This window comes from Flavobacterium sp. (assembly GCF_043756175.1).
In the GTDB taxonomy this organism is placed as follows: domain Bacteria; phylum Bacteroidota; class Bacteroidia; order Flavobacteriales; family Flavobacteriaceae; genus Flavobacterium.
Genome location: NZ_JAYURN010000067.1, coordinates 57,672 through 115,342 on the forward strand (window position 1 = coordinate 57,672; position 57,671 = coordinate 115,342).

General features: G+C 31.2%; 57 protein-coding genes and 1 tRNA gene (1 of these 58 only partly in view). 31 read left to right on the top strand and 27 right to left on the bottom strand.

What is annotated here, in order from left to right; translation table 11 throughout:
• Together ACH2BP_RS04785 and ACH2BP_RS04790 are read left to right on the top strand one after the other, a co-directional pair.
• A protein-coding gene (locus ACH2BP_RS04785) for a DUF2892 domain-containing protein (RefSeq protein ID WP_395057541.1) crosses the window boundary here: on the top strand, positions 1-299 show its 3' portion. The gene continues 217 nt to the left of window position 1, outside the view; 299 of the gene's 516 nt are visible here — the last part of the coding sequence; its start codon lies beyond the left edge, outside the window; the stop codon is at positions 297-299.
• Between the two features lie 148 nt (positions 300-447).
• Entirely contained in the window at positions 448-1,143 is a 696-nt protein-coding gene (locus tag ACH2BP_RS04790; protein ID WP_395057543.1) for a TlpA family protein disulfide reductase, read from the top strand.
• Positions 1,144-1,214: 71 nt separating this feature from the next.
• Here ACH2BP_RS04790 and ACH2BP_RS04795 read toward each other — a convergent pair whose 3' ends face one another.
• Together ACH2BP_RS04795 and ACH2BP_RS04800 are read right to left on the bottom strand one after the other, a co-directional pair.
• Positions 1,215-2,102 (bottom strand): lytic transglycosylase domain-containing protein, encoded by an 888-nt coding sequence (locus tag ACH2BP_RS04795; protein ID WP_395057545.1) that lies wholly within the window; start codon positions 2,100-2,102, stop codon positions 1,215-1,217.
• Between the two features lie 37 nt (positions 2,103-2,139).
• Positions 2,140-2,796, bottom strand: coding sequence for an alpha/beta hydrolase (locus ACH2BP_RS04800; protein ID WP_395057547.1), 657 nt, complete (start codon positions 2,794-2,796; stop codon positions 2,140-2,142).
• A gap of 105 nt (positions 2,797-2,901) precedes the next feature.
• On the opposite strand from ACH2BP_RS04800, the gene ACH2BP_RS04805 reads away from it, so the two are divergent.
• The 3 genes from ACH2BP_RS04805 (at position 2,902) to ACH2BP_RS04815 (ending at position 4,272) form a co-directional block, all read left to right on the top strand.
• Positions 2,902-3,186 (top strand): GNAT family N-acetyltransferase, encoded by a 285-nt coding sequence (locus ACH2BP_RS04805; RefSeq protein ID WP_395057549.1) that lies wholly within the window; start codon positions 2,902-2,904, stop codon positions 3,184-3,186.
• A gap of 65 nt (positions 3,187-3,251) precedes the next feature.
• Entirely contained in the window at positions 3,252-3,593 is a 342-nt protein-coding gene (locus tag ACH2BP_RS04810; protein ID WP_395057551.1) for a hypothetical protein, read from the top strand.
• Between the two features lie 76 nt (positions 3,594-3,669).
• Positions 3,670-4,272, top strand: a complete 603-nt coding sequence (locus ACH2BP_RS04815; RefSeq protein ID WP_395057553.1) for a T9SS type A sorting domain-containing protein — start codon at positions 3,670-3,672, stop codon at positions 4,270-4,272.
• A gap of 88 nt (positions 4,273-4,360) precedes the next feature.
• Here ACH2BP_RS04815 and mtaB read toward each other — a convergent pair whose 3' ends face one another.
• Positions 4,361-5,677 carry a tRNA (N(6)-L-threonylcarbamoyladenosine(37)-C(2))-methylthiotransferase MtaB gene (gene mtaB, locus ACH2BP_RS04820; protein WP_395057555.1) on the bottom strand — a complete coding sequence of 439 codons (1,317 nt, stop codon included), beginning with the start codon at positions 5,675-5,677 and terminating at the stop codon, positions 4,361-4,363.
• Between the two features lie 241 nt (positions 5,678-5,918).
• On the opposite strand from mtaB, the gene ACH2BP_RS04825 reads away from it, so the two are divergent.
• On the top strand, positions 5,919-6,287 hold the full coding sequence (locus tag ACH2BP_RS04825; RefSeq protein WP_395057557.1) for an STAS/SEC14 domain-containing protein: 369 nt from the start codon (positions 5,919-5,921) through the stop codon (positions 6,285-6,287).
• A gap of 70 nt (positions 6,288-6,357) precedes the next feature.
• On the opposite strand, the gene ACH2BP_RS04830 is transcribed toward ACH2BP_RS04825, so the two are convergent.
• A complete protein-coding gene (locus tag ACH2BP_RS04830) occupies positions 6,358-7,533 on the bottom strand; it encodes a GlmU family protein (RefSeq protein ID WP_395057559.1) in 1,176 nt (391 codons plus the stop codon).
• A 151-nt stretch (positions 7,534-7,684) separates the two neighbouring features.
• The gene (locus ACH2BP_RS04835; RefSeq protein ID WP_348075822.1) at positions 7,685-7,936 is read right to left on the bottom strand and encodes a type B 50S ribosomal protein L31; all 252 of its coding nucleotides are present in this window, start codon (positions 7,934-7,936) and stop codon (positions 7,685-7,687) included.
• A 224-nt stretch (positions 7,937-8,160) separates the two neighbouring features.
• Here ACH2BP_RS04835 and ACH2BP_RS04840 point away from each other — a divergent pair, with 224 nt between their 5' ends.
• The 5 genes from ACH2BP_RS04840 to ACH2BP_RS04860 all read left to right on the top strand — a co-directional run bounded on the left by ACH2BP_RS04840 (position 8,161) and on the right by ACH2BP_RS04860 (position 14,110).
• The gene (locus tag ACH2BP_RS04840) at positions 8,161-8,691 is read left to right on the top strand and encodes a DUF4199 domain-containing protein (RefSeq protein WP_395057561.1); all 531 of its coding nucleotides are present in this window, start codon (positions 8,161-8,163) and stop codon (positions 8,689-8,691) included.
• Positions 8,691-9,650: a glycosyltransferase family 2 protein gene (locus ACH2BP_RS04845; protein WP_395057563.1), complete on the top strand. Its 960-nt coding sequence runs from the start codon at positions 8,691-8,693 to the stop codon at positions 9,648-9,650. The genes ACH2BP_RS04840 and ACH2BP_RS04845 overlap by 1 nt, the downstream gene beginning before the upstream one ends.
• A 124-nt stretch (positions 9,651-9,774) precedes the next feature.
• The gene (locus ACH2BP_RS04850) at positions 9,775-11,502 is read left to right on the top strand and encodes a phospho-sugar mutase (protein ID WP_395057565.1); all 1,728 of its coding nucleotides are present in this window, start codon (positions 9,775-9,777) and stop codon (positions 11,500-11,502) included.
• The gene (locus ACH2BP_RS04855; RefSeq protein ID WP_395057567.1) at positions 11,502-13,319 is read left to right on the top strand and encodes an ABC transporter ATP-binding protein; all 1,818 of its coding nucleotides are present in this window, start codon (positions 11,502-11,504) and stop codon (positions 13,317-13,319) included. The genes ACH2BP_RS04850 and ACH2BP_RS04855 overlap by 1 nt, the downstream gene beginning before the upstream one ends.
• Positions 13,320-13,408: 89 nt before the next feature.
• Positions 13,409-14,110 (top strand): hypothetical protein, encoded by a 702-nt coding sequence (locus ACH2BP_RS04860; RefSeq protein ID WP_395057569.1) that lies wholly within the window; start codon positions 13,409-13,411, stop codon positions 14,108-14,110.
• Positions 14,111-14,391: 281 nt separating this feature from the next.
• Here ACH2BP_RS04860 and ACH2BP_RS04865 read toward each other — a convergent pair whose 3' ends face one another.
• From ACH2BP_RS04865 to ACH2BP_RS04880, 4 genes are all read right to left on the bottom strand, one after another.
• On the bottom strand, positions 14,392-17,850 hold the full coding sequence (locus ACH2BP_RS04865) for an FG-GAP-like repeat-containing protein (protein WP_395057571.1): 3,459 nt from the start codon (positions 17,848-17,850) through the stop codon (positions 14,392-14,394).
• Between the two features lie 1,141 nt (positions 17,851-18,991).
• Positions 18,992-19,723 carry a hypothetical protein gene (locus tag ACH2BP_RS04870; protein ID WP_395057573.1) on the bottom strand — a complete coding sequence of 244 codons (732 nt, stop codon included), beginning with the start codon at positions 19,721-19,723 and terminating at the stop codon, positions 18,992-18,994.
• Positions 19,724-19,760: 37 nt separating this feature from the next.
• On the bottom strand, positions 19,761-22,217 hold the full coding sequence (locus ACH2BP_RS04875; RefSeq protein ID WP_395057575.1) for a carboxypeptidase-like regulatory domain-containing protein: 2,457 nt from the start codon (positions 22,215-22,217) through the stop codon (positions 19,761-19,763).
• Between the two features lie 6 nt (positions 22,218-22,223).
• On the bottom strand, positions 22,224-23,915 hold the full coding sequence (locus ACH2BP_RS04880; protein WP_395057577.1) for a M23 family metallopeptidase: 1,692 nt from the start codon (positions 23,913-23,915) through the stop codon (positions 22,224-22,226).
• A 188-nt stretch (positions 23,916-24,103) separates the two neighbouring features.
• On the opposite strand from ACH2BP_RS04880, the gene ACH2BP_RS04885 reads away from it, so the two are divergent.
• The 3 genes from ACH2BP_RS04885 (at position 24,104) to rny (ending at position 26,498) form a co-directional block, all read left to right on the top strand.
• Positions 24,104-24,394: a hypothetical protein gene (locus ACH2BP_RS04885; RefSeq protein WP_395057579.1), complete on the top strand. Its 291-nt coding sequence runs from the start codon at positions 24,104-24,106 to the stop codon at positions 24,392-24,394.
• Positions 24,395-24,402: 8 nt separating this feature from the next.
• Positions 24,403-24,726, top strand: a complete 324-nt coding sequence (locus ACH2BP_RS04890; RefSeq protein ID WP_395057581.1) for a cell division protein ZapA — start codon at positions 24,403-24,405, stop codon at positions 24,724-24,726.
• A 209-nt stretch (positions 24,727-24,935) separates the two neighbouring features.
• Positions 24,936-26,498: a ribonuclease Y gene (gene rny, locus ACH2BP_RS04895; RefSeq protein WP_395057582.1), complete on the top strand. Its 1,563-nt coding sequence runs from the start codon at positions 24,936-24,938 to the stop codon at positions 26,496-26,498.
• 163 nt (positions 26,499-26,661) lie between these two features.
• On the opposite strand, the gene ACH2BP_RS04900 is transcribed toward rny, so the two are convergent.
• Positions 26,662-26,735: transfer RNA gene (locus tag ACH2BP_RS04900), tRNA-Met, on the bottom strand.
• Between the two features lie 147 nt (positions 26,736-26,882).
• Between ACH2BP_RS04900 and ACH2BP_RS04905 the strand changes: the two genes are divergently transcribed.
• Positions 26,883-27,275 (top strand): START-like domain-containing protein, encoded by a 393-nt coding sequence (locus ACH2BP_RS04905; RefSeq protein ID WP_395057584.1) that lies wholly within the window; start codon positions 26,883-26,885, stop codon positions 27,273-27,275.
• 53 nt (positions 27,276-27,328) lie between these two features.
• Positions 27,329-28,123: an aminotransferase class IV gene (locus tag ACH2BP_RS04910; protein ID WP_395057586.1), complete on the top strand. Its 795-nt coding sequence runs from the start codon at positions 27,329-27,331 to the stop codon at positions 28,121-28,123.
• Here ACH2BP_RS04910 and ACH2BP_RS04915 read toward each other — a convergent pair.
• The 5 genes from ACH2BP_RS04915 to ACH2BP_RS04935 all read right to left on the bottom strand — a co-directional run bounded on the left by ACH2BP_RS04915 (position 28,120) and on the right by ACH2BP_RS04935 (position 32,664).
• Positions 28,120-28,680 (bottom strand): YqgE/AlgH family protein, encoded by a 561-nt coding sequence (locus tag ACH2BP_RS04915; RefSeq protein ID WP_395057588.1) that lies wholly within the window; start codon positions 28,678-28,680, stop codon positions 28,120-28,122. The two genes, ACH2BP_RS04910 and ACH2BP_RS04915, sit on opposite strands and share 4 nt — an antisense overlap.
• Positions 28,681-28,795: 115 nt before the next feature.
• On the bottom strand, positions 28,796-29,071 hold the full coding sequence (locus ACH2BP_RS04920; protein ID WP_091477041.1) for an HU family DNA-binding protein: 276 nt from the start codon (positions 29,069-29,071) through the stop codon (positions 28,796-28,798).
• A gap of 168 nt (positions 29,072-29,239) precedes the next feature.
• Complete coding sequence (fmt, locus tag ACH2BP_RS04925) at positions 29,240-30,190, bottom strand: methionyl-tRNA formyltransferase (protein ID WP_395057591.1); 951 nt, start codon at positions 30,188-30,190, stop codon at positions 29,240-29,242.
• A 3-nt stretch (positions 30,191-30,193) separates the two neighbouring features.
• A complete protein-coding gene (locus ACH2BP_RS04930; protein ID WP_395057593.1) occupies positions 30,194-32,086 on the bottom strand; it encodes a RecQ family ATP-dependent DNA helicase in 1,893 nt (630 codons plus the stop codon).
• A 44-nt stretch (positions 32,087-32,130) separates the two neighbouring features.
• On the bottom strand, positions 32,131-32,664 hold the full coding sequence (locus ACH2BP_RS04935; protein WP_395057595.1) for an AAA family ATPase: 534 nt from the start codon (positions 32,662-32,664) through the stop codon (positions 32,131-32,133).
• A gap of 316 nt (positions 32,665-32,980) precedes the next feature.
• On the opposite strand from ACH2BP_RS04935, the gene ACH2BP_RS04940 reads away from it, so the two are divergent.
• The 5 genes from ACH2BP_RS04940 to ACH2BP_RS04960 all read left to right on the top strand — a co-directional run bounded on the left by ACH2BP_RS04940 (position 32,981) and on the right by ACH2BP_RS04960 (position 36,543).
• Positions 32,981-33,265, top strand: coding sequence for a DUF493 family protein (locus ACH2BP_RS04940; protein ID WP_395046108.1), 285 nt, complete (start codon positions 32,981-32,983; stop codon positions 33,263-33,265).
• 2 nt (positions 33,266-33,267) lie between these two features.
• Entirely contained in the window at positions 33,268-33,984 is a 717-nt protein-coding gene (locus ACH2BP_RS04945; RefSeq protein ID WP_395057597.1) for a DUF4290 domain-containing protein, read from the top strand.
• Between the two features lie 62 nt (positions 33,985-34,046).
• Positions 34,047-35,354, top strand: a complete 1,308-nt coding sequence (murA, locus tag ACH2BP_RS04950) for a UDP-N-acetylglucosamine 1-carboxyvinyltransferase (RefSeq protein ID WP_395057599.1) — start codon at positions 34,047-34,049, stop codon at positions 35,352-35,354.
• The gene (locus ACH2BP_RS04955) at positions 35,355-35,723 is read left to right on the top strand and encodes a VOC family protein (protein WP_395057601.1); all 369 of its coding nucleotides are present in this window, start codon (positions 35,355-35,357) and stop codon (positions 35,721-35,723) included.
• 49 nt (positions 35,724-35,772) lie between these two features.
• Entirely contained in the window at positions 35,773-36,543 is a 771-nt protein-coding gene (locus tag ACH2BP_RS04960; RefSeq protein ID WP_395057603.1) for a sulfite exporter TauE/SafE family protein, read from the top strand.
• A 132-nt stretch (positions 36,544-36,675) separates the two neighbouring features.
• Here ACH2BP_RS04960 and ACH2BP_RS04965 read toward each other — a convergent pair whose 3' ends face one another.
• The 3 genes from ACH2BP_RS04965 to ACH2BP_RS04975 form a co-directional block, all read right to left on the bottom strand.
• Positions 36,676-37,191 (bottom strand): hypothetical protein, encoded by a 516-nt coding sequence (locus tag ACH2BP_RS04965; RefSeq protein ID WP_395057605.1) that lies wholly within the window; start codon positions 37,189-37,191, stop codon positions 36,676-36,678.
• A gap of 32 nt (positions 37,192-37,223) precedes the next feature.
• Complete coding sequence (locus ACH2BP_RS04970; protein ID WP_395057607.1) at positions 37,224-39,698, bottom strand: DUF5686 and carboxypeptidase regulatory-like domain-containing protein; 2,475 nt, start codon at positions 39,696-39,698, stop codon at positions 37,224-37,226.
• Between the two features lie 137 nt (positions 39,699-39,835).
• A complete protein-coding gene (locus ACH2BP_RS04975) occupies positions 39,836-40,249 on the bottom strand; it encodes a type II 3-dehydroquinate dehydratase (protein ID WP_395057609.1) in 414 nt (137 codons plus the stop codon).
• Between the two features lie 566 nt (positions 40,250-40,815).
• Here ACH2BP_RS04975 and ACH2BP_RS04980 point away from each other — a divergent pair.
• From ACH2BP_RS04980 to xerD, 3 genes are all read left to right on the top strand, one after another.
• Positions 40,816-41,541, top strand: a complete 726-nt coding sequence (locus tag ACH2BP_RS04980; protein WP_395057611.1) for a porin family protein — start codon at positions 40,816-40,818, stop codon at positions 41,539-41,541.
• A 215-nt stretch (positions 41,542-41,756) separates the two neighbouring features.
• Entirely contained in the window at positions 41,757-42,458 is a 702-nt protein-coding gene (locus ACH2BP_RS04985) for a hypothetical protein (protein ID WP_395057613.1), read from the top strand.
• A 79-nt stretch (positions 42,459-42,537) separates the two neighbouring features.
• Positions 42,538-43,437 carry a site-specific tyrosine recombinase XerD gene (gene xerD, locus ACH2BP_RS04990; protein WP_395057615.1) on the top strand — a complete coding sequence of 300 codons (900 nt, stop codon included), beginning with the start codon at positions 42,538-42,540 and terminating at the stop codon, positions 43,435-43,437.
• Positions 43,438-43,558: 121 nt separating this feature from the next.
• On the opposite strand, the gene hisS is transcribed toward xerD, so the two are convergent.
• The gene (gene hisS, locus ACH2BP_RS04995; RefSeq protein ID WP_395057617.1) at positions 43,559-44,923 is read right to left on the bottom strand and encodes a histidine--tRNA ligase; all 1,365 of its coding nucleotides are present in this window, start codon (positions 44,921-44,923) and stop codon (positions 43,559-43,561) included.
• Between the two features lie 174 nt (positions 44,924-45,097).
• On the opposite strand from hisS, the gene ACH2BP_RS05000 reads away from it, so the two are divergent.
• Entirely contained in the window at positions 45,098-46,339 is a 1,242-nt protein-coding gene (locus ACH2BP_RS05000) for an ABC transporter permease (RefSeq protein WP_395057619.1), read from the top strand.
• A gap of 152 nt (positions 46,340-46,491) precedes the next feature.
• Here ACH2BP_RS05000 and prmC read toward each other — a convergent pair whose 3' ends face one another.
• Together prmC and ACH2BP_RS05010 are read right to left on the bottom strand one after the other, a co-directional pair.
• On the bottom strand, positions 46,492-47,346 hold the full coding sequence (gene prmC, locus ACH2BP_RS05005; RefSeq protein ID WP_395057621.1) for a peptide chain release factor N(5)-glutamine methyltransferase: 855 nt from the start codon (positions 47,344-47,346) through the stop codon (positions 46,492-46,494).
• Positions 47,347-47,360: 14 nt separating this feature from the next.
• A complete protein-coding gene (locus ACH2BP_RS05010; RefSeq protein ID WP_395057623.1) occupies positions 47,361-47,855 on the bottom strand; it encodes a GNAT family N-acetyltransferase in 495 nt (164 codons plus the stop codon).
• Positions 47,856-47,910: 55 nt separating this feature from the next.
• On the opposite strand from ACH2BP_RS05010, the gene ribD reads away from it, so the two are divergent.
• From ribD to ACH2BP_RS05025, 3 genes are read left to right on the top strand one after another with little or no spacing between them, the layout of a single operon-like run.
• The gene (ribD, locus tag ACH2BP_RS05015; protein WP_395057625.1) at positions 47,911-48,918 is read left to right on the top strand and encodes a bifunctional diaminohydroxyphosphoribosylaminopyrimidine deaminase/5-amino-6-(5-phosphoribosylamino)uracil reductase RibD; all 1,008 of its coding nucleotides are present in this window, start codon (positions 47,911-47,913) and stop codon (positions 48,916-48,918) included.
• Positions 48,911-49,522 (top strand): HAD family hydrolase, encoded by a 612-nt coding sequence (locus tag ACH2BP_RS05020; protein WP_395057627.1) that lies wholly within the window; start codon positions 48,911-48,913, stop codon positions 49,520-49,522. Before ribD ends, ACH2BP_RS05020 begins: the two co-directional genes overlap by 8 nt.
• An 8-nt stretch (positions 49,523-49,530) precedes the next feature.
• Positions 49,531-50,142: an IMPACT family protein gene (locus ACH2BP_RS05025; protein WP_395057629.1), complete on the top strand. Its 612-nt coding sequence runs from the start codon at positions 49,531-49,533 to the stop codon at positions 50,140-50,142.
• On the opposite strand, the gene ACH2BP_RS05030 is transcribed toward ACH2BP_RS05025, so the two are convergent.
• The gene (locus ACH2BP_RS05030) at positions 50,135-50,536 is read right to left on the bottom strand and encodes an acyl-CoA thioesterase (protein ID WP_395057631.1); all 402 of its coding nucleotides are present in this window, start codon (positions 50,534-50,536) and stop codon (positions 50,135-50,137) included. The two genes, ACH2BP_RS05025 and ACH2BP_RS05030, sit on opposite strands and share 8 nt — an antisense overlap.
• Positions 50,537-50,734: 198 nt before the next feature.
• On the opposite strand from ACH2BP_RS05030, the gene dnaA reads away from it, so the two are divergent.
• The 3 genes from dnaA to ACH2BP_RS05045 are packed head-to-tail and all read left to right on the top strand — an operon-like array spanning position 50,735 to position 53,347.
• Positions 50,735-52,162, top strand: coding sequence for a chromosomal replication initiator protein DnaA (gene dnaA, locus ACH2BP_RS05035; RefSeq protein WP_167357338.1), 1,428 nt, complete (start codon positions 50,735-50,737; stop codon positions 52,160-52,162).
• Positions 52,163-52,165: 3 nt separating this feature from the next.
• Positions 52,166-52,624 (top strand): low molecular weight protein-tyrosine-phosphatase, encoded by a 459-nt coding sequence (locus ACH2BP_RS05040; RefSeq protein WP_395057633.1) that lies wholly within the window; start codon positions 52,166-52,168, stop codon positions 52,622-52,624.
• 6 nt (positions 52,625-52,630) lie between these two features.
• Positions 52,631-53,347 carry an SAM-dependent methyltransferase gene (locus tag ACH2BP_RS05045; protein WP_395057635.1) on the top strand — a complete coding sequence of 239 codons (717 nt, stop codon included), beginning with the start codon at positions 52,631-52,633 and terminating at the stop codon, positions 53,345-53,347.
• Here ACH2BP_RS05045 and ACH2BP_RS05050 read toward each other — a convergent pair.
• The 5 genes from ACH2BP_RS05050 to dapF form a co-directional block, all read right to left on the bottom strand.
• Positions 53,344-53,985, bottom strand: a complete 642-nt coding sequence (locus tag ACH2BP_RS05050; protein WP_395057637.1) for a peptidoglycan-binding protein LysM — start codon at positions 53,983-53,985, stop codon at positions 53,344-53,346. The two genes, ACH2BP_RS05045 and ACH2BP_RS05050, sit on opposite strands and share 4 nt — an antisense overlap.
• Positions 53,986-54,093: 108 nt before the next feature.
• Positions 54,094-55,008 carry a DUF2279 domain-containing protein gene (locus tag ACH2BP_RS05055; protein ID WP_395057639.1) on the bottom strand — a complete coding sequence of 305 codons (915 nt, stop codon included), beginning with the start codon at positions 55,006-55,008 and terminating at the stop codon, positions 54,094-54,096.
• Between the two features lie 2 nt (positions 55,009-55,010).
• Complete coding sequence (gene mltG, locus ACH2BP_RS05060) at positions 55,011-56,042, bottom strand: endolytic transglycosylase MltG (protein ID WP_395057641.1); 1,032 nt, start codon at positions 56,040-56,042, stop codon at positions 55,011-55,013.
• Between the two features lie 80 nt (positions 56,043-56,122).
• Complete coding sequence (locus tag ACH2BP_RS05065) at positions 56,123-56,671, bottom strand: GNAT family N-acetyltransferase (RefSeq protein WP_395057643.1); 549 nt, start codon at positions 56,669-56,671, stop codon at positions 56,123-56,125.
• A gap of 10 nt (positions 56,672-56,681) precedes the next feature.
• Entirely contained in the window at positions 56,682-57,458 is a 777-nt protein-coding gene (gene dapF / locus ACH2BP_RS05070; RefSeq protein WP_395057645.1) for a diaminopimelate epimerase, read from the bottom strand.
• Positions 57,459-57,671: the final 213 nt, after the last annotated feature.

Consider the following 57,671-nt stretch of genomic DNA (forward strand, 5'->3'; position numbering starts at 1 on the left):
AAAATCCAGAAACGGCCTTGGTACAAAAACAACAAGGTTATTTTAATTATTTACACGGTTTGATGCTTTCGCAAACAAATTTGATTCAGGCGGAGAAATATTTTAAGAAAGCAATTAGTTTGGGTTTAAATATGGATCAGGATTTAGCGCTTGCAAAACTAAATTTGGCAGGAATTGCTTTAAGCAGAAGACGTAAAATTGAAGCTACTAATTTGCTTACTGAGGTTAAAAAATTAGACAAACAAAACATGTTGAAAGACCAAGTAAAAATGATGAAAGATCAGATGAAAAAGATTTAAATTGTAATAAAAATGTTTAAAATCACGCTTTTTAGCGTGATTTTTTTTTATATGTACGCATATAAACGAGTATTTTCAACGCTTCAACGATTATATTGATTACCAAAATATAAGTTATTTACCTTTATACTAATCAATTAATTTTGTCATGAAAACAATTTATACATTCTTAGTAATTTTTCTTTTTATCTTCTCAGCAAATTGCCAGGATGACCCTAACAGTTTTAATTATGTTATAAAAAATAATATTAAGAAATATAATCTTGAAAGCAATCTTGCTTTTGAAAATAAAGATTCAGAAAAAGGTCAAATTTTATTTGATTCTTTAGTTTCAAATCATTTAATAGGAACTCGTTTTGAAGATTATACTCTTAAGGGTTTTGAGAAAAGAAAAATAAAACTAAGCGAATTCAAAAAACCATTATTTATTTTGACTCATGCTTCTTGGTGCATTCCTAGTAAAGGGGAAATTCCTGCACTAAATAAATTAGCCCAAAAATATGCTAAAGATGTTCAGTTTGTTATTCTTTTTTGGGACAAAAAACATAACGTTAAACAAATAGCTAGAAAATTTAATCACAACATTAGTGTTTGTTATGCTAACGAATCATACAAAAATGACGCAAGCATAGTTGCTAATTTGAAACATCCTTTAGGTTTTCCTACTTCTTATTTTTTAGATGAGAACTTGAAAGTAATAAATATAAAGCGTGGTGGTGCTCAACCAAGCAATAAAAGCACTTATGTAAAAGCTTATACCATGAACTATAATAATTTTAGAGATGGTTTAGGTAGTTTGCTTATTGAGAAAAACATCTCGAAAGAACAATTATCTACAAATTAGAAAACTTCTACTTATTTATAGAAAAAGTACGCTCTTGTTAGCGTACTTTTTTATGTTATTTATATTTAAAATTAGTTATAACCTTCGATAGGAATTTCGATTTGGTATTTCTTTTTTGTAGGATTATCTAATTTTTTATCACGCAACCAAGGATTGTGGTATTTTAAAATTTTATAATTAATTCCTTGCGCTTTCGCAAAAGTTGACAGATTAGAAATTGTACTATCAACTTCAATTTTTCGAATAGGAAGATTAGTATATAATTCTTCTTTTTGAATATTAAAGCCGTATAAAACTGGGTTTTTCATAATCTCTTTTAATGCCAAAATTCTGAAAACATATCTGGAGGTTTCCTCATTTAGTAATAAATCATAGTAATTATTAACTTCTTGAAATTCTATTTGTTTAGAAACACCAGCCATTCCGCCATTATATGACGCTGCAGCAAGTGTCCAAGAACCAAATTTTTCTTTTGCAGTAAGCAAGTATTTACAAGCTGCTTCGGTAGATTTTTCGAGATGGTATCGTTCATCGACAGTTTCTGAAACTTCCATACCTTTTTCGACAGCGGTTTGTTTCATAAATTGCCATATCCCACTAGCTCCAGCTTTTGAAACTGATGCAGTAATTAATGAACTTTCTATAACTGCTAAATATTTGAAATCATCTGGAACATTATACTTGGCTAAAATGGGTTCGATAATAGGAAAAAACTTATTAGCTCTTTTTATGATTAATATGGTTGATGAATGTAGGTTTTCATTTATCAACAATTCTCTATCCATTCGCTCACGAACATCATAAATTTGTAATGGCGTTTTTTCGCCAGCAAAATCTATTTCTTTTGGAAAATTAGTTGTCGCAATATTTGAATTTCTATTGTATGTTGTCGCAAAAATTAAAAATCCGCTTCCAAGAATAATTGCAAAAACAATTACTATATTTTTTATTATTTTCATATTTAGTGTGTAAGACGTAAAAGTATAAATTAATGTTTTATTTCAGAATTATATCCGGCAAATTCTCGTTAAACCACTTGTATCTATTAATAATCATAATATGCGTTCCTAATTTTACATTGATACAGTTTTTAATATTTTGAACAGGAAAAACACTGTCGTTATCTCCGTGAATATGAACTACATTTTCATCTACAATTATTCTTTCCCAACACACAACTTGTTCTATAGCCCAATCTAAATAGTCTTTATCATGCATCGTGAGATATTTTTTATACATCTTCAATCTTTCCTTAATCATTGTTCCAAAAGCATATTTTGTAAGTGCTTCAACATTTGAAAGTAAACTTGTCGGGATTAGTTTATATGCTTTGGTGGTTTTGGCAATTTTCATTCGACTTGGCAATTCTTTATTAGATTTTACACTCGAAATAATTATTAATTTTCTGAGATCTAAAAACTGGGCCATTTCCTGAACTAAAATTCCACCAAAAGAAACACCAATTAAAACTGCCTTGTCATGTTTTATAAGTTTAGACATACGCTCAGCATATTCCTTTAACGACTCTAGTTTTTTTGGCATTATCCAATCCAGCAAATGAATTTCGAAAATATCTTCAGGTAATTTTATTTTTTCGAATATAGAAGAACTCGCTGCCAAACCTGGCATAAAGTATATGTGAATTTTACTCATTTTAACATTAATTTAGCAAAAACGGTTTATTTTCCCTATTTTTGTATAAAAATAATTCATTTTGATTGACTTGTATGTATAGTCAATATTATTTTTTGAAAAAATATGGAAATTAAAGACAATACGTTTTCTCGACAATTTGAGACCACATTGAATGGGCAATTAATTTCTGTTGAATATTCTTTTCAAGAAAAGAAGATATTTTTAACTCGTTTGAATGTTCCTGAAAATTTTACCGATGAGGATTTTATTTCCGATTTATTAAAAAACATCATGGCAATTGCCATAGAAAGAAAACTAAAAGTAGTTCCTATTTTGCCCAAAATTGTATTGTTTTTTAAGAAAAACCCAGTTTATAAAGAATTACTTCCTCCGGGAATTAGACTATAAATTATAACAGAAACCGTTTCGAAATTTGAGACGGTTTTTTTTGCAAAAAATTATATCTTTACGATATGACTTCAGAAGAAACAAACCAGAAAATAATTCAATTTTTCGAAAATATCGAAAAGTATTATGGTTGTAAAACCGAAATTACCGAAGGTTTGTATTCAAATTCAGAAATAGACAATCACGATTTTATAACCTGGAATTTATCCGAATTTACACTCATCCGTTCGGCTTACCGAAATAATGGCGAACGATTTATGTTTGAAGGAGAAAAAATGTACTTCGAAATTTCTGCTAAAAATATTATTAGTTTAGAAGAACCTGGAAGAAATAAATTCGAGTTTTTAGAACAATATGGCGAAACCGTTTTTAGAATTACTAAAATTCGTTTTCATTATAAATATTAATAATTTATTAACATAAGAAAATACTTATTTTAGATTTAAAAAATTAATTTTGCACCCAAAATAAAAAAACTTCAAAATGAAAAAAAATTATTCTTTAATTATCCTTTCTTTTATTATTTCTATTACCACAAACGCACAAACTATTTGTGGAATCGTAAATGAGGGTCAAAATTTAACTTTAACAGCTCCTGTTGGACAAGTAATAACTTCAATAAATTTTGCTAGTTATGGAACACCGACTGGTACATGTGCTTCAAATAATTTAGTGATTTCAGGTTGTCATTCTAACACTAGCAGATCTCAAGTTGAAGCATTAGCACTAGGAAAAAACTCTTTCACTATTGCTGCTACAAATACTGTTTTTGGGGACCCATGTGGTGGTACTGTAAAAAAATTAGCAGTTATAGCAGGTTATGGTGTGTTAGCAAATACTACATTTTCAATTAATTCAAAAATAAGTATGTATCCTAATCCAGCTCAAAGTATTGTTACAGTCAGCTACAAATCATTAAGTTCTGCTAATTTAGAAATAATGGATTCTGTTGGAAGATTGGTTAGCATTAATAAACTAAATGAAAACACTACTGAAATTGACATTAGCAACTTAAGCAATGGTACGTATCTTTTCAAAATTACTTCTGAAGAAGGAATAGGAGTAAATAGAATTATTAAAAACTAGGCTTAAATAAATCATTAATATAAAAAAGTAGGATAACTTAACAAATTATCCTACTTTTTTTTATATTAATAATGTATAGCTAAAAACATTAACAAAATTCCATTCTTACGCTTCCGTCTTCATCAATTTTTGTTAGATTTATTTCGTGTAGTGTATTTATTAATTCTGGATTCCAAGGTGTTTTTACTTTGACATAATTTTCTGTAAATCCGTGAATGTAGCCTTCTTTGTTTTCACTTTCAAAAAGAACCGTTCTGTTAGTACCTAATTGGTTTTCGTAAAAAGCACGACGTTTTTTAACAGAAAGTCCACGCAACATTTTACTTCTTTTGTTTCTAACATTCATTGGAACAACGCCTTCCATCGTTGCTGCCTCAGTATTATCTCTTTCGGAATAGGTGAAAACGTGCAAATAAGAAATATCCATTTCGTTCAAGAAATTATAGGATTCTAGGAAATGTTCGTCAGTTTCGCCCGGAAATCCAACAATCACATCGACACCAATACAAGCGTAAGGCATAACTTGACGAATATTGGCAACTCTATCTGTATAAACTTCGCGTTGGTAACGACGCTTCATTTTACCTAAAATCTCGTTGCTTCCTGATTGCAACGGAATATGAAAATGCGGTACAAATGTTCGGCTTTTTGAAACAAAATCGATGGTTTCGTTTTTTAGAAGATTTGGTTCGATAGAGGAAATTCTCAATCTTTCGATTCCTTCTACTTCATCTAAAGCTTTTACTAAATCAAGAAAAGTATGTTCGTGTTTTTTGTTTCCAAATTCGCCTTTTCCGTAATCGCCAATATTTACACCTGTTAAAACTATTTCTTTGATTCCTTGTTTAGAAATATCAGAAGCATTTTTCAATACGTTTTCTAAGGCATCACTTCTAGAAATTCCGCGTGCTAACGGAATTGTGCAATAAGTACACTTGTAATCGCAACCATCTTGAACCTTCAAAAAAGCACGGGTTCTGTCGCCAATCGAGTAGCTTCCTACGTAGAAATCGGCTTCTTCAATCTCGCAAGAATGAATTTCACCCATATCATTTTTGGACAAATCGTTTATATAATCGGTGATTTTAAATTTTTCGGTAGCACCAAGAACTAAATCTACACCATCTACAGCTGCTAATTCTTCGGGTTTTAATTGAGCGTAACAACCAACAGCAGCAACAAATGCTTTGTCGTTCAGTTTCATTGCTTTTTTTACTATTTGCTTGAATTGTTTGTCGGCATTTTCGGTTACCGAACAAGTATTGATAACATACATATCAGCAACTTCTTCAAAGTCGACACGATCGAAACCTTCGTCTTGAAAATTTCTTGCAATGGTTGAAGTTTCAGAGAAATTTAATTTACAACCTAAAGTGTAGAATGCTACTTTTTTTCTATTTTCCATAAGATAGCTCAATTAATGAAATCGTTGTCAAAAAAATTGAGAGTGCAAATTTAGGTAAATTATAAAAAAGATTATCACAAGAAATAACTATTTTATTAAAACCATGTGTAATGAAAAATTCATTTGCAAAATTTTATCAAGATGATTAGAAGAATGATGTAAATAATATAGATAATTATGTAATTTTTTTATAGCAATAATAGTGAACTTTGACATTTTTAAATGATCTAAAATTAAAATTATGATAGTTGAAATAGCAAACGAAGGAAAAAAATTTGTGGGATTTAAAGCAGTTGGCTCAGTTAATGCAGATGATTTTAAATCTGTTGTAATACCAATAGTTGAAGCTTTTGTAGAAAAGCATAAAACATTAAACTATCTTCTTCAAATTGATACGGAATTATCAAATTTTACCGTTGGTGCTTGGTTACAAGATGCGGTTTTAGGCATAAAAGTGTTTTCAAAATGGAACAGAGCCGCAATTGTAACTGACACGGAAGGTATAAAAACTTTTACTGAACTATTTAGTAAAATCATGATTGGCGAGTTCAAATGTTTTAAACATGATGAAATGGAAGCCGCTATTACTTGGGTTTCTAGTGAAAAATAACTCCTTAAAATATAAAACATTTAAGGAGTTATCAATTTAAAATACTAAAGTTGTTTTAGTATATCTTATATTATTCTTTTCTATATTTCTTAGTTTCCTCAAAAACATGTTCTAAAATCTTAGCATCTTCATCAGAAAAGTCAATTTGGCGGCGAGCCATTACAATTTTAGCGGTTTGAAAAGCTTTACTAGTCAAATAAGTGGTAAATCCAGAAGCACCTCCCCAAGAAAAACTCGGCACAAAATTTCGAGGAAAACCTGAACCAAAAATGTTTGTAGAAACACCAATAACGGTTCCTGTGTTAAACATAGTATTGATACCACATTTGCTATGATCGCCCATCATGAGTCCGCAAAACTGTAGTCCAGTTTTAGCGAAATTTTCGGTTTCGTAACTCCATAATTTCACTTCCTCGTAGTTGTTTTTTAGGTTAGAATTATTGCTGTCTGCACCAATATTACACCATTCGCCAAGAACAGAATTTCCTAAAAATCCATCATGACCTTTGTTAGAATAACTAAATAAAACCGAATTATTAACCTCTCCACCAATTACAGAATGTGGCCCAACAGTTGTTGCACCATAAACTTTTGAAGCTAATTTCACTCTTCCCGACTCACACAAAGCAAATGGCCCACGAATCACGGAACCTTCCATTATTTCGGAATTATTACCTATATAAATTGGTCCTGTAGCCGCATTTAATGTTACAAATTCTAGCTTTGCTCCTTCCTCAATAAATATATTTTCGGGCGAAATCACATTGACGCTTTTAGGAATTTGTTGCGATGTTCTGCCTTCAGTTATGAGTTCGAAATCTTCACGAATTGCTATGTCATTTTTTTGAAAAATATCCCAAGTATGCTCGATGGTTAGGCAATCATCATTGTATTCTATGATTTCATAAGTATCAAAATCGACTTCTTCTTGACTATCTTCTGTGAAAAAGGCAATAACTTCCTCTCCTCTAAAAATCGCTTGATTGACTTCTAGATTAGAGACCATTTCTGATAAAATATTATTTGGCAAAAAAGATGCATTTATCATGATGTTTTCTTCCAACTCGACCATTGGGAATTTTTCAGAAAGATATTCTTCTGTTAAAGTTGTAGTAGTAGAACCCAAATATTTTTCCCATTTTTCACGAATAGTTAAAATTCCGACACGAATATCGGCAACTGGTCGTGTAAATGTAAAAGGCAATAAAGCGTTGCGAACGGTTCCGTCAAAAAGTATATAGTTCATTTTGTTGTTTATTCGGTTATTTGTTTAATCGGTTATTTGATAAAAGTATATCGAACAAACCCAAACTCAAAGTTACAAAGTTTTTTGAGAGATAAAAATAAAAAAACCTTCCGAATTGGAAGGTTTTCTTTGTATGGTGACAAACAAGTTATTATTTAACGTGTTTAGCGTATTTAGTTTTAAATTTATCGATACGTCCTGCAGTATCAATAAGTTTAGATTTACCTGTGTAAAAAGGGTGAGAAGTTCTAGAGATCTCCATTTTAAATACTGGATATTCAACACCTTCGTGTGTGATTGTTTCTTTAGTTTCTACTGTAGATTTTGAAATAAAAACGTCTTCGTTAGACATGTCTTTAAATGCAACTAATCTGTAATTTTCTGGGTGAACTCCTTTTTTCATGGTAATCTTTTTATTAAATGGCTGTATTTATTTTGCTGCTTTTTTATAAAAGGTATAAATAGAACACAACTTTTTGTTGATAATTTTTTTATTTATTCAGGGTGCAAATGTACAACTAATTTTTAGAAATCAAATTATTGTGTAACTTTTTTTCATTTAAAGTAACTAATTGTATGTGTTGTATAATTCTTATATTTGTAAATTAATTTAAACTGAAGATAATCATGAATGAAATAGTCAAAAAGAACGGAATCAATTATGGAATAATAACTGGTGCACTGTCTTTACTTATAACAACCTTAATATATATTATTGACATCAAGTTATTTGTATCTCCTTGGCTTGGTTTTTTAAGTATTGCTTTGTACATAATTATTGGTGTGATTTTATTATCAAAAACCAGAAAAGATTTTAAAGCAAGCTTGACTTTTAAAGATGCATTTACTACTTATTTTATTTCGGCAGTAATCGGAATTCTTATTTCAGTTGTTTTTAATATTATTTTATTTAATTATGTAGACCCTTCGATAAAAGAAACCATCAAGGAATTGACAATGAAATATACCGTTGAAATGTTGCAAAAATTTGACACCCCAGCCGCAGCTATTAACGAAACTATTAAGTCATTAGAAGAAAACGATCAATTTTCTGTATTCAAATTATTACAAGGATCACTTTTTAGTATATTAATTAGTGCTTTATTTGGCCTAATACTTGCTGCATTTTTCAAAACTAAATCATCATTCCCACAATAGTGAACATATCTATCATAATCCCTTTACTGAACGAACAAGAATCGTTGCCAGAATTAACTTCTTGGATTGAAAAAGTCATGCTTGAAAATAATTTTTCTTACGAAGTTATTTTTATCGATGATGGCAGCACCGATGATTCTTGGGAAACAATAAACCAATTGTCTAGCAAAACTCCCTCGGTAAAAGGCATTCGCTTTTTTAGAAACTACGGAAAATCTCAAGCTTTGCATGCTGGTTTTGCAAAAGCCCAAGGCGATGTTATTATCACTATGGATGCTGATTTACAAGACAGTCCTGACGAGATTCCAGGATTGTACAACATGATTGTAAATGACAATTATGATTTAGTTTCAGGTTGGAAAAAGAAGCGTTACGATAATGCTGTAACTAAAAATTTACCTTCAAAATTATTTAATGCTGCTGCGAGAAAAACTTCGGGTGTGCAACTAAATGATTTTAATTGTGGATTGAAAGCCTACAAAAATGCGGTTATAAAAAACATAGAAGTTTCGGGCGAAATGCACCGTTACATTCCTGTTTTGGCAAAAAATGCTGGTTTTAACAAAATTGGAGAAAAAGTCGTGATTCACCAAGCTAGAAAATATGGCGAATCTAAATTTGGAATGAGTCGTTTTGTAAACGGTTTTCTGGATTTGATTACGATTTGGTTTTTATCTAAATTTGGCAAAAGACCGATGCATCTTTTTGGTGCTTTGGGAACGATAATGTTTCTAATCGGTTTTTTATTAGCTGGTTATATTGGAATTTCTAAATTGATAAAACTATTTTATTTAGAACAAGAAACTATATTGGTAACTGACAATCCTTGGTTTTATATAGCATTAACAACAATGGTTATTGGGACTCAGTTATTTCTTGCAGGTTTTCTTGGAGAAATTATTTTGAGAACAAAAAATAACGAAGAAAGATATAAGGTTTCGACAGAGATAAATTTATAAAAATTAGGTTTAAATTATACGGCTACTAGCCCCGATTGTAGTGAAAATCCTTTTCTTTTTTTCTTTAAAAAAAGAAAAGATTGAAACGAAAAGCGGGAAATAGCTCCTGAAAAAAAATAAAAAAATGCACATACCACAAAACATATTAGACGCAGTAAATATTTGGCTTACGCCAACATTTGACAGTATAACGCAAGACGCAATTAAAGAAATGATGACTTCTTCTCCTAAAGAATTAGAAGATTGTTTTTATAAAAATCTCGAATTTGGTACTGGCGGAATGCGTGGTATTATGGGTATTGGAACCAATAGAATAAACGAATATACATTAGGAAAAAACACACAAGGTTTATCGGATTATTTGCATAAATCGTTCCCAAACCAAGAAATAAAAGTAGCTATTGCTTACGATTGTCGTCATAATAGCGATACGTTGGCAAAAGTGGTTGCTAATGTTTTTTCGGCAAATGGGATTAAAGTTTTCTTGTTTTCGGATATGCGACCTACACCTGAATTGTCTTTTGCGGTAAAACATTTGGGTTGCCAAGCCGGAATTGTGCTTACAGCTTCTCATAATCCGCCAGAATATAACGGTTACAAAGTGTATTGGGAAGACGGAGGACAACTTGTTCCGCCACAGGATAACGAAATTATTCAGGTCATTGATGCTTTAAATTATGACCAAATAAAATTTGATGCCAACGAAAAGTTGATTGAATATATTGATGTAAAAGTGGACGAAGCTTTTATCGATTCGACTATTGAAAATGCAAGTTTTAATACTTCGGTAACAGCTAAAGAGAATTTGAAAATTGTTTTTACTTCTTTGCACGGAACTTCGATAAAATTGATTCCAGACGTTTTAGAAAAAGCAGGATATAAAAATGTACAAATTGTTGCTGAACAAGCTATTCCTGATGGAAATTTTCCTACGGTAAAATCTCCAAATCCTGAAGAACCAGAGGCTTTGACAATGGCAATGGCTTTAGCAGAAAAAACAAATGCCGATATTGTTGTAGGAACCGATCCTGATTCGGACAGATTAGGTGTTGCTGTGAGAAATACCGAAGGCAAAATGGTTTTGCTAAACGGAAACCAAAGCATGGTTGTGATGACAAACTTCCTTTTAGAACAATGGAAAAAACAAGGTAAGATTACTGGAACAGAATTTATAGGATCGACAATAGTTTCTACACCAATGATGCTAGAATTAGCATCGGCTTATGGTATTGAATGTAAAGTTGGATTAACTGGTTTTAAATGGATTGCGAAGTTTATTAAAGATTTTCCTAACCAAAAATTTATTGGTGGTGGCGAGGAAAGTTTCGGATTTATGGTTGGCGATGCTGTTCGTGACAAAGATGCTGTTGCGGCTACACTTTTAGTTTGCGAAATTGCAGCTCAAGCCAAAGAAAAAGGAAGTTCGTTATACCAGGAATTACTTCAAATGTATGTCGGTTTTGGTTTTTATAAAGAACATTTAATTTCTATTACCAAAAAAGGAATAGAAGGTTCGAACGAAATTAAACAAATGATGGTTGATTTACGTGAGAATCCTTTGAAAGAAATAAACGGCGAACGTGTTGTATTTATTGAAGATTACCAAAATTCGACCGCCAAGAATCTATTTACTAATGAAATAGAAACATTAAACATCCCGAAATCGAATGTGTTAATTTACTATCTTGAAGACGGAAGCAAAATTTGCGCAAGACCAAGCGGAACAGAACCTAAAATTAAGTTTTATTTTAGTGTAAATTGCGCTATTCAAAATGTTACAGAAGTTTCTGAAGCTGAAAACCAATTAGATAACAAAATAAAAAATATCATTGTTTCAATGAACTTAAACTAATGGATAACAATATAAAAAAAATATTTCCTTTTGTAAAACCTTACAAAAATCATGTTGTCTGGAATATTTTCTATAATATTCTTTACGCTTTGTTTAGCACACTATCATTTATTGCTTTAATGCCAATGATGCAAGTACTTTTTGAAACTACAAAAGCAGTAAACAAAAAACCTATTTGGACTGATATTTGGAATATAACTTCTTACGGAAAAGAATATTTGTACTATAATATTACGCTTTTAGACAAAAAAGACGCTTTAATTTTAGTAATTATTCTAATTATTTTCACTTTTTTCTTTAAAAATATTTTTAATTATTTAGCCTCTTATCACATGATGCATTTGCAAAACAATGTATTGAAAGATATGAGAATTCAACTTTTTGAAAAAATTATTTCGCTACCCATAGGTTTTTATTCAGAACAACGCAAAGGCGATGTAATGTCTAGAATGCTAGGAGATGTAGGTCAGTTTCAAAATACTTTTTTTGTGGTTTTAGAACTTATAGTTAGAGAACCACTAACTATATTATTCACCATTATTGCCATGTTTAATATTAGTGTGAAATTGACATTGTTTGTTTTTGTCTTCATCCCAATTTCAGGATTTATTATATCAAGATTAGGAAAAAACTTAAAAAGCAAATCTAATAAAGCGCAGGCAGAATCAGGTTTTTTTATATCTATACTTGAAGAAACTTTGGGAGGAATGAAAGTCGTAAAAAGCTATAATGCCGAGAATATATTTGCCAAAAAATTTAAAGATTCGATAATGAGAATGATAAAATTATCTTACAGTATTGGAAATAAAAATAATTTAGCATCCCCACTAAGCGAATTTTTAGGAATCGTAACTATTGCCATTTTATTATGGTATGGCGGTAAAATGGTTTTAGTTGATCACACTTTAGAAGGAGCCGTTTTTATTGTTTACATGGCATTGGCATACAATATATTAACTCCTGCAAAAGCAATTTCAAAAGCTTCTTATTCTGTTAAAGCTGGTATGGCTGCAGCAGAAAGAGTTTTGGTAATTTTAGAACACGAAAACCCAATCACATCGAAAGAAAATGCTATTGATAAAAATACTTTTGAAGACAAAATTGAAATCAAAAACATCAATTTCCGTTATGAGGAAGAAAATGTTTTAAAAGATTTTACCATTACAGTTCCAAAAGGAAAAACCATCGCTTTGGTGGGACAATCTGGTTCAGGAAAAAGTACAATTGCCAATTTATTAACTCGTTTTTATGATGTAAATGAGGGCACAATTACAATTGACGGTATTGATATAAAAGACATGAAACTCGAATCTGTTCGTGGTTTGATGGGATTAGTTACGCAAGATTCAATTCTTTTTAACGATACTATAAAAAATAATATTCTATTAGGTAAAGAAAATGCTACCGATGAAGAAGTTTTAGAAGCGCTAAAAATTGCAAATGCTTATGAATTTGTAATGAATTTGCCAAACGGAATCGAAACCAATATCGGAGATGCTGGAAACAAACTTTCTGGTGGACAAAAACAACGTTTATCAATAGCTCGTGCTGTCTTGAAAAATCCTCCGATTATGATTCTCGACGAAGCTACTTCAGCTTTGGATACCGAAAGTGAAAAATTTGTTCAAATTGCATTAGAAAACATGATGCAAAATAGAACCTCAATCGTGATTGCTCACAGATTATCTACTATTCAAAAAGCAGATAATATTATTGTTATGAAAAAAGGAGAAATCGTAGAACAAGGAACACATACGGAGCTTTTAGCACTAAACGGAACTTATTCTAACTTAGTTACAATGCAAAGTTTTGAGTAGATGTTTAGACTATTAGATTGTTAGACTACTTAGATTTTTAGATTCAAAAGAATAATTTATAGTTTACGGTAAAATATTTTTCTAACAAAATGTACATAAACCACAACAATATTAGTCTTCCTGAAAATCCAGATACTGTTATTTGGAAATACTTAGACTTGTCTAAATTCTTGGATTTATTATTGTCGAAAAAAATGTTTATGTCCCGCTCGGATAAATTCGAAGACCAATACGAAGGCACATTTAGTGAACCTACTTTTGAAGAAATTAAAAAAATTGCAGCCAATAATCCTGATTTTTTAGATTATTACAAATCACACCGTGAGAAAGTTGCCATAAGCAGCTGGCATACAAACGAATATGAGAGTTTTGCTATGTGGCAAATTTTTACCAAAAACCAAGAAGGTTTGGCGATACAATCGACAATAGGACGACTAAAAGAAGCCTTGCAACCCGAAATAGATACCAAACAATATATTGGAGAAGTAAATTATATCGATTATAAGAAAGAATACATACCGTTTGATGATAATTTTTTTCCTTTCTTGTTTAAACGAAAAAGTTTTCAGTACGAACGTGAAGTTAGAATTATTACCGATGTTACGGAAGAAAATATTTCTATAAACGACGGACTTAAAATTAATGTTGATATTAATGCATTAATCGAAAAAATATACATTCACCCAAAATCTGAAAACTGGTACAAAAAACTAGTTATCGAATTAGTAACTCAATTGGGTTTCGATTTTGAAATTGAAAAATCAGATTTAGAAAGTGATATTTTGATTTAATGAATGAACGTAGTTTTGTTTGGTAAGACAGTTTAAAAACATTATTTATTCAATCTGATAAAACAATTTTATCCTAATTAAATTCTCATCATTTAGCCTTTCTAATTATTCTAATAAAAGTTTAAATGAATTCATATAAAAAACTACATTAGCACATCACAATTTCTATATCGATTTTCTATATAACATTTTAGCGTTCTATGTAATTGTTAAACTACAAGGAACGCTAAAATAGGGCAAAAAAGGTTAATCTGATATATTGACAATAATTAATTGACTTACTATTTTATAATTTTTTTTATTTGATAATTATTTTGACTATCAAAAACCTCAACAAAATATAACCCAGATTTCAAGTTTTGAACATTAATATTCACTACGTTATCTTGAGAATCATTCTTTTGCTCTAATACAATTTTCCCTAAAGTATCTCTCATAGTAACTAAATTGATAGTTGTTGGATTTTCGTATATAAAAACATCTTGAACTAATTCTATTTTTAAATTATCTGAGACAGGATTTGGATAAACTATCATTTCGCATTTATTAACATTAGTACCTTTTTTAATTTTATTGCATACAATGTTAGTTTCTATAGGATCTTCATAATCAAAAAATATTAATGCTTGGTTGCAAATACTTTCATCATTATCTGCATTAATAGAAGTGTTGGTTTTTATGGAGTATGAAATGTAACCATGACAACCTATTTCATCATACTGTTTAGGAGGCAAATTAATAGTATCAAATGTGATTTTTAATTCACCTGATGAAGAAATAACATATCTATAATTATGACTGGATTCTTTGATTTTAAATGTTTCTAAATTAAGGCCTTCAGGTATTGTATTTTCTACATTAATAAAGGTAGCTTTGTAATTTCCGATATTTTCAAATCGAATTTTGTAAGTTAACTCCTGATCTTTTAAAATATAACCTTCGTCACCATCTCCATTAGGTGTAACGGCAATGTCATTAGGGTCAATTGCTCCAACTAAAGACATGGAAAAAACATTCGTGTTATTTACCGTTTTAGTTTCCGTAATATTACCTGTAACATTAGTACTAACTGATAATTCTTCCCCAATAGATGCTGTGAGAGAGATATTGTCAATTAATCGGATATATTTTGTTTCATTTGGTTGAATAGAGCCTAAATCAAAGGAGTAATTTCCATTTCCATTATTGGTAAAGGCCATGTTAGCAGTGATCAATGATATTTTTGAAGGATAATTAAGGTTTACAATAGCATTATGGTTAGCTATTGTTCCATTGTTGTTCACTTGAATAATACTTTCGGAGTCAAAACCTCTACGCCATAAAGTTGCTACATAACTAATTTCTAAATCAGGTTCTTGTATAATAGCCTTTAAAGGAATATATACTGTATTTCCAGACCCAGCATTAGCATTGACAGTACAAACCCCTTCCCAATATTCAGAATTTTGTACTTCTAGTGTATATGTTCCATTAGGCACATTAATATTAAAATATCCTTGATCATTTGTTGTACAAGTCATTCCATTTTGAATAATTTTGAAAGTAATATCAGGAATAATTGATTCATTTGCATCTTTAATACAATTATTATTAGTATCATTAAATGTATAACCATAAATTGGTTGCCCTGTTTCTTCTATTATGGTAATAAACTGATTTACATTTATATTAGAAATAGTTTGTGTAATTCCTGAAGGCCATTCCACAATAATTTCTTGAATTGTGGTTGCGTTATTAAGTCCGAATTTTTGTCGCATACTATTTTGTCCTCCAAAACCACTTACAGGTGTTTGTTGTTTTCTTTGCCAAGTATTATTCGATTTAACTTTTATAGAAGCACCTATTCCGTCTTTATTACTTATAGTTCCTTGTAATTTTATATTTATCCAAGAATTATTGTTTTTCTTTCCATAAAAAAACAAATTAGTTTGATTTTCATCACGGGAAAGCAAAACATCTTCCATACCGTCTTTATCTGAATCTGCCCAAGCCATTCCGAAACAATTACCTAAATCGGCTGTAATGTTGTCGTTTAAAATTTTTGTAAACGAATTAGAACCATTATTTACATAAAGAAAATTAGAACCACTATCGTTGGTAACATATAAGTCTAAGTCTCCGTCGTTTTCTAGGTCAATCCAATTGCATCCATGATTGTGTCCTCCATCTTGCGTAATCGCATTACCATCGCCACTCAACATTCCAGAAACTACTTTTGTAAATGTTCCGTTTCCGTTGTTTTTGTACAAATTATTATTTTGTCCAGAAGCATTAGCAACAAACAAATCTTCCCAACCATCATTATCATAGTCGCCCCAAGTTGCGCCCACTGAGTTAAAGGCATCAATCCCTATAGCGCCTGCATTAATCTTTTCAAATTGAAAATTACCTAAATTTTTAAAAAGCGAATTAGGTCTGTCGTTACCATTAGGAATGAAAATGTCTATCAATCTGTCGTGATTATAATCGCATAAAACTGGCGCCATGGATCTTTCGGTTTCACTTGCTACACTATTAGTCACTTTCTTAGTGAAAGTATTGTTGCCGTTGTTTTTATAGATTTGATGAAATTTAGTTGCGAAAAAATTAGTCAGTAATAAATCAAGGAAGCCATCATTATCAAAATCGGCAAATACTCCTCCATGGTTATAATCAGGTTGGTCATTGATTCCTGTGTTTGTTAGTTCTGTAAATACTCCTACATCATTTCTGAAAAAACGATTTTTCATTTCTGTAGCATTTATGACTAAAACGTCTTTGTCTCCATCATTGTCAATATCACCCCAAAGAGAAGTTATCGATTTTGCATTAAATGAAGTTAATGGTGTATTGGTTACTTTTGTAAAGGTTTTATTTCCGTTATTTTTATACAGTTGATTAGGTTTCGTATTGTCTTTGTCCGAAATATATAAATCTTCCCAACCATCATTATCATAATCTACCCAAGCACTATTCCAACTACTTCCTGTTGTATTTGTAATAGCACTAGTGGGAGCGTTTAATAAATAGTTACAACTCATTAAAGCAATAGTTGCACTTTCAGATACGGTAAAAGTCCCGGTAGATTCACCAATTAAACAACTATAATTGGCAATGTCTAAAGTACTGGCATTTGTAATGGTATACGTTGAGCTTGTAGCACCCGCAATATTTACCCCGTTTTTTTTCCATTGATAACTCAATGTTCCACCATAAGAAGGACTTGCTGTAACCGAAAACGTATAATCCCCAGTAAAACAGCCACTAACATTTTGGGGTTGGGATGTAATTATAGGCGGATTTGCAATAGCACCACTGTTTCCATCATAACCACATATTTTCCAAATGGCGTTTGTAATAGGATTTACATACTCTATAGTATAAAACCCAGCAGCAGGAAGATTTGAATTATAGAAACAATAAGTTACTGTTGTTTTTCCATTCGAATAACTAGGAACCGAAGCTGGTCCGGCAACCACTGTTGATAATGTTGTGCCTATCCAAATTTTATTGATTGCAGGTGGAGCTGTTACATTCCCATCAAAAACAAATCGAATATTACCTGTTTTAGACATTCCGTTAAAAACAGTTGCATAACTAGTTCCTGTAAAGTTAGATGCCATTGGAGTTGAACCCACATTTGCACAAGAATTTGGTTGTCCGTTACCATTATTTCTAAAATCAATAAATGGACAATTTTGTGCCGATAAATTGGCGATAAAAAATATCCCAAATACTAAAAAAGGTAGTGCTCTTTTCATAAGTGTGAAAGTTTAGTTTCCAATGAAGTTATTGGACACTAAATACATCACAATTTTTATGCAAAAATTTACAAACTCAATATTTACAATGGTTTTGGAAATTTGAAGCTCTTTAAGATTCCAAATAATGGAAAATTTTCCTAAATTTATTATCAATTCTGGAACTTTTCAAATTATTTATGGAATATTCTTTTGTTAAAAAAACTGCTTTCAAGAAATAATTTGGTTTTTGATTGGTTGTTGTTTCCACTTTATTTAGATATTTTTTAATAAGTTGAACTCATTAAACTTTTTATTAGAATAATTAGAAAATCTAAATAATGCCAATTTATCCATGAAATATTATTGAATCCAATCGAATAAGTAATGTTTTGAAACTGTTTACCCAAGCAAAACTACATTCATTCACAAATCTTTTTTTGATACACTTTTTAATTGAATTCTCTTTTTGCACCTTGTTCAATTTTCTTTCTATTTCTGATGTTTTCTTTAATATTTGCCATAATATTTCTTCTACTACAAGCACGCCTAAATTCTTTACTATCAAAGCCTTTGTCCGCATTTAAAAAACTATTTTGAATAATTATTCCCTATACTTTTAGTCAATCTACCTTTTTCGAAAATTATGGTATAATTTCAAACAGATCATTAGGGTTGCCAATCAAAATTGGAACACCTCTTGAATCTCTAAAATTAAAGCATTCGATGTTTTGATTTTTTTTTAGAAAGTTGATATCCGAATGATTTACCTGATTTTTTTAGCTAAACTTTACATACCACTTAGGTTCAAATTCTCAATGTCTAAAAAAGTTTTTTAAGTTCTAAAAACAAATCAAACAACTCTTTAAAAACGTCTAACAAACTCCATCACCAATAAAACTAATGAAATAGTAAAAAACAAATTTCTCATAATTTGAAAATATATTAATACACCTAATTATAAAATACTGGAATATATCAATAAAATTATCATTTTTTTGTGAGATGAATATATCACACAATCTTTATGATTAAATAATGTCTCACCATCTTCGAAATTGAAAATGCAAAAGTTTACTAACTTAAAACAATTATAGTATACAACTCAATTGGGTTTCGATTTTGAAATTGAAAAATCAGATTTAGAAAGTGATATTTTGATTTAATTTATTGGCGAATATTCCTCAACCTTCCAGTCCTTTTTTTGCAAGTTTACAACATGATAATGCACTTTATCTTTCTTATCGAAAGCACCATTTTTGTTTATATCTTCAATGGTTCTAAAATACAAATGACTGTTAGATTCTATCAAATTCCAGTCTATAAGTTCTTGAAAATCCGTAGCGATTTTAGTGAATTTATTTCCACTAATGTCACTTAAATAGATAGTCTTAATATCGTTAGAACTTATTTTTCCATCGTTATTAGTATCCATATCTGCTAATGTATATACAAGTACTTGCTGTTTTGCTTTATCTGAAACCGTTTTCAAATAAGTAACTGTTTGTATAAGCACTGGTTTTTCTGTTAATAAATGCAGAGAATCAGAACCTATTTTCTGAAATTTAAAATTGCTTATATAACCAGTTATTTCGTACTCACTATAATTAGAAACCTTAAAACTTTCGTCTTTATCATAAGATGATGATGCCGAACCTGAGTTAACTTTAGAGATTCCCTCAGTCATGCTATATTCTCCCATTGGATGAATTAAAAAAGGTGTTCCTTCCATCTGAATGGGTAAATCGGCAATTTTTATTTGTGTCGAATCCTTTTTTACTGGTGCAACAACGGCTTTTGCATCTTCATAAATCACCTTTGGTTTTTTAGATTCTTCTTTACAACTTACTAATAGTATTAGTATTGGAAAAATATATATTGAGAGCTTTTTCATACTTAAAAATTTATATCAAATATAACGTTTTTTTAAATTACAACTTTACATTCAGTTTCAAACTAAAGACACGAGTTGTCAAATAATTAGGCACACCATATTGAGATTTTGTATATACATCACGAACCCAAGTATTTGTAATGGTATTTTGGTTATTAAACATATTAAAAATCTCTAATCCAATAGACAAATCTTTAAACTTTTTTAGCCAATGTCCTTCTTCTTTGGCTCTAGCTCTATCTGTAAAAACATACGAAAAACCCAAATCTGCACGACGGTAATCACGCAAGCGCAACTGGTAATCGTAAGGATCCGCATACGATGGCGAACCTCCTGGCAAACCTGTATTATAAACTAAATTCAAATACATTTTGAATGTTGGAATATTAGGCACATAATCCTGAAATAGGATTCCAAACTTCAATCGTTGGTCTGTTGGCCTTGCAATATAACCACGATTGTCTATGTTTTCTTCCGTTTTTAGATATCCAAAACTCAACCAAGATTCGGTTCCAGGAACAAATTCACCATTTAGTCGTAAATCTAATCCTTGTGCATAAGCTTTGGCATTATTATCTGCTTCATATCTTATTCGCACATTGTCTAATGTATAGGGATTTACATTGGTTAATGATTTATAATATAATTCCGAAACCAATTTAAAAGGACGTTGCCACATTTTGAAACTGAAATCATTTCCTAACACAATATGTGTTGATTGTTGTGCTTTTACATTAGGAACAACCTGACCATCGGCATTTCGTAATTCTCTGTAAAATGGTGGTTGGTGATACAAACCTCCTGAAATCCTAAATAACATATCTTTGTCCCAATCTGGTTTTATTGCAAATTGCGCTCTAGGACTAAAAGTTATTTGGCTTTTGCCAGAAATATTTTCGTCGCTTACTTGCCATTGGTGAGCACGAACTCCAATATTCGTAAAAATATCGTTAGCTCCCCATTTAGAACGTCGGTTCCACTGTGCGTAGCCAGAAAATCTATTAATATTTACATAATTTGTGGCTCTTGCATTATGATAAGGCACTAGCGGTCCGTAATAAGGATTGTATGGCTGCTCATTTTTAGGTATTACAACAGGTGGATTTATAGAAAATCCAGCCGAATCGATTACTTCCCATTCTATTAATCTATCACGAATGCTTTCACGAGTATATTTAATTCCCCACTCTATTTGTTGCTCATTTTTTTTATGAAAACCTTTCACTTCGACATTTACAATTAAAGCGTCTAAATCGTTTCTAGCATGAGTCAGTTGTGATCCAATAGCTTTCGAGTAATTGACATCGCCAAAGGTATCTGAACCCAAATTAGAATCTACATCTCCCAAACGATATTGAGCCAAAATATCAAAATACTCTTGTTCGGTGGTGTGGTAAGCTGACGTTATTAATTTAAAATTAAAATTATCATTTACCGTATAAGTAGTTTTAAAAGCACCGAAAAGTGTGTTATACCTGTCTTTTTCCTGACCTTCGTAAGCAACTAAAAGCGCAATAGGTTCGCTAATTGTTCCAAAATTTGTTTGACGTGTTAGCGGAATATAATCATATTTATTCTGAGCTATATTACCTAAAAAACTAAATTGCCATTTTGTATTTGGCGTAAATGTTATATAAGATTGTACATCTAGAAAACGTGGTTTAAAGTTCGTTTCCGTTTCTTGACTTTTCACCAAAAGTGCATTATCACGATATCTAACACCCGTTATAGATGTCCATTTTTGGTTTTTTGAAGCAGTCTCTACTGCCATACTCCCACCGAGAAAACTAGCTTCTAGCGAAGCGCCAAACTTTTTAGGGGTTCGATAAGTAATATCCAAAACCGATGATAATTTATCTCCAAATTTTGCTTGAAAACCTCCAGCTGAAAAATCGATATTCTGAACCAAATCTGTATTTGTAAAACTCAAACCTTCTTGTTGTCCTGAACGAATTAAGAACGGACGATATACTTCAACTTCATTTACATAAACTAAATTTTCATCATAATTTCCTCCACGAACTGCATATTGTGTACTCAATTCATTATTCGAGTAAACTCCAGGTAATGTTTTAAGAATATTTTCGACACCTGCATTTGCACCAGGAATTAATCTAACTGCTCTGGGCGATATTGTGGTTATACCTTCTACTCGTTTTCGGCTGTTGTTTGTAATAATTACTTCGCCTATTTGTTCTACATTATTTTTTAGTACAATATTAAATTCGTAGTCTTCATTTGATTTTAATTCTAAAGAAACTACAGCAGCTTTTAGTGATATATGTGAAAACTTTAAATTAGATTTCACATTAGAAGGGATTGTTAAACTATAAAAACCATTAGTATTTGTAGTTGCTTTGTTTTCCTGAAAAGTAACATTTACACCATCAATAGGTTCATTGTTTTCGTCAAGAATAATCCCTTTTACTCTGGCAGTTTGCGCAAACGAAAAGAAGGAGAAAATGAATAAAAGTAGTGTGAATTTAGTCCTCAAAATTATTTATTTTGTTTTATTAAAATTGGATTCAAAAGTAGTAGAATTTCCCAAATTATCTTTTACAATAATTAAAAATTTATTATTACCATTTATATATACACTATCAGATAAATAATGTGTTAATCTTTTTAATTTACTTTCATATTCCATGAGAATCCATTTTCCGTTTAAATAAGCATTATATGATGCAATTCCAGATAAATCATCGGTAATAGAAACTTTTAATGTTTGTTGTTTGTCTAAGTTTGCCCCGTCAATAAAATTTGGCTTGAGTACAAGTGGCGCGATTGTATCTTTAGATAAAAAGAATTTTCCTAGTTTTTTTGTTTTAATAGTAAACAAACTATCATTCTTCAACGTTGTGTTATATTCATTTTTTAGTCCATCTAAATTAGCAATAAACATTTTTTCTTTATCGGAAGCTACCATTTTTGAAACATCGAAAGTGATTGTCATATATTCACTTACTGCAACACTATCATCATGAAGCAAGAGTTCGTTGTTTTTTACATCAAATTTTAAATAAAAATCTTCATAAAAAGTATTGGCAGGAATAAATACCGAAATCCCTTCTTTTACATAATTATTCTCGTTACGTGCTTTAAGGAAATACGCTGTTTTTAAAGCTTCACTAGCATCTCTTGAGGGTAAATTATCATACGAAATAGGAATATTTACAATGGTTTCATTGCCATGAAAATCTTGCAAAACTATTTTATAATTCATAGTAAAATTTGACGAAATATCAATAACCCCATTATTTTTAGTGTTTTTTATAATATTATTTGCGTACATATTACCCACGAAAAGCTTTTGAAAACGTTGATTTTGAAATTTATATCTAGGATAATCTATAAAATCATTAATATATTTAGTTTCATCAAACGAAAAAGAATCAAACTCATAGTTATAATATGGCATTCCGTTAAGGCAAGCGTTTAACTTAAAAACTCCGTTTTTTCCATAATTATTTTCTGAAATATCGTAAGCATTTATTCCAAAGCCAATTTTGCCCCTTGCTGAAATTTTACTAGACAAATAAGTACCGTCTTTTTGCAAAGAAAGACTAATAGCTACTGGATTTGGCGAACCATTTACCTGAGCCCCATATGATAAAGGATAAACTAAAATTTCTGAAATTTGCGGTGCTTTTGTATCAATATAACTAGAATCATAACCAAAGAACAAAGGATTAATAATTTTTTCGGATTTTGTATCTCTAATTTCAAAATGCAAATGTGGTCCTCCAGAATTTCCTGTATTTCCAGAATAAGCGATTAAATCTCCTTTCTTAACAAGAATTTCATTTGGTTTAGGAAAAATTTCTATCTCATAGCTTTTTTTTGAGTAGTGTTCTGCATTTAAAATATTTTGAATTGCTGGAACTGCTCTTTGCAAATGACCATATACTGTAGTAAATCCGTTTGGATGGTCTATATAAATTGATTTACCGTAACCACCAGTAGAAATTTTAATTCTAGAAACAAAACCATCAGCGGTAGCATAAACAGGAAATCCTTCTTTTTTTTGGGTTCTAAAATCGATTCCAGAATGAAAATGATTGGGTCTTAATTCTCCAAAAGAACCTGCAATAGCCAAAGGGATATCTAAAGGTGATCTGAAATAATCTTTTGGATATTTTTCTTGAGCAAAAACAACATTAAAAACAAATAAAAAAACAATAAGAATTCTCATAAAAAAACATTTGTGCTAATATAACAAAATAGTTTTATAAAAATTGCGGTAGAACATATTGATAACACTAACATTATAAAGGATTTATAAATTAAAACTAAGAAATATTATTATTTTTTATAAAAGTTATTGCGTTAATTGATTAGGAATAGTAACTTTGTAAAGTTATGTAATGAATTTTTATTGCAATGAGTGAGATTGGAGAAATTATTGATTCTCTTGAAATTAGGTTTCAAAAGTTTTTAAAAAAGATGGAAGATTTGCAAGATGTAAATCGAATTTTATCAATGAAACTTGAAGAATCTGAGCGATTTATTTTAAATCAAAACCAAGAAATTAAAACTATAAAAGCTAATTTCGACTCGATAAAAATTACAAATTCATTACTTGGTAGTGACGAATACAAAAGAGATACAAAGCTTAAAATAAATTCATTAATTAGAGAAATAGATTATTGTATTGCACAACTTTCTGATTAGAAAGCATAATGAGTGAAAAACTAAAAATAAAAATATCAATTGCAGACAGAGTTTACCCGCTAACGGTAGATATAAATCAGGAGGAAGGACTAAGAAGTGCTTCTAAGAAAATTGATGCTATGATAAAGAAGTTCGAACAAAATTATGAGGTACGTGACAAACAAGATGTTTTGGCCATGTGCGCTTTACAATTTGCTTCTCAAGTAGAACAAAAACAAATTGATAAGTCAACAATAGAGGAAACTACTATACTAAAACTTGGAAAATTAAATGAATTATTAGGCGAATATCTAGAAACCCAAGGCGCAGACGAACTGGCTAAAGGTAAATAATACGTTCTTAACATACACTAAAATACTACCTACATTAGTACCTATTTGATAAACTCAACACTAACAAATTAAAATGAGCAAATCATCGTAACTATAGCAAGCCAATTTAGTTTGGAAGCTTGAACTACGAGTTAGCTTAAAACTTGTCATTCCGAGTTTATGCAATACCTTCTGATGTAGGTTTTTTTATATATAAACTTAAAACAAATATGGACATTTTAACAATAATAATATCAGCAATTGCTGGAATAGGTGGTGGATTCGGTATCTCAAAATTTATAGAAAAAAAGAACGTTTCTAACTTAGTGAAAAACGCTAAAAAAGAGGCCTCCTCTATCCTAAAAGATGCAAATCTTGAAGGAGAAAACATAAAAAAAGATAAAATTCTTCAAGCAAAAGAAAAATTTATCGAACTAAAATCTGAACACGAACAAGTCATTCTAACTCGTGATCGTAAAGTCGCCGAAGTAGAAAAAAGAGTTCGTGATAAAGAATCTCAAATTTCTGGAGAATTGTCTAAGGCAAAAAAAATAAATGACGATTTTGAAGCAAAAACTAGTGAATATAACACTAAAATTGAAATCCTAGAAAAAAAGCAAGTTGAAGTAGAGAAAATGCACAAAAGTCAATTGCAACAACTAGAAGTAATTTCTGGTTTATCTACCGAAGAAGCAAAAAACCAATTAATTGAAGGATTAAAAGGCGAAGCCAAAACACAAGCTATGGCTCACATTCAAGAAACAATTGAAGAAGCCAAACTTACTGCGCAACAAGAAGCTAAAAAAATAATCATCAATACCATACAACGTGTAGGAACTGAAGAGGCCGTGGAAAACTGCGTATCTGTTTTTAACATTGAATCTGATGATGTAAAAGGTAGAATTATTGGTCGTGAGGGTCGTAACATTCGAGCTATTGAAGCAGCAACCGGTGTCGAAATCATTGTAGATGATACTCCAGAAGCGATTATTCTTTCTTGTTTCGACCCAGTTCGTAGAGAAATTGCACGTTTGGCATTACATAAATTAGTAACTGACGGTCGTATTCACCCAGCTCGTATCGAAGAAGTTGTAGCTAAAACTACAAAACAAATTGATGATGAGATTATTGAAGTTGGAAAACGAACTGTAATCGATTTAGGAATTCACGGTTTACACCCAGAATTGATAAAAGTAGTAGGGCGTATGAAATATCGTTCTTCTTACGGACAAAACTTATTACAACACTCACGCGAAGTTTCTAAACTTTGTGGTATTATGGCAGCTGAACTAGGATTGAATGTAAAACTAGCCAAAAGAGCAGGTTTACTTCATGATATTGGTAAAGTTCCAGATGCAGAAAGCGATTTACCACATGCCCTTTTAGGAATGCAGTGGGCCGAGAAGTACGGAGAAAAAGAAGAAGTTTGCAACGCTATTGGGGCACATCACGATGAGATAGAAATGAAATCTTTATTATCTCCAATCGTTCAGGTTTGTGATGCTATTTCTGGCGCAAGACCAGGAGCTCGTCGTCAGGTTTTAGATTCATACATACAGCGTTTAAAAGACTTAGAAGAAGTTGCTTATGGGTTTACTGGAGTAAAAAGTGCTTATGCTATACAAGCTGGTCGTGAACTACGTGTTATTGTAGAAAGCGAAAAAGTAAGCGATGATAATGCAGCTAATTTATCATTTGAAATCTCACAAAAAATTCAAACTGAAATGACTTATCCAGGTCAGGTAAAAGTTACCGTTATTAGAGAAACTAGAGCGGTAAATATTGCAAAGTAATATTTTTAGTTAAAATTAAAAAATGCCATTCAACTTTTGAATGGCATTTTTTTTATGATTTTGAATTTCGTTTTCGTAAAAATACTACTAAGAAATTATTTTAAAAAATCGAAAATTAAAAAACCCTAAGTACTTCATTAAAAGTAATTAGGGTTTTATTTTGTAGCGAAAACGGGAGTTGAACCCGTGACCTCAGGGTTATGAATCCTGCGCTCTAACCGACTGAGCTATCTCGCCATTTTGTTAAGGCATTCATCTCTGAATGCGGGTGCAAATATAACACTATATTTAAAGAGTGCAAATGTTTTTGATAAAAATATTATTATTAAAAATAATTTTTTTATCAAACCATAATTATATATATTACACCCAAAATTACAAACAATGGAAACCAAAATACGATACGAATTAGAATTCCCTATAAACTCGTCTCCGCAGTTATTATACCAATACATTTCAACTCCTTCAGGGCTACAAGAATGGTTTGCAGACAATGTAAACTCTCGTGGCGAATTTTACACTTTTATTTGGAATGATTCCGAAGAGAAAGCAAGGTTGTATTCCAAAAAAACGGGCGAAAAAATCAAGTTCAAATGGATGGACGAAGACAATAAAGATACCGAATATTATTTTGAGCTAAGAATACTTGTCGACGAAATCACTAAAGATGTTTCTCTTATGGTTGTCGATTATGCCCAAGCAGATGATGTAGAAGAATCGAAACTATTATGGGAAAATCAAGTTTCAGATTTGAAACATGTTATAGGATCAGTATAGTTTCTAAAAAATATTAAACTTATATTTGCTCTGAATTTTTCAGGGCTTTTTTTATGCAAAACAATCGTGCTTTTTTATATGGTGATGCAGTTTTTGAAACTGTCAAAATTTTAGACAACAAAATTCTATTTTTAGAAGATCATTATTTTCGTTTAATGTCTTCTATGCGAATTCTAAGAATGGAAATTCCTATGAATTTCACTATGGAATTCTTTGAAAACGAATTATTATCCAAAGCTAGAGCAGAAAACATAGAACTTTCAGCAAGAGCTAGAATTACTGTTTATAGAAAAGATGGCGGTTATTATTTACCCAAGAATAATAATATTGCTTTTGAAATTTCAGTTTTAAAAATTGAAAATCCATTATACACAATTCAAAAAACTAATTATGAAGTCGATTTGTACAAAGATTTTTATATCTCAAAACAGCTCATTTCTACGTTAAAAACGACTAATAAATTAATAAATATAACAGGAAGTATTTATGCAAACGAAAATGGTTTTGATAATTGCATTTTGATTAATGAAGATAAGAATATTATTGAGGCCCTAAACGGAAATATTTTTATGCTAAAAGATGGTGTTTTATCTACTCCTCCAATTTCTGAAGGTTGTTTAAACGGAATTATGCGAAAACAAATTTTAATTTTAGCAAAAACTCTCGAAAATATTGAAGTAATAGAAGCGGCAATCTCTCCTTTCGATTTACAAAAAGCTGATGAATTATTTATAACCAATGTAATTACAGGTATTCAGCCAATAACAAAATATCGAAAAAAAGAATTCGAATCGAATATTGCAAACCAACTTCTTATAAAATTGAATTTAAAAACTAGGTTGGGTTAATTAAACATAGGGTTTTCTGGTGCGTTAGACCATATCAGGTAATCACCACCTTGTTCCATTATTTTTTCACGCCAAAAATCGGTCGATGATTTTCCTATAATTTTGTTATGAAGTTCGTTTTCAGAAATAATCCAAGAATTAGACTCTAGTTCTTCTTGTAATTGTTCTGCGTCCCATCCAGAATATCCCAGAAAAAAACGAATATTATTTCGAGTAATTTTTCCTTGGTTAATTAAATCTCGTGTAGAATCGAAACAACCACCCCAATATATACCTTCAGCAATTTCGATGCTATTTGGGATTAGCTGCGGTATGTTGTGTATAAAATACAAATTATCTTGCTCTATAGGTCCGCCGTTATACACTTTGAATGTAGCAGATATTTCAGGAATTAAATCTCTTATTGTATATCCTAAAGGCTTGTTCAAAATAAATCCAACCGAACCTTCTGCATTATGATCTGCTAATAAAACAACTGATCTATTGAAAGATAAATCCCCTGTAATAGCAGGCTCTGCTACTAACAAATTCCCTTTTTTTGGTTTTACAGCTATCATAATGTTTGATTTTTATTTAAATTTAACAAATAATATGTTTATAAACCAAATTTAATCGTTAAAAAACATAAAAAAAGCCACGCAGAGCGTAGCTTTAATATTCGACAATAAAATATTATTTATTTACTGATCCTTCTAATTCAGCACCTGCTTTAAATTTCACTACGTTTTTAGCAGCAATTTTAATAGTTTTCCCAGTTTGAGGGTTTCTTCCGTCTCTTGCAGCTCTATTAGATACTGACCAAGATCCAAATCCAACTAGAGAAACTCTTCCACCTTTTTGCAAAGTTCCTTCAACATTACCTAAAAATGATTCTAAGGCTAATTTAGCAGCAGCTTTTGTAATTCCAGCTGAAGCTGACATTGCATCGATTAAATCTGATTTGTTCATAATAATTGTATTAATTGATTGGTTAATAATTTATAACTTATACATACAAATTTAAAAGGATTTCCTATTCTCACAACAGTTAAGCCGTTTTTTTACATGTTTTGTTAATAACTTTATATATTTGTTTACAAATCAGGCTTTTTAATAACAAAAATACTATTTACATGTCTAAAACACCCTTGTTAATTCCGAAAACGCAACTCCATTTAGCAATTCGTGAGCCAACATTTTCTTTTTTCCAGGGAATTGAAGCGATAAAACATGAATAAAACCACCAAGAACTGCAATTTTCATTTCTTTTTTTGTTGTTAATATACTTCCTATTGCATAATCATGCGAAAGTAATTCTGGTTTAGTATCGTATATTTTGATACTATATTCGTTTTCTCCGTCTTTCAAATTACACCAAGCCGAAGGATAGGGACTCAAACCACGAATTAGATTGTATACTTCTGTTATGTTTTTTGTGAAATCTATTTTACAATTGTCTCTGTCTAATTTATAAGCAGTTTTTATACCTGAAGTATCTTCTTGAATTGTAGTTTTTACATTTCCGTCAGCAATTTTATCTAAAGTTTCTAAAACTGCATCGCAACCTAAAACCATTAATTTGTCATGCAATTCGCCAACGTTTTCAGATTCGGAAATTTCTAATTCCTTGCTTAAAATCATGGCGCCAGTATCTATCTTATCATCAATAAAAAAAGTAGTTACACCAGTTTTTGTTTCGCCATTTATAATTGCCCAATTTATAGGCGCTGCACCGCGATAATTTGGCAAAAGTGACGCATGTAAATTAAATGTTCCTAATTCTGGCATCGCCCAAACAACTTTCGGTAACATTCTAAAAGCAACGACGATATGAAGATTTGCATTTAAATATTTTAATTCTTCCAAAAAAGCTTCGTCTTTTAAATTTGTTGGTTGCAATAAAGTCAACTTATTTTCTAAAGCATATTCTTTGACTGCCGAATATTTTATCTTCTGACCTCTTCCTGCTGGTTTGTCGGCAGCAGTGATTACGCCTACTATTTCGTGTTGATTTTGTTTTACAATGGCATCTAGAATTCCTACTGCAAATTCTGGCGTTCCCATAAAAACGATTCGTAATGCTTTCATTTCTTAATTAAGTATAAATTGATTTTTTGAATTAATACTAATAATATCATGTTCTATTAGTTGCTTCAAAATTTTTAATATTTCAGATTCTTCTATATGTAATGTTTCGATTAATGTTCTCGAATTCATTGGGTTTTTAGTCAATAATTGAATGATTTTATTTCTAATTTCTTCAGAATTATATGTTTTTTCTTTTTTATTAGAACAATAAGAACAAACGCCACAATAATTAGTTATTGTTTCTCCAAAATATTGCAAAAGCAATTTACTCTTACAAGTATCTTTGTTTGAAACATAGTTTACAACCGATTGTAATTGGTTTTTCTTGACTAAATTTTGTTTTTCAAGATGTTTCGAAACCCTATTGATTGTTCTGTCATCTTCACGAACTTCTAGAAATGTTATTTTCGATTCATTCTTTTGTGAAAAATAATCGATAATATCCATTTTTTGTAATTTCTCTAACAAAATTAATACTTTAGCTTCGGATGTATTCGCTTTTTTTGCAATAAAATCGGTATTAATATTGGTTTGCAAATCGAAAATTCCTGGATAAGTCCTTAAAATGGTCGAAACTATAGGCTCATCGTCAGGATTTAAACTAATATATCTGATTACTTCTTTAGACTCAATTAGAAATTGAACCTGAGCTTTCTCCGAAAATTCTTGCGAAAGCGAAATAATACTTTGCCTATCTAGAAACTGAAGCGCATTATAGGTTTTTAATACGGGTAATTTGTAATGACTACAAAATTGATTCAAATTGAATGAAAACTCTTCGTTAATTCCTTCTCCATAGGCGATTCGAAGATAATTACATAATTTTACAAAAACATTTTTCAGAAAAATAGTATCCGGTAAAACTGCTATAAATTGGCTTTCTGCCATAATAATGTCTGAAGGTGAACTAATTAAAATCGCGAATGCTTTTTCTCCGTTTCGTCCAGCTCTTCCTGCTTCTTGGTAATAACTTTCTAAGTTTTCGGGTAAATTTATATGAATAACCGTTTTCACATTGGGTTTATCAATCCCCATTCCGAAGGCACTTGTAGCAATCATGACGGTTTTCTCGTCACACATCCACGAATTCATGTTTTTTTCTTTCTCTTTTACCGATAAACCAGCGTGGTAAAAAGTAGTTTTATGACCCAAAACTGATAAATGAGAAGCATATTCGTGACAGTTTTTTCGATTTCGAACATAAATAATAGCCGATTCTGGATTTTTTTGTAAAATCTGATTCAGTTTGTATATTTTGTCTTCGGCTTGAATAATGAAGTAGCCTAAATTATTACGAGCAAAAGATTGTTGAAAAACTTTTGGATTTTCCAACCCTAATAATTCAATAATATCATCTTTAACTTGTGGCGTTGCCGAAGCCGTAAGCGCCACAAAAGGAATTTTAAAAAAATGAGCTTTTAAGTTTTTAATCTTTAAATAAGACGGTCTAAAGTCATGTCCCCATTGCGATACACAATGCGCTTCATCTATAGCAATAAGGGAAATAGGCAAAGCTTTTATTCTGTTAAGAACCCAATCTTGTTCTAATCTTTCAGGAGATAAATACAAAAATTTGTAATTACCAAACTGACAATTATCTAACAAATTTATTAATTCGTCTGCCTTTATAACACCTGTTAGCGCAATGGCTTTTATATCTCGAGATTGTAAATTATTTACTTGGTCTTTCATTAAAGCTACCAAAGGAGAAATCACCAAACACAATCCATCATTTACCATTGCAGGAACCTGAAAGCACAATGACTTTCCGCCGCCAGTAGGCATAAGTCCAAAAGTATCATTTCCTTCCAGAACTGAATGGATAATATTATCCTGAACAGGTCGAAAAGAATCGTAATGCCAATATTTTTGAAGAATTTGTAATGCTCTTTGCATTTAAAATTTAGATTTCAGATTTTAAATTTTAGATTTTTTAGAATCTAAATTTGATCTAAGATAAAAAGAATTCTGTTATCTACGCTATCTTTTGGGACTTCGATAAGATTGTAACCGTATTTTTCGTAAGTTTCTACAAGGTGATTGTAAATAAGTTTTGCCTGTTCGTAGTTTTCATAACGCTCATTATCAGCAATATAAATATCTTCCCAAGGTGGTAAAATAAATATTTTAGTATATGTATTTTTGCGACAAGCTGTGTCAAAAAAAGCAGGATAACTATCACCTATATAATGCATATATGCTAAAACATCTGGAATTCCTCGATCAAGAAAAACAACATTATGAGGTTCGTTTTGTGCATTTACGAATTGTTTTTTTCTACCTTCTAGTAATAATTCGCTAAAAAGCAATGGGTTTTCTAGAAACAATTGCTCTATTCCTTCTTTTTTTGCTTCGAGAATAACTTCACGCGAAATTTCGGGATAACAGCAATAACCCTTTGCTAGCAAACCATCTATGATTGTAGTTTTGCCAGTTCCTGGTCCACCTATGATAACAACGATTTCTTTTTGCATTTTTCTAGAAATAAGGGGCAAAGATAATTAAAAATTGCGACCCGAGCAAAGCGAACAGGCCAAGCAATTTAAAATTACGAATTACGAATAAAAAAAAACAATTTTTAGCATTAAAACTTTACAAATATGTAATACAAAAACCTAGCTAGGCCTGATGCTGGAATTGCAGGAGCTCTTCGTCTCGTCATTAAAAACTGGACGAAAGCAACTTCCAGCAACAGGAATTTAGATACCAAAAAAGCCTGAGCAATTCGCTTCAAAAAATCCTGATTTCTATTGCTAAAATTGTATATTTGCTTTTATTTTAAGTTGAAGAATGGATAAGAAAGTTGAGGAATTCTACGAACGATTGAAAGTAGAATTAGATAATAGTAATACTTGGCCTGCGGAATATTTGTTTAAATTTATTGTCCCTACAGTTGATGATAATGTAGCACGTGTCGAAAACGCTTTTAATTGTTTGGGCGCAGTGATAAAAACTACAAAGTCTAAAACAGGCAAATTTACTAGCATATCTGTAGATGTGACTATGAAAGATGCCGATGAAATAATTGCTAAATACCAAGAAGTAGGTACTATAAAAGGTATCGTTTCCCTATAAATATGAATACAAAATATACAAAAGAAATTGCTGGCGATGTGGTTCAGTATTTAGAATATAATTCGGAAAGAAAACCGCTTATTATTCCTGAATACGGTAGGTATTTGCACGTTCTAATAGACCAAGCAACAGCTATCGAAGACAGAGCAGAACGTAATAAAGCTGCGAAATATATCATATCGGTGATGGGAAATTTGAACCCACATTTGCGTGATGTTTTAGATTTTCAGCACAAGTTATGGGATCAAATATTTATCATGTCTGATTTTAAATTAGATGTCGATTCTCCATATCCTATTCCGTCGCGCGAGGTTTTAAAAATGCGTCCTGATCCTTTGAAATATCCTCAAAATTTTCCTAAATATCGTTTTTACGGAAACAATATTAAGTACATGATTGATGTGGCAAACAAATGGGAAGATGGCGAATTGAAAAACGCATTGTGCAAAGTTATTGCTACGCACATGAAGAAATCTTATTTGAGTTGGAACAAAGACACCGTAACTGACGAAGTTATTTTCGAACATTTATTAGAATTGTCTGACGGAAAAATAAACTTGACTCAAAGCACGGAAGAGTTGTTAAACTCTAATGATTTGATGCGAACTAACAAACGCATGTCGAACAAAATTCAGACAAACAATAATAATGGTAAGCTAAAAATTGTAAAAAATGGCAAACCAAAACCTTTTGTAAAAAATAATAACAATCCGAAATAAATAGTTTGAAAATCGAATCGCATTTTTGTAATTCGTAATTCGTAATTCGTAATTTAAGATAAATGGGGACTTTTAAAATAGAAGGCGGTATCCGACTAAAAGGAGATATACATCCGCAAGGAGCAAAAAACGAAGCATTGCAAGTTTTATGTCCAGCATTACTAACTTCCGAAAAAGTTAGAATAACTAATGTTCCGGACATTATTGATGTAAACAAACTCATTGTTTTGCTTGGAAATTTAGGCGTAAAAATTCAAAAAAATGGACCTGGTGATTATACTTTTCAGGCAGATGAAGTAAATATTGATTATTTAAAAACCGAAGCTTTCAAGAAAGAAGGAGGTTCACTTCGTGGTTCTATTATGATTGTTGGTCCGTTATTGGCAAGATTTGGTTGTGGATACATTCCTAAACCAGGTGGAGACAAAATAGGAAGACGAAGATTAGATACGCATTTTGAAGGATTCATCAATCTTGGTGCTAAGTTTAGATACGAAAGAGAAGACCATTTTTATGGTGTAGAATGTGAAGGCAAACTAAAAGGTGCTTATATGTTACTTGACGAAGCATCGGTAACTGGAACTGCAAATATTGTAATGGCAGCAGTTCTTGCCGAAGGAATAACAACAATTTATAATGCTGCTTGCGAGCCATATTTACAACAATTATGTAAGATGCTAAACTCAATGGGCGCAAAAATTTCTGGCGTAGGATCGAACTTATTAACTATAGAAGGAGTAGATTCTCTTGGAGGTTGTGAGCACAGAATTTTACCAGATATGATCGAAATTGGTTCTTGGATTGGTCTTGCAGCTATGACAAGAAGTGAAATAACTATCAAAAATGTTTCTTGGGAAAACTTAGGTATTATTCCAAATACTTTTAGAAAATTAGGTATTACTTTAGAAAAAAGAGGCGACGATATTTATATTCCAACTCACGAAAATTATGAAATAAAAACCGATATCGACGGTTCGATTCTTACCATTGCCGATGCCCCTTGGCCAGGATTAACTCCCGATTTATTGAGTATTATTCTTGTCGTGGCAACTCAAGCAAAAGGAGATGTTTTGATACACCAAAAAATGTTCGAAAGTCGTTTGTTTTTTGTGGACAAACTAATAGACATGGGTGCAAAAATTATGCTTTGTGATCCACACAGAGCCGTAATTATGGGACATAATTTCGAATCGCAACTAAAAGCAACAACAATGTCATCGCCAGATATTAGAGCAGGAATTTCTTTGTTAATTGCTGCACTTACTGCAAAAGGAACAAGTACAATTCAAAATATAGAACAAATAGATCGTGGATACGAAAGAATTGACGAACGTTTAAGAGCAATTGGCGCAAATATTGTAAGAGAATAAATGAACTTAAATCAAGTTACAATTTCAGTTAAAAATGTAGAGCAATCTATTAATTTTTACCAGAATTTGGGTTTAAATCTCATTGTAAAATCTTTGCCCGACTATGCTAGATTTGAATGTGTCGATGGTTATGCTACTTTTTCTTTACATAGAAATGAAGAGGCTAACAACGGAACTTGGATTTATTTTGAAGTTGACAATGTTGATATTAAAATAAATCAACTTTTAGAAAACAATTTTATCATAGACGAACTTCCAGAAGACAAGCCATGGTTGTGGCGAGAAGCCAGATTGAAAGATTTAGACAATAATATTATTATAATTTATAACGCAGGGAAAAACAGAAAAAGTCCACCATGGCGTATATAATACTAACAAATCCCATTACTTTCGTTTTGGGATTTACTTTTTAAACTATATGGAAACCTATATTATAATTTTACTTTGTATTGCCTCATTTTTTGCTGGATTTGTAGATGCAGTTGTTGGTGGTGGCGGATTAATTCAGACTCCAATTGCATTAATTTTATTGCCTAATTTTCCAGTCTCTTCTATAACAGGATCACTAAAAATACCTGGAATTAGTGGTACGAGTGTTGCTGCTTATCATTATTTGAAAAATGTAACCATGAACTGGAAATTATTAATCATCATGGCTCTTTTTTCTTGTGCTTTTGCTTTTATGGGTTCCGAATTGTTAACGCTAGTGAGCAATAATTTTATGAAGCCTTTGTTATTTGGCATTCTTATTTTATTAGCGATTTATACTTTTATCAAAAAAGATTTTGGGCAACATCAAATCAAAGAATTATCAGAAACTAAGATGATACTTCTAGGTATTATCATCAGTTCTTTTATTGGATTTTATGATGGATTTATTGGCCCTGGAACGGGAAGTTTTCTTGTAGTAGCGTTTATCACCATTCTTGGTTTCGACTTTTTGCATGCTTCTGCCAATGCAAAAATGGTCAATGTCGCCTCTAATATCGGTTCAATTACTTTATTTATTATGAAAGGAAAAATCATTTGGCTCATAGCAATTCCTATGGCATTTTGCAACGCCTTTGGTGGTTGGTTGGGTGCAAAAACAGCAATAAAAAAAGGAAATGGTTTTATTAGAGTTTTCTTTTTGCTAGTTGTTATTGGAACTTTGATTCGTTTTGGATATGATGTTTTTTTTAAAAGGTAGTTTTTTTAAACACAAAGAACACAAGGTTTTTCCTTCGCCTGTTTGTCTTTTAGGCTCGGGTCACGAAGTTCACAAAGATACACTAGATTATTTATTTTGATAAAATCCGTATCAATAGATGTTTTGTATTTCTTAATATTGTTCAACTTTTCTTAAATAACTTGTATCAATTTCGACTGCTTCGTCAACTTTAAAAAATAATGACGGATAACTTTCAATTACACCATTTTCTAACTTTCTACGCTTAATTTCTGTAACTTTTCCTTTTAAGCGAAATACTTTGTACAAATCAGTAAAGTTTACCGTGTCTTTCCAAAGTTTTGCAAAGTAGTTTCTATCAGTAAAAGATAACTCCCGATTTAGAATATGATTTGGAGGTATAAGATATGATTTTGAATTATCAGTATTTACAGCTAATGTATCTATGTTATGTAATATTTGGTTAGATAAATAAACTATTCCACTGTCAATTGTAATTTCTCCACTTCTTGTGGATTCCATATGATGAACAAGTATGGTTGTGGTACATGTGTCACAAACTTTATATTCATCACTAAAAGTAATTTTTTCTTTTATCAATATTTCTTTATTTGACTTGTTATTACAAGCAAGTAAAAGAGGAATTAAAACTAAGGTCAAGTATTTCATAGAAATTTTACTATTTATATTTTGTGCTTACCCTAATCCAAAACATTCAAAAATTTTAATCCAAAAATCACACCATCGGTCTTAAAACCATTCTGATACGAGCGAATATAATCTAATCTAAAGATTTTAAATTTCCCGAAACCTAAATTATCCAATCCTGCCGAAAACTCATGATAAGGAATTTTGTTAGGAACCGAAAGATTATGATAACCTAAAATTAAATTCGATTTTAATTTATTTAATAATGGAATTTTATTTATAATAAAACCTTTATCATCATACTCAGTATGAACTTCAAAAAAAGCATCATTGGTACTGTTTATATAATACGGCATCAAGTTAAAAACATTTAAGTAATCATTTGTTTGCCCAATTCTAGTTTGGTTTCCTGCAAAATGTTTGTAATCTACAAATGAAATATTATCTGCGTTGAAGAATTTTCCAGCGATCACATTTATACCCAAATGGTCTTTGTTCCCTAAAGTAAAATCTTGTGTTACTTTTGCTTCTAAATAATCAAAATTATAATTGCTTTGGCTTCCAGCAAAACCTTTTTCATAAGTAAAATAAAGAACTGGATATTTATCATTTGGGATATTAAATTTTCCGTCAGGACGAGTCCAATATTCTTGACCAAAGTTTATTTTTCCTGTTATCTTTCCTTTTGCCAAATTATGTTTTACAATAGCTGGAGTCAAATTATCTAAAGGCAATAACGGATTGTTTGAAGTGTACAAATCATCGTTCTTTATGATTGTAAAATCCGTATTGTTATACAACGGTTTTCTTTCGGAATAGTCGAAATTGGTATAAACTGAAAAACCGTTTACCACTTCTTGGCTATAACTTAATTTGACAAAATTCTTATCAAATAATTTCATATAATTATCTTTAAAAAACAAAGTACTAACTGAGTTTACAATATCTGAAATTGGTTTTTTCTCGTTAAATTGAGTTGCTTCGCTTCCAACAGAAATAGCAAAAAAAGGATTATTATGATTGTTGAATTTTTTAGAGAAATCAGCAACCATTCTTAATTTTGTTTCAGCAAAACCATAATTAAATTTTGTTCCAAAATTTGTATAAGTTCTATCGTCAGGATTTCTTTTTGTATATGACAATCCCGCGGATAAGTTATAACCTTGAACCGTGTTAAATCGTAATGAAGTTAATGGACCACTATAATTTATAGTTGTGTTTTTGTACGAGTTTTTATAAATATAACCCGATAAAATTTGTTGAACATGAAACTTATTTTCTTTCTTGTCTATCGAATCAAGATACGTTTTCGATTTTCTTAAAATTTGAATACTGTCTTTCTTAACATAATCGGTACTTTCCTCAGTAGTTAAAGGAATAGGCCGAATCGTATTCCAGAAACTATCTTCTTTTTTGTTCGAATCTATTTCGAAAGTAAGTACTTCTCTGGTAAATGTTTTTTTGTCGAATTTTGGTTCAAACTCAAAATTACTATATACATAAGTAAAACGTCCTGAAACATTAATTCCCAACATTCCTGCAATAAAATCTATGCTTTGCGTATTTTTTGTCCAAATGTTATCCGTTTTATTGTAACTAAAACTTTGTTTCAAAACCAAATTATCAAGTGCGGGAGTTTGCATTCGGTAACCTTTCAAATCAACATCAACAGCATAAATTGCCCACGAATCTTCTACAATATATATATAACCTTCTACAACTGGCTCAGTATCACGACGAGGAATTACCTTTATTTTATTTACTTGTTGCTTGTCTTCGTTATAAAAACTGCCTTCCATTTTAAATTTATAATAATTGAAAGCATTGACGCTAAGTGGCGAAATTATACTGATTTCGAAAGGCAAATAATTTTCATAAAAATCGAAATCGACACCAGCAGCATTGTTAAAACTAAAACCATTGTCTTTACCGCTAACTTTAGATGCGATTATGGTTTCTTTCATCTTATCGGGCTTCTGAAAATTTAATCTCGAAACCGTTTCCGATAAATACAAAATTCCAGTCCTGGTAGAATCTAAAGCACCATCAAAATCACCAATCTCTTGACCTAAAATTTTCTTAGGCGCATCTTTTATTCTCATAAGTCCACGAGAATAAAAATCGGCATTGTATTTTGCGGTTTTTGCAGAGTTTTGCTTTTTTGCAACAATTGCATTCCGTATAATTTGATTAGCTGGATTTTCCTGATTGTTTATAATCACTTCGTTTAAAGCAAAATTTTCTTCGACCAACTTTACATTCAATTCATAAGGAAAAACTTCAATAGTAACTGGAATTTTTTTAGTTTTAAAACCTAAATATTGAAAAACAACAGTATATTTCCCTGTTTTCTTTACATTTAATTCATAAAAACCTTTTTCGTTTGACGAAGTGTTATTATATGAATTTTCGATAAAAATAGTAACTGAAGGAAGTGGTACATTTTTATCATCGGTTACTAATCCCTTTATTTGCGCATTAGAAATAAATGAAAATAACAAGACAAGAAACAAAATATTTTTTTTCATAATGCTTTTTTTACTGCTGATACAAACTTAAAGCATCTTAAGAAAGCAGGAAATTAATTAACAAAAAATTATTGATGATATTGTGATTCAGATTATGAGATTCCTCGTTCCTCGGAATGACAAAATGGGATTAATAACTACAAAAACGACTCCAATGCCAATTCATAGCTTTTTATACCAAAGCCTATAATAACTCCATTTGCATTTGGCGAAATATAAGACTGATGGCGGAAAGTTTCCCGAGAAAAAGTATTCGAAATATGCACTTCTACTGCGGGAGTAGTTATCGCTTTCACGCAATCACCAATTCCTATCGAAGTATGTGTGTAGGCACCAGCGTTAAGAATTATACCATCATAAGTAAAACCAACTTCTTGTAACTTGTTTATAATTTCACCTTCTATATTAGTTTGATAATAATTTAATTCGACCGTAGGAAATTTAGTTTTTAATTCTTCAAAATACGCTTCGAAATCTTGATTTCCATATATTTCAGGTTCTCGTTTTCCTAAAAGATTAAGGTTAGGTCCGTTTATGATAATAATTTTCATACGTAGTTGATATTTATTTTTTATTGGAATATGGTATATTTATGAGAAGATCTTAATTTAGCATTTGTGACTTAGTTATCATAAATATTTCATGGCTTGTTTTTTTGTAAAAATAAAAAAAGCATTCCAAATAAATGAGTAGTTAACATAATTTATACTGTAATAATTAGCTTGATTAATTATAAATTTTGATTAACATCAGATTGTCCCAAATTTTTTAGATAATTTAAGATTACCTTATATTTAGCTTTTCAACAATTTTCTTACAAATTTGTGTATTGAAAATTAAAAAACTTTTTAACAAAACAGCTTTGTGATTTATCTAATAAAAAACAAAAACAGTCATAATAATTAGTAAGCGAAGGCCTTAATACTAAACAGAAAATTATTTTTGTAGTCCAAATTATAAATTCATCTAACTAAATTTAGTTAGATTTGGATTAGATGAAATATATAAGTATTTGACTGTTAAATAAGTATTAAATTGTTAATAACTTTTGCTAACTGTAGATTAACCGTCATTTGATTTTAATATTTTTACATAAATTAATTTTAAAACAAAAACAATGAAAAAAGTATTATTAACTGCAGCTGCAGTATTCGCATTTGGTTTTACTAATGCACAAGAAATTAAATTTGGAGCTAAGGCTGGATTAAATTTATCTACAATCAAAGCAACTCCTCCTTCAATTAATGGAGCAATTGTTATTGCACCAGATAACAAAATGGCTGTAGGATTCCACGTTGGTGGTTTTGCAGAAATTGGAATAACTGAAAAATTTGCTTTCCAACCTGAATTATTATTTTCTATGGAAGGTTCAAAGTTTGAAGCTAATGAATCTGGTTCTGAAACTTTTGGTGGAGATACTTACACTTACTCTGATGTAAATAAAACTACAGTTAAAACAAGTTATATCAACATACCTTTATTAGCAAAATTTAAAGCTACTGAAAAATTATTTTTTGTTGCAGGTCCACAATTAGGATTTTTAATGAGTGCTAAAAGAGATTATACAAACACATATTCTGAGACTTTCAATGGTACAACTGAAACAGAAACCACATCAGTAAATGGTGTAGACATCAAAAAAGATTTAAAAGGTGTTAACTTTGCTTTAGATTTAGGAGCTGGTTATTTCTTTACTGACAATATCTTTGCTGAAGCTAGATACAACATAGGTTTATCTAATGATGCTAAAGAAGTTAAAGAAACTTTTAATGGAGTTGAATATTCTTACCAGCCAGTTTACAAAGCTAGTTCTATCCAAATTTCTTTTGGTTACAAATTCTAATCTAATTCTAGATTAAAATAAAGAATACTGGAAATCCCGTCTCGTTTTACTACGAGATGGGATTTTTTTTCATAAACACAACATAAAAATAGATTGTAAATTATAGCTAACTGACTATCAGTGCTATATAAACAAATCTGTCGAAAGTTATTTATTTACTTGTTTTTTTAAACAAAATACTATTAAATTTGCTCTGAATTTAAAATTTAAATAAAATGAAAAAAGTATTATTAACTGCTGCTGCAGTATTTGCATTTGGATTTGCTAATGCACAAGAAGGTACAACTACTAGTGATTACAAACCAACAAAAGGAACTGTAACAACTGAAGTAGGTTTGACAGGTGGTTTAAACAACACTGATTTTGATCTTAACACTGGAGTTTTAAAGTTCAGATATTTCTTAAAAGATGATTTAGGTCTTCGTTTAGGTTTTGCAACTAATTCAAACAAAACTGAAGAAATTGACAATTCAGATTTAACTAATGTAGCAACTTTAATTAACAAAAGATCAGATTTAACTTTAAATTTAGGAGTTGAAAAGCATTTTGCTGGTTCTGATAGATTATCTACTTACGCAGGTGCTGATTTATTAATTGGTTTTAGAGGTGCAAGTACTGAATACACTGAAAATAATTATTCTTACAATGTTGATGGTGCTAATGACTCTAATGTTAGTGGTAACTTCACAAATAATGGTGGTAATTATTTTGGTTTAAGATTATTAACTGGTGCTGACTACTATATTGCTAAAAAAGTATTTTTAGGAGTTGAAGCTGGTTTAAACATTGTTACTGGTAAAAATAAAGACATTGAAATCACAGAAACTGCTCAACCAAATGTTAGCATTACTGGAGGTAAAAATTCTGGAATTTCTACAAATGTAATTGGTGGTGTTAGAATTGGTTACCAATTCTAGTATTTCTGAATATTATATAAATTAAACCACGCTAATAGCGTGGTTTTTTTATGCCCAAAAATTTCGTTACTTTGTCATAATGAATTGGAAAAGCTACATTAAAAACTTTCAATCCTATCTAAAAATAGAAAGAGGATTGTCTAAAAATTCTATCGATAACTATGTGCTTGATATAGAGAAATTAAGTAATTATTTATCAGATAATGATATCGATGTTTCTCCAGTAAAAATAGACGACGAAACGATTCAGCAATTTATTTATGAAATTTCTAAAAGTGTTAATCCACGCTCGCAAGCCAGAACAATTTCTGGGTTAAAAAGCTTTTTCAATTATCTTATTTTTGAAGATTATCGTCCTGACAATCCTTTAGAGCTTATAGAAACCCCAAGATTAGGGCGAAAACTACCTGACACTTTGAATATTGAAGATATAGACAGACTGATTTCCGCTATCGATTTAACAACAAATGAAGGCGAGCGCAATCGTGCTATGTTAGAAACTTTATACGCTTGCGGTTTGCGTGTTTCGGAGCTGGTTTCTCTAAAAATTTCCGATTTATTTTTTGACGAAGGTTTTATAAAAATTACAGGAAAAGGAAACAAACAACGATTTGTTCCTATAAGCGAACACACGCAAAAATATATAGAAATCTATAAAAATACCGATAGAAATTTACTCCCAATTCAGAAAGGTCACGAAGATACTTTATTCTTAAACCGAAGAGGTAGACAATTGACCAGAGCCATGATTTTTACCATTATAAAAAACTTAGCTATTGAAATTGATTTGAATAAAGTAATCAGTCCACATACTTTCCGACATTCGTTTGCCACACATTTGCTGGAGAATGGCGCCGATCTAAGATCTATACAGCTCATGTTAGGACATGAATCGATAACTACTACCGAAATTTATATGCATGTAGACAGAAAGCATTTAAGCCAAGTCATGCAAACTTTTCATCCGAGAAGTAAATAAACAATTACGAATTACAAATTATGAATTCTTTTGTTCGTCAATTCAAACCCATTTTGTCAGTCTGAGCTTGTCGAAGACCTTTTTTTAAAATGCACTTCGACAAGCTCAGTGTGACAAATAATTATTGAAGCAAATTCTTCAATTCCTCAAAACTTACTTTTTGTTGTTCACCAGAAACTAAATTTTTAATAGAAAACTTATCGTTATTCATCTCATCATCACCAACAATTATAGCTAATGGAATACCACGTTTGTCTGTATACTGAAACTGTTTGGCAATTTTGACATTGTCAGGATACAATTCGACTTTTGTACCTAATTTTCTCAATTCAGTGATGGCTTTCATTGCATATTTTGTTTCTTCTTGACCAAAATTCAAGAAAATAGCTTTAGAAGTTGTCGTTACTGTTTCTGGAAACAATCCTAATTCTTCGATAACTAGATAAATTCTATCCAACCCAAAAGAAATCCCAACGCCACTCATGTTTTTTAGTCCAAAAATACCGGTTAAATCATCGTAACGACCACCACCACCTATAGATCCCATCGAAACAGCCTTTGGCGGAGCTACTTCAAAAATTGCACCAGTATAATAATTTAATCCTCGAGCAAGCGTTACGTCTAAATCTAAAATAGCAGAATTTAATCCTAAATTAGAAACATTATCGCAAATAAATTGTAGTTCTTCAACACCTTTCATTCCTTCGATAGAATCAGCAAGTAGAACAGATAATTTCACTATTTTTTCGGAAATAGAACCTGTAAAATTGAATAATGGTTGCACTTTTTCTATTGCAGTTTCAGAAATTCCTTTTTCGATCATTTCTTTTTTTACGCCGTCCTCTCCTATTTTATCGAGTTTGTCAAGTGCAACCGTAAAATCTATTAATTTATCCGATGCGCCAATCACTTCGGCGATTCCAGATAATATTTTTCTGTTGTTAATTTTGATGGTTACGCCATTTAATCCTAAATCGGTAAAAACGGAATCATACAATTGTACCAATTCTACTTCTTGCCATAATGATGTCGAACCAACAACATCGGCATCGCATTGATAAAATTCTCTAAAACGTCCTTTTTGCGGACGGTCAGCACGCCAAACAGGTTGTATTTGGTAACGTTTGAAAGGAAAAATAATATCGTTTTGATTCTGTACAACATACCGTGCAAAAGGAACTGTTAAGTCGTAACGAAGTGCTTTTTCAGAAATAGTTGACGTTAACTTATTACTATCTTTAGCTTCTAAAATCTCTGTATTTGCTTTAGCCAAATAATCCCCAGAATTCAATATCTTAAAAATTAATCGGTCGCCTTCTTCTCCGTATTTTCCCATTAAGGTTTCGGAATTTTCGAACGAAGGTGTTTCGATAGGTTGGAAACCAAATTTCTCGAAATGAGTTCTCATTTTCTGAATAATATATTGGCGTTTTGCAACTTCTGCAGGCGAAAAATCACGGGTTCCTTTTGGTATGCTTGGTTTCATTTAATTTTAGATTTCAGATTTTAGATTTCAGATTTGGAGGTTCTCGCATGAAAATCTAAAATCTAAAATCTAAAATCATAAATTGAACCGCAAATATCTTGTTTTTTAGCCTATTTATAAAATTTTAAATAGAAACTTGTAACAAAATCTGTAAATTCGTGTCAAATAAGTATTATGCTAGGATTATTTAAAGAAAATGTAAAAATTGCGTTGGGTTCTATAAGAACGCAATTGCTCCGTACAATTTTAACGGTACTTATTATTGCTATTGGGATTACCGCACTGGTAGGAATTCTGACTGTGGTTTCTGCTTTAGAAAACACGTTATCTAAAGATTTTGCATCGATGGGTTCTAATACTTTTTCGATAAATCAGTATAAAAATTCAACCCGAAGAAATGGTGGAGACGAAAGAGAGAAAATAAATCCTACTATTACTTATACCGAAGCCAAAGCATTTAAAGAAAATTTCAAATATCCTCTCACCTATACTTCTGTTTCATTTACAGCGACAACGAAAGCTGAAGTAAAGTTTGAAGCTGACAAAACCGACCCTGAAGCTTCTATTTTAGGTGTTGATGAATATTTTACGCCAAATTCAGGGTTGAAAGTAGTAAAAGGTCGAAATTTTACAACTTTTGATATCGAAAACAATATGAATGTCTGTGTTTTAGGTTCTGATTTTGAAAAAAAATTATTGAAAGATATCAATCCAATTGATAAAACAATTTCTATTCGTGGTGCAAAATTTAAGGTCATTGGCGTTTTAGAAGAAAAAGGATCCACTTTTGGAAATAGTCAGGATTTACGAGTTATGATTCCTATACAAGTGGCGAGAACTTTGTTTACCACTTCCAATATAAATTATACGACTAGTGTGATGGTCGAAAAAAAGGAGTTACTAAGTAATGCGGTCGATAACGCGACAATTGCAATGCGTAAAGTAAGAAAACTAAGTCCTATTGAAGATGCTAATTTTTCAGTTTCAAGAAGTGATGATTTAATAAATAAAATACTTGGCATTACTCAATATTTGGGCTGGTCTGCATGGCTAATTGGGATTATTACCGTTTTTGGTTCTTCGATTGCACTAATGAATATCATGTTAGTTTCTGTTACCGAAAGAACCCGAGAAATTGGGGTTAGAAAAGCGTTGGGTGCTAAAAAAAGCACCATTGCAATGCAGTTTTTTATGGAAACACTAGTAATTGGTCAATTGGGTGGATTGTTAGGAATTATTTTAGGGATTCTGATAGGTTATACCATTGCAGTTTTAATTGAGTTTGAGTTTGTAATTCCCTGGCTTGCTATTATATCTGCATTTGTCGTGAGCTTTATCGTGGCTGTGTTTTCGGGTTCTTATCCTGCTATAAAAGCCGCAAAATTAGATCCTATTGAAGCCTTGCGTTACGAGTAGGTTTTGATTTCTGAAATATTTAAAACATTGTCGTTTGTCATTCTGACGAAGGATGAATCTCACATAATAAGTTAATGAGATTCTTCCTTCGTCAGAATGACAACTGTACATTTAATTTTTATTTTTGAAATTTCCTTTTGAAATGAAATTTGTTATCTGAAATTTGCCTTAATCATCCTGTCATTTCCGTAAATATCTTTTTTGAGTTCGATATTTTTAAAATTATATTTTTCTAACAATTCGATCATTTCTTTACCCAGATACTGATTGATTTCGAAATACAATTGACCGTTTTCTGAAAGATTTCTTGTAGCTAATTCTGTTATTTTTCGATAGAAAAGTAATGCATCATTGTCTTCTACAAAAAGCGCTAGATGTGGTTCATATTCCAATACGTTTTTATGAATCTCCTGCTTTTCTAAATTCCTAACATACGGCGGATTAGAAACTATAATATCCAATTGTTGATTTAAATCTTCGGTTTCGAGAATATTTTTTTCAACAAAAGTGACTTTCATCTCGTTTAATTCTGCATTTTTTTTGGCTGTTGCCAAAGCTTTTTCTGAAACATCAATTGCAAAAACTTGAGCGTTCGGAAGATTTTTTGCTAACGAAATCGCAATGCAACCAGAACCTGTACCAATATCGAGAATCTTTAAATCTTTATTTTTTTCTATTTTTAAATCCTTAATAATCCATTCAACTAATTCTTCTGTTTCTGGACGAGGAATTAGTGTATTTTCATTAACATAAAAAGGCAAACCAAAAAACTCAGTTTCTCCTAATATATATTGAATTGGTTTTTGCTGTTTCAGTTGCGACAAAACCATCTCCCATTGCAATAATTGAATCGTATTTAATTCTAAATCTGGATTCAAAACCAAATCGACACGTTTTAGTTGATGAAAAGCTTCAAGAATAATATAAAAAAAGCTTTCAATTTCTTTTTCATCAAAAATTGGAGTTAGTTCTTTTATGAATTGTGTTCTGTAGTTTTTTATTAGCATTTTCGACTTGTCAATTATTCTTTATCACTTGTCAACTGTTTTATCATCCAAACAGGGCAAGATGTGTGACCAGTGCTTCCCATAGGTTCGCAAAGATACTCAAAACCAACTTTTTTGTACAGTTTTTGGGCAGCTTCCATATACGGCATGGTTTCTAAATAGCATTTTTTATACCCGAAATTTTTAGCAATATCAAGACAATTTTCCATTAATTGTGATCCAATTCCTAATCCTCTATATTCTGTCAAAAAATACATTTTTTGAAGTTCACAAATTGTTTCCGCTTCATTTTCTAGTGGAGCAATTCCTGCGCCGCCAATAACAACTCCGTTATTTTCGACTACAAAATATTTTGATTTTGGATATTGATAGGTTTCAAACAAAAAATCTAATTGTGGATCAGCATAAGCTGTCCCTATTTTAGGCGCACCTAATTCCATTAAAACATCACGAACAATTTTTGCAATTGCCTGATTGTCTTTCTGTTGAATCTCTCTAATAATTGTCATAAAACTAAACTCTTAAACTTCTAAACTTCTAAACTAAAAGTTTTATTTTTGTGATGTGAAGATACATGAATTTTATATAAAACGTTGCATCGAATTAGCCAAAAATGGTTTACCAGCGGCAATGCCGAATCCTTCGGTTGGCGCTGTAATTGTTTTTGAAAATAAAATCATCGGCGAAGGATATACTTCTGCATATGGTGGAAATCATGCTGAAGTAAATGCAATAAATGGAGTAAAAGACAAAACCTTATTATCTAAATCGACAATTTATGTCAGTTTAGAACCTTGTAGTCATTTTGGAAAAACGCCACCTTGTTGCGATTTGATTATCAAAAATAAAATTCCAAATGTGGTTATCGGAACTGTTGACTCTAATAGTAAAGTGTCCGGCCAAGGAATAAAAAAATTAATAGAAGCTGGCGCCAATGTAACTGTAGGAGTTCTTGAAACGGAATGTCGAGAATCTAACAAACGTTTTTTTACTTATCACGAAAAAAAACGACCATATATTATATTAAAATGGGCAGAAACTGAAGATGGTTTTATTGCTCCGCCTTCAAAAAAAGAACAAAAACCAGTTTGGATTACCAATGTTTATTCCCGACAGTTATTACACAAATGGAGAAGCGAAGAGCAAGCTATACTTGTAGGAACGCAAACTGTTATTGATGACAACCCAAAATTGGATGTTCGAAATTGGACTGGAAAAAATCCGATAAGAATAGTTTTAGATAAAAATAATAGAATTTCAAAAGAAAGTCATATATTTGATATTCGTCAAAAAACGTTTGTAATTTCTGACAATGCAATTAATTATTCTGAAAATGTAGCTTTGCAAATAGCGACGTTTTTATTCCATAATAATTTACAATCAGTAATTATAGAAGGTGGGAAACAAACCTTGCAGACTTTTATAGATGCAAATTTGTGGGACGAAGCAAGAATTTTTAGAGGAAAAGAGATGTTTTCTGGTGGTACGAAAGCCCCTGTAATTACTGGAAAAATAGTGGCGAAAAGCAAAATAGACAATGACGAACTATTAATCTATTTAAACTATGATTAACACTATTATTTTCGATTTTGGCGATGTATTTATCAATCTTGATAGAGAAGCTTCGCTTACTGCATTAAAAAAATTAGGGCTATATTCTTGGAACGATGAACTCGAAAATTTAAATCAAGAGTTTGAACGAGGAAAACTAACAGAAGTTCAGTTTATTATTGGGCTTAAAAAATTAATCCCAAACACTTCAATCGATGACTTAAGAGCTGCTTGGAATGCTGTTCTTTTAGATTTTCCTTTACAAAGATTAGAGTTTTTACAACGATTGTCTTTGATGAATTATAAATTGTTTTTGTTAAGCAATACTGACGAAATTCATATTACGAAATTCGAGCATATGCTTGGAGCAACATTTATAAGAGAGTTTTACCAATGTTTTGAAAAAGTATATTTCTCTTTCGAAATTGGTGTACGCAAACCAGATCCACAAGCTTTTGATTATATTATCAAAAAACATGCTTTGTCAACAAAGCATACATTATTTATTGATGATAAAAAAGAAAATACAGATATCGCGGCCGCTTTAGGCATGCAAGTTTGGAATATTGTTCCAGGAAAAGAAGATATCACCCAACTTTTCGACAAGAAATTTATTCTTAAATAGTTTTTTTTTTGGAAATACAAGACACTTATTTTACTATTGCGGAACCATCTCCTGAGGTTTTATTTAAAGAGAAAAACAGCAAGTTTTTTGGCCATGCTTTTCCAATAAGCTCGGAAGATGAAGTAAAAGTTCATATCGAAAACTTAAAGAAGCAACATTTTTCGGCACGACATTGGTGTTATGCTTATCAGATTGGAACGGATAAAATACAATATCGTGCTAATGATGATGGCGAACCCAATAATAGTGCAGGAATGCCAATTTACGGACAAATTCAATCATTTAATGTTACGAATATTTTAGTAGTGGTAGTACGGTATTTTGGAGGTGTAAAATTAGGTGTTGGTGGACTTATAACGGCTTATAAAACCGCTGCGCAAATGGCACTCGAAGAATCTGAAATTATTGAAAAGACAATTGATATTCATTTTTTAGTTCAATTCGACTATAAAAATATGAATAAAGTAATGCGAGTTATCAAAGAAAAAAATATTACAATTGTTTCTCAAACAATGAAAGAAGACTGTCAAATTGAAATTGCTTCCCGAAAAAAAAATGCCAAAACTATATTTGACATTTTTGATGGAATTTTTGAGGTTAGTATAAAAGCTTTTACATAAGCTTCAATTTCTCATTTACATAATCTGGAGGCAAAGTTGGTCGTCCAGTTTTCATGTCTACAAATACCAAAACTGAGTTGCCAGTTGTTAACAACTCATCCTTATCATTATAAATTTCATAATCAAATTCAATCTTAACAGAAGTCTGACTTTTAAAGATTGTTTTTACCGTTAGTTCATCATCGTAACGTGCTGGTTTTTTGTAATTCATGGTTAGCGAAACCACTGGAAGCATAATTCCATTTTCTTCCATCCATTTATAAGAAACCCCTAGATTTCTTAGCCATTCGACACGACCCATTTCGAAATATTGTGCATAATTTCCGTGATACACTACAGCCATTTGGTCAGTTTCGGCATAACGAACACGGACTTTAAATTGGTATTCTTTCATTATAATAATATATAAATTTAATAATTGTTTAACGTTTAAAAAATTACTCTTACGACATTTATTTTATAAAATCAATACCCTAAAAATTTTTTTTTAACGATTTTATGACTCATATTTGCTATCCCGAATTAATCAAAAAATCCACTTGTTTTTTTTGTAAATATAAACTTATAATTTTAAAGCGTAAGCATGCAAACTATGAATAAAACTGCTGAATCAGTCTGGGACAATTGTCTATCTTTTATAAAAGACAACATTCAGGAGCAAGCCTATAAAACATGGTTTGAGCCTATTAAGTCTGTTGAACTAACTGATAATGCATTATATATTCAAGTGCCTAGTAAATTCTTTTACGAATGGTTAGAAGAACACTATGTAAAATTACTTAAAGTAGCGCTCACTAAAGAGCTTGGCAAAAATGCAAAGTTACTTTATAAAATCAAAATGGAAAACACTTATGGTAACAAACTTCCTTTTACGGAACAATTACCAAGTGCACACCGTTCGCCTGTAAGAACTCAAGAAATTGATGTTCCGGTGCAACAAAAAAATCCAGAATTAAGAAATCCTTTTATAATACCTGGAATTCGTAATCTAAAAATTGAATCTCAACTGAATGCAAATTATAGTTTCGATAACTTTTTAGAAGGAGATTCTAACAGACTAGCTCGTTCTGCAGGAATGGCTGTTGCCAATAAACCTGGCGGAACATCATTTAACCCATTACTTATTTTTGGTGGTGTAGGACTAGGAAAAACGCATTTGGCTCACGCTATTGGTGTCGAAATAAAAGACAAATATCCAGATAAAACAGTTTTGTATATTTCTGCCGAAATATTTACACAACAATATATAGATTCTGTTAAGAAAAATACGAGAAATGATTTTATACATTTTTATCAATTAATCGATGTTTTGATTATTGATGACGTTCAATTCTTGTCAGGAAAAACAGGAACACAAGATGTGTTTTTTCACATTTTTAACTATTTGCATCAAAATGGTAAACAAGTTATTCTTACTTCTGACAAAGCACCTGTTGATATGCAAGATATCGAACAACGTTTGTTGTCTCGTTTCAAATGGGGACTGTCTGCCGAAATACACCAACCAGATTACGAAACAAGAATTTCAATCTTAAAGAATATTTTGTATCGTGATGGTGTAGAAATTCCTGAAGAAATTATTGAATATGTAGCACGCAACATAAAAAGTAATGTTCGTGAGCTAGAAGGTGCTATAATTTCACTTATTGCACAATCTTCTTTCAACAAAAAAGAAGTTACTTTAGAATTAGCTAAACAAGTAGTCGAGAAATTTGTTAAGAATGTAAAACGTGAAGTATCTATAGATTATATTCAGAAAGTAGTTTCCGATTATTTTCAGTTGGATTTAGAAATTTTACAATCTAAAACAAGAAAACGTCACGTGGTACAAGCAAGACAATTGGCTATGTTTTTTGCAAAAAGATATACCAAAGCTTCTTTAGCAAATATTGGTTCTCAAATTGGAGACCGTGATCACGCTACCGTTTTACATGCTTGTAAGACAGTTGATAATTTAGTTTCTACCGACAAACAATTCAAAAAATTTGTTGACGATATCAACAAAAAATTATCGCTTTAAGTTATGACTACAAAGGTATTGATGGTTTGTCTGGGAAACATTTGTCGTTCTCCACTTGCCGAAGGTATTTTAAGATCTAAACTTTCATCAGATTTTATTGTAGATTCTGCTGGAACTGGTCATTGGCACATAGGTAATCCGCCCGATGTAAGGTCTATAAAAATAGCAAAAGAAAAAGGAATTGACATTTCAACTTTAAAAGGACGTCAATTCTCAAAACAAGATTTCTTAGATTATGACTATATTTATGTTATGGATAATCAGAATTATAAAGATGTAACTGCGCTTGCTTCTCATGAAAACGAAAAAGCAAAAGTACAACTCATTCTTAATGAATTGTTTCCTAATGAAAATGTAGATGTTCCAGATCCCTATTACGGTTTACAAGATGGCTTTACAAGAGTTTACGAAATGCTCGATGAAGCTTGTGACGTAATTAAGGAAAGACTTTTAAAAAAATAAACTAAGATGAATATTCTAGGAAAACTATACCTTATTCCAACCACTCTTGGCGAAATGAATGCTGACGATGTTTTACCTCAAACTATCAAGAGAGCTATCGATTTTATAGATTATTATATTGTAGAAAACGAGAAAACCGCAAGAAAATCTATAAAAATAGTTCATGCTGAAAAAAAACAATCCGAACTAAAACTTTATTTATTAAACAAACATACGGACAGTAAAGAACATCTAGATTTTATTAAACCTTTGTTAGAAGGACATAATGTAGGTTTGATGAGCGAAGCTGGCTGTCCTGGCGTTGCAGATCCTGGCGCTGTTATCGTAAAGATTGCTCACGAAAAAGGCATCCAAGTTGTTCCTTTAGTTGGTCCATCATCCATATTGTTAGCACTTATGGCGTCCGGAATGAATGGTCAGAGCTTTACTTTTAATGGTTATTTACCAATTGATAAATCCGAAAAAAAACAAGCAATAAAAAGTTTAGAGAAATTATCTTTCGATAAAAATCAGTCCCAATTGTTTATTGAAACACCTTACCGAAACAATAAATTATTAGAAGATATTTTGCAAACATTACAACCCAATACACTTTTGTGTATTGCTTGCGATATTACTTTACCAACTGAATACATCAAAACTATGACGGTGAATTCATGGAAAAAACAAAAGGTCGATTTACACAACCGACCTTGTATTTTTATTATACACAAAACGTATTAATAATGTCTTGCTTTGGCTTTTTCGCTGGCCTCTATACAACTTGTGTCGTATCCTGCAAAATCTTTCATGTACTCTTTTATTGAAGTACCGTAGCTATCTTTACATTTTCTGCGGCCGTTAGTTTTCAAAAATCTTTTTACAGATCCTGGACCACCAAGATGTGCTGATGCTAAAATTCCAGACTCGGTAATTTCTATTCCGTTTATTATTTTCCCGGAATATTTGGTAATTTCTTTACGAAGTTCCCATTTGTTTCTAGATAAATTGGCCAAAAAAGCTTTTTCCTGTAATTTTCGACTTCTTAGGAAAGAAATTGTATCTCTAATTCCTAAAATTCGTAAAGTTTCTGAACCAAACTGATATTTTCCTAAATATCCCAACGTGTTTACTTTATAATATTTACCTTGAGATTCACGAGCTGCTAAACTCTGCTGAAATCCTACAAAGGTTTTTCCGGTAAATGGGATGTTAAAAAAAGTTTGATTAAGTTCTGTTTCGGTAGGTACGGTATAAAAAATTTCTTCTTTTTCAAAGATATTAAACCAAGGAAAAAATTCAGAATAAAATGGTTTAAAACCAGAACTTAAAATTGTAATTGAGGCAAATATTCCGATGTAAAATATTTGTTTTTTTGTCATAATTTGTTTTTCTTTCTAACTAGGTAAAACCATCATTGTTAGAAAATTTCTACAGGACAAAATTACAACCGAAAGCTAACTTACTGAAATATAATATGTTAAATTTTGTTAAAAATATAAACAATGAAAGTTAACAACTCCGTTAGATGTTAATTCGACACTTGGTGCGGGGATTTTTATAATATTAAAAATCGAAAAAACTGTCCTCAAAAAATGTGATTTTGTGTTAATTTTTGTTAAATCCGCATCTAAACTTAAGTAAAACTGACGGTATCTTTTGTCTTCAAAACTACTATTTACGTCAGAAACGTCTTTATATCCTGTAACCATTCCTCCTGCTCCGTAACCAACAGCTACATTGACCCATTTTGGTATTTTAGATCTCGGAAAAAACGAATGTACATTGGCAGACAACCAATACGTTTGTCCGTTATAATCTTTTAATATTTGTTCGTTTAGTGATTTTCCCAACGCATCTGGTCGCATGGAAGCATATGATGTGGTGTGAAAAGAGAATTTAGGAACAATTCGTTGCTCTTTCCATAGTAATTCTTGCGAAACATACAAAGTTGTACCTGTAGCATTTGCAATAATATCTCCAGATGAAGCACCCCATTTTTGGGAATATCCGTCAAGAACCTCAACAGCTGTTAAAAACACAAAACCCACTGTTGACCCATAAACCAATTGTTGTTTTTTTGTAGCGCCGCTCCATTTCAATAAGTCTGCACCGGCATTTCCTATATGATAGGCAGAATAGATATGTCCCAATTTATCCATTTGAAGCCATTCTTTATTGTCATTTATAAAATGAAATTTAGATTTCGGATAGCCTTTGTACCATAATTCATTCAAACCAACTAAAGCTCCAGAAATGGCAACAGCTTCTGTAATTAGAACGGCGTTTCTTCTTGCAATAATTAAAGAATCTGAGGGTTTTAAGAAATTATCAATACTGTTTTGAGCAAAAATTGGAATTGAAAGAAAGAGTAAACTTAAATATATGTAGCGATATAATTTCAAAATTATTTTTCGATACCTAATTTAGTCACCCATTCTGCATATTTTTTTGCATACACTTGGTGTTCTTCATAAGTTTTTGCAAAATCATGATAACCAAAACGTGTTACACTCGCACAGAAAAAGATATAATCGTGCTTTTCGGCATTTAGCACAGCATCGATAGCCGAAATGTCAGGCATGGCGATTGGTCCTGGAGGCAATCCTGTATGTACATAAGTATTATAAGGAGAAGATGAATGTAGCATATCACCACGAACTCTTTTTATTACTTGATCGAAATCACCAGATTCTTTTTTGACTGCAAATATTACTGTGGGATCTGCTTGTAATGGTGTTTCGGTTTTTAATCGGTTAAGATATACTCCCGCAACACGAGGACGCTCGTCAATTTTTACGGTTTCTTTATGAACGATTGATGCCAATGTGATGACTTGTTGAGATGTCATTCCTAGTGCTTTTGCTTTTGCTAATCTATCAGTACTCCAAAAAATAGTATATTCTTTTGCCATCTTTTTACGGAACTTTTCTGCCGAAATATTCCATTTTACTTCATATGTATTTGGAATAAACATACCTAGAATAGTTTCATTGTTAAAACCATTTTTCTTCATAAAAACGGTATCTCGCAAACTATTTATCAGCGTTGTGCTATCTACTTCCATTTGCGATGAAAGGCGAGAAACTAATTTTTCTAAACTCTCTTGATTGTTAAAAGCCAATTTTAATGGTTCGTTATGACGAAGTGCAGTAATCATCTGAAAACTGCTCATCCCTTTTTTGAATAAAAATCTTCCTGGGAAAACATTTTCATTATAAGAACGTTTTTCAGCAACAAATTTGAATTTATTAATGTTTTTTACATTTGGTTCGACAATTTTAAGCACATCTTCATATGTTGATCCAGTTGGTATAAAGACATACAATTCGTTTTTATCAAACTTTGTATTGTTTGAAAATATATTGATATAACCGTAAATAGCAACCGAAGCAACTAAGATTAATGTAACGATAAGGGCAATTTTCTTTTTGTTCATTTTTTTAAGGTTCTGAGGCACTAAGGCTCTGAGGTACTAAGGTTTTGTACTTTGTTTAAAAAAAATAAATTTTTTTTAACTTAACGATTCAGAACCTCAGCTCCTTTATTTATTAACTGAAATAATTCTTCATCAAAGTATTTTCCTTCGTGAAAAGTCCAATCTTTTTTGGTGCCAATTTTTTGAAAACCAAATGTAGTAAAAAGCTTTAAACTAGCTTCATTATTGCTTCCAATATTTGCGTATAATTGATGTAAATTTAACTTCCTAAATGCATAATTTACTAAAAGCGACAAGGCTTCTTTTCCTATTCCTTGATTTCTGTTTTCTTTATTTTCGATAACGATTCCTATTCCAGCTCGATTATTTTTAGGATCAAAATCGAATAAATCTATTAATCCTAAAGGTTTTGAATCACTATTTTTGCAAATAGCCAATCGCAATTGCTTTGCTTCGTAGATATCCTGATGGGCATTTTCGAGATATTGTTTGATTAAGAACCGAGAATAAGGAGTTTGTGTATTACTAACTTCCCAAATAGTTTCATTGTTTTCTACACCAAAAACGAAGTTTAAATCTTCTGGTTCTAAAGCTCGCAAACAAATATTATTCCCTTTTAATGTAATCAAAATAGATTATTTAGATAGTTAATTCTGTTATGAAAACAAATTCTGCGGGTCCTGTTAAAAAAACATTTGTGAAAATTCCATTTTCTTCATCAAATGAAACATCGAGTTTCCCTCCTTGCACATTTATAGTAATAGTGTTAGTATTTGTTTTACCGGTAGCTTTCATAGCAATTGAGGTTGCGGTTGCTCCTGTTCCACAAGATAGTGTTTCGTCTTCTACACCACGTTCGTATGTTCTTATTGAAAATTCATTTTCGGAAATTTGATCTACAAAATTTACATTACTTCCTGCTTTTCCGTATAAATCACCGTAGCGAATTTTTGCTCCTTCATTTTTGACATCAAAACCAGCTAAATCATCTACAAACTGAACGTGATGTGGTGAACCTGTGTTTAAGAAAACGTAATGATCATGAATAGTTACTTCCTCTACATTTTTCATTTGCAGGGAAACGATTTCGTTTTCATCGATTGAAGCACGATGCAATCCGTCGACAGCAATAAATGTTGCTTTGTCTTTTATTATATTTAGTTTTTTTGCAAAAGCGACCAAACATCGTCCACCATTGCCACACATAGAACTTTGGTTTCCATCCGAGTTGTAATAAACCATCTTAAAATCGGTCGATTCATCGTTTTCTAACAAAATCAAACCGTCGGCTCCAATACCAAATCTTCTATCGCAAAGTTTTTCGATAAGTGCTGTATTTTCTTTTGGGAATGTTTGCAAACGATTGTCAATCATAACAAAATCGTTTCCTGTTCCTTGGTATTTGTAGAGTTTCATTTTATTGGTTATTCGTTGATTTGGTTAATCGGTTATTTGGTTGTTAGAACGACTAATTTGAATCTTAGCCCCGATTGAAGTGGAAATCTTTTTATACCTGACAGGTTTTAAAAACCTGTCAGGTATAAAAAATTGCAACGAAAAGCGGGTAAATGCTTACTAAGATTATAATGTTATGCTACTAAAACCATTACAAAAGTACAAATATTAATG

Excerpts from the sequence above, each read along its gene's own strand:
- ACH2BP_RS04790 (WP_395057543.1), top strand. The coding sequence starts at position 448 with ATGAAAACAATTTATACATTCTTAGTAATTTTTCTTTTTATCTTCTCA.
- ACH2BP_RS04795 (WP_395057545.1), bottom strand. The coding sequence starts at position 2,102 with ATGAAAATAATAAAAAATATAGTAATTGTTTTTGCAATTATTCTTGGA.
- ACH2BP_RS04800 (WP_395057547.1), bottom strand. The coding sequence starts at position 2,796 with ATGAGTAAAATTCACATATACTTTATGCCAGGTTTGGCAGCGAGTTCT.
- ACH2BP_RS04805 (WP_395057549.1), top strand. The coding sequence starts at position 2,902 with ATGGAAATTAAAGACAATACGTTTTCTCGACAATTTGAGACCACATTG.
- ACH2BP_RS04810 (WP_395057551.1), top strand. The coding sequence starts at position 3,252 with ATGACTTCAGAAGAAACAAACCAGAAAATAATTCAATTTTTCGAAAAT.
- ACH2BP_RS04815 (WP_395057553.1), top strand. The coding sequence starts at position 3,670 with ATGAAAAAAAATTATTCTTTAATTATCCTTTCTTTTATTATTTCTATT.
- mtaB (WP_395057555.1), bottom strand. The coding sequence starts at position 5,677 with ATGGAAAATAGAAAAAAAGTAGCATTCTACACTTTAGGTTGTAAATTA.
- ACH2BP_RS04825 (WP_395057557.1), top strand. The coding sequence starts at position 5,919 with ATGATAGTTGAAATAGCAAACGAAGGAAAAAAATTTGTGGGATTTAAA.
- ACH2BP_RS04830 (WP_395057559.1), bottom strand. The coding sequence starts at position 7,533 with ATGAACTATATACTTTTTGACGGAACCGTTCGCAACGCTTTATTGCCT.
- ACH2BP_RS04835 (WP_348075822.1), bottom strand. The coding sequence starts at position 7,936 with ATGAAAAAAGGAGTTCACCCAGAAAATTACAGATTAGTTGCATTTAAA.
- ACH2BP_RS04840 (WP_395057561.1), top strand. The coding sequence starts at position 8,161 with ATGAATGAAATAGTCAAAAAGAACGGAATCAATTATGGAATAATAACT.
- ACH2BP_RS04850 (WP_395057565.1), top strand. The coding sequence starts at position 9,775 with ATGCACATACCACAAAACATATTAGACGCAGTAAATATTTGGCTTACG.
- ACH2BP_RS04855 (WP_395057567.1), top strand. The coding sequence starts at position 11,502 with ATGGATAACAATATAAAAAAAATATTTCCTTTTGTAAAACCTTACAAA.
- ACH2BP_RS04860 (WP_395057569.1), top strand. The coding sequence starts at position 13,409 with ATGTACATAAACCACAACAATATTAGTCTTCCTGAAAATCCAGATACT.
- ACH2BP_RS04865 (WP_395057571.1), bottom strand. The coding sequence starts at position 17,850 with ATGAAAAGAGCACTACCTTTTTTAGTATTTGGGATATTTTTTATCGCC.
- ACH2BP_RS04870 (WP_395057573.1), bottom strand. The coding sequence starts at position 19,723 with ATGAAAAAGCTCTCAATATATATTTTTCCAATACTAATACTATTAGTA.
- ACH2BP_RS04880 (WP_395057577.1), bottom strand. The coding sequence starts at position 23,915 with ATGAGAATTCTTATTGTTTTTTTATTTGTTTTTAATGTTGTTTTTGCT.
- ACH2BP_RS04885 (WP_395057579.1), top strand. The coding sequence starts at position 24,104 with ATGAGTGAGATTGGAGAAATTATTGATTCTCTTGAAATTAGGTTTCAA.
- ACH2BP_RS04890 (WP_395057581.1), top strand. The coding sequence starts at position 24,403 with ATGAGTGAAAAACTAAAAATAAAAATATCAATTGCAGACAGAGTTTAC.
- rny (WP_395057582.1), top strand. The coding sequence starts at position 24,936 with ATGGACATTTTAACAATAATAATATCAGCAATTGCTGGAATAGGTGGT.
- ACH2BP_RS04905 (WP_395057584.1), top strand. The coding sequence starts at position 26,883 with ATGGAAACCAAAATACGATACGAATTAGAATTCCCTATAAACTCGTCT.
- ACH2BP_RS04910 (WP_395057586.1), top strand. The coding sequence starts at position 27,329 with ATGCAAAACAATCGTGCTTTTTTATATGGTGATGCAGTTTTTGAAACT.
- ACH2BP_RS04915 (WP_395057588.1), bottom strand. The coding sequence starts at position 28,680 with ATGATAGCTGTAAAACCAAAAAAAGGGAATTTGTTAGTAGCAGAGCCT.
- ACH2BP_RS04920 (WP_091477041.1), bottom strand. The coding sequence starts at position 29,071 with ATGAACAAATCAGATTTAATCGATGCAATGTCAGCTTCAGCTGGAATT.
- fmt (WP_395057591.1), bottom strand. The coding sequence starts at position 30,190 with ATGAAAGCATTACGAATCGTTTTTATGGGAACGCCAGAATTTGCAGTA.
- ACH2BP_RS04930 (WP_395057593.1), bottom strand. The coding sequence starts at position 32,086 with ATGCAAAGAGCATTACAAATTCTTCAAAAATATTGGCATTACGATTCT.
- ACH2BP_RS04935 (WP_395057595.1), bottom strand. The coding sequence starts at position 32,664 with ATGCAAAAAGAAATCGTTGTTATCATAGGTGGACCAGGAACTGGCAAA.
- ACH2BP_RS04940 (WP_395046108.1), top strand. The coding sequence starts at position 32,981 with ATGGATAAGAAAGTTGAGGAATTCTACGAACGATTGAAAGTAGAATTA.
- ACH2BP_RS04945 (WP_395057597.1), top strand. The coding sequence starts at position 33,268 with ATGAATACAAAATATACAAAAGAAATTGCTGGCGATGTGGTTCAGTAT.
- murA (WP_395057599.1), top strand. The coding sequence starts at position 34,047 with ATGGGGACTTTTAAAATAGAAGGCGGTATCCGACTAAAAGGAGATATA.
- ACH2BP_RS04955 (WP_395057601.1), top strand. The coding sequence starts at position 35,355 with ATGAACTTAAATCAAGTTACAATTTCAGTTAAAAATGTAGAGCAATCT.
- ACH2BP_RS04960 (WP_395057603.1), top strand. The coding sequence starts at position 35,773 with ATGGAAACCTATATTATAATTTTACTTTGTATTGCCTCATTTTTTGCT.
- ACH2BP_RS04965 (WP_395057605.1), bottom strand. The coding sequence starts at position 37,191 with ATGAAATACTTGACCTTAGTTTTAATTCCTCTTTTACTTGCTTGTAAT.
- ACH2BP_RS04970 (WP_395057607.1), bottom strand. The coding sequence starts at position 39,698 with ATGAAAAAAAATATTTTGTTTCTTGTCTTGTTATTTTCATTTATTTCT.
- ACH2BP_RS04975 (WP_395057609.1), bottom strand. The coding sequence starts at position 40,249 with ATGAAAATTATTATCATAAACGGACCTAACCTTAATCTTTTAGGAAAA.
- ACH2BP_RS04980 (WP_395057611.1), top strand. The coding sequence starts at position 40,816 with ATGAAAAAAGTATTATTAACTGCAGCTGCAGTATTCGCATTTGGTTTT.
- ACH2BP_RS04985 (WP_395057613.1), top strand. The coding sequence starts at position 41,757 with ATGAAAAAAGTATTATTAACTGCTGCTGCAGTATTTGCATTTGGATTT.
- xerD (WP_395057615.1), top strand. The coding sequence starts at position 42,538 with ATGAATTGGAAAAGCTACATTAAAAACTTTCAATCCTATCTAAAAATA.
- hisS (WP_395057617.1), bottom strand. The coding sequence starts at position 44,923 with ATGAAACCAAGCATACCAAAAGGAACCCGTGATTTTTCGCCTGCAGAA.
- ACH2BP_RS05000 (WP_395057619.1), top strand. The coding sequence starts at position 45,098 with ATGCTAGGATTATTTAAAGAAAATGTAAAAATTGCGTTGGGTTCTATA.
- prmC (WP_395057621.1), bottom strand. The coding sequence starts at position 47,346 with ATGCTAATAAAAAACTACAGAACACAATTCATAAAAGAACTAACTCCA.
- ACH2BP_RS05010 (WP_395057623.1), bottom strand. The coding sequence starts at position 47,855 with ATGACAATTATTAGAGAGATTCAACAGAAAGACAATCAGGCAATTGCA.
- ACH2BP_RS05020 (WP_395057627.1), top strand. The coding sequence starts at position 48,911 with ATGATTAACACTATTATTTTCGATTTTGGCGATGTATTTATCAATCTT.
- ACH2BP_RS05030 (WP_395057631.1), bottom strand. The coding sequence starts at position 50,536 with ATGAAAGAATACCAATTTAAAGTCCGTGTTCGTTATGCCGAAACTGAC.
- dnaA (WP_167357338.1), top strand. The coding sequence starts at position 50,735 with ATGAATAAAACTGCTGAATCAGTCTGGGACAATTGTCTATCTTTTATA.
- ACH2BP_RS05040 (WP_395057633.1), top strand. The coding sequence starts at position 52,166 with ATGACTACAAAGGTATTGATGGTTTGTCTGGGAAACATTTGTCGTTCT.
- ACH2BP_RS05045 (WP_395057635.1), top strand. The coding sequence starts at position 52,631 with ATGAATATTCTAGGAAAACTATACCTTATTCCAACCACTCTTGGCGAA.
- ACH2BP_RS05050 (WP_395057637.1), bottom strand. The coding sequence starts at position 53,985 with ATGACAAAAAAACAAATATTTTACATCGGAATATTTGCCTCAATTACA.
- mltG (WP_395057641.1), bottom strand. The coding sequence starts at position 56,042 with ATGAACAAAAAGAAAATTGCCCTTATCGTTACATTAATCTTAGTTGCT.
- dapF (WP_395057645.1), bottom strand. The coding sequence starts at position 57,458 with ATGAAACTCTACAAATACCAAGGAACAGGAAACGATTTTGTTATGATT.